The organism is Provencibacterium massiliense (assembly GCF_900169495.1).
GTDB classification, from domain to species: domain Bacteria; phylum Bacillota; class Clostridia; order Oscillospirales; family Ruminococcaceae; genus Harryflintia; species Harryflintia acetispora.
This window is the reverse complement of sequence record NZ_FWCH01000011.1, coordinates 230,165-273,762: the sequence shown is the minus strand read 5'-3', so window position 1 is coordinate 273,762 and position 43,598 is coordinate 230,165. Positions and strand designations below refer to the sequence as shown.

Annotated in this window: 48 protein-coding genes and 4 tRNA genes (1 of these 52 cut by a window edge); 7 read left to right on the top strand and 45 right to left on the bottom strand. The window is 62.3% G+C overall.

Going from position 1 to position 43,598, the window contains the following annotated elements; translation table 11 throughout:
* Window positions 1-156: 156 nt before the first annotated feature.
* Together murC and B5477_RS05060 are read right to left on the bottom strand one after the other, a co-directional pair.
* Window positions 157-1,524, bottom strand: coding sequence for a UDP-N-acetylmuramate--L-alanine ligase (murC, locus tag B5477_RS05065; protein ID WP_079698694.1), 1,368 nt, complete (start codon window positions 1,522-1,524; stop codon window positions 157-159).
* A 90-nt stretch (window positions 1,525-1,614) separates the two neighbouring features.
* Window positions 1,615-2,517 carry a DMT family transporter gene (locus B5477_RS05060; RefSeq protein WP_079698693.1) on the bottom strand — a complete coding sequence of 301 codons (903 nt, stop codon included), beginning with the start codon at window positions 2,515-2,517 and terminating at the stop codon, window positions 1,615-1,617.
* A gap of 189 nt (window positions 2,518-2,706) precedes the next feature.
* Between B5477_RS05060 and spoVG the strand changes: the two genes are divergently transcribed.
* Window positions 2,707-3,009: a septation regulator SpoVG gene (gene spoVG / locus B5477_RS05055; RefSeq protein ID WP_079698705.1), complete on the top strand. Its 303-nt coding sequence runs from the start codon at window positions 2,707-2,709 to the stop codon at window positions 3,007-3,009.
* A gap of 84 nt (window positions 3,010-3,093) precedes the next feature.
* Here the strand turns inward: spoVG and B5477_RS05050 are convergent, their stop codons facing one another.
* The 9 genes from B5477_RS05050 to purE all read right to left on the bottom strand — a co-directional run bounded on the left by B5477_RS05050 (window position 3,094) and on the right by purE (window position 12,000).
* On the bottom strand, window positions 3,094-4,269 hold the full coding sequence (locus tag B5477_RS05050) for a hypothetical protein (RefSeq protein ID WP_079698692.1): 1,176 nt from the start codon (window positions 4,267-4,269) through the stop codon (window positions 3,094-3,096).
* An 82-nt stretch (window positions 4,270-4,351) separates the two neighbouring features.
* Window positions 4,352-5,611, bottom strand: a complete 1,260-nt coding sequence (gene purD / locus B5477_RS05045; RefSeq protein WP_079698704.1) for a phosphoribosylamine--glycine ligase — start codon at window positions 5,609-5,611, stop codon at window positions 4,352-4,354.
* 36 nt (window positions 5,612-5,647) lie between these two features.
* Window positions 5,648-6,823 (bottom strand): phosphoribosylaminoimidazolecarboxamide formyltransferase, encoded by a 1,176-nt coding sequence (locus B5477_RS05040; RefSeq protein WP_079698691.1) that lies wholly within the window; start codon window positions 6,821-6,823, stop codon window positions 5,648-5,650.
* Between the two features lie 18 nt (window positions 6,824-6,841).
* On the bottom strand, window positions 6,842-7,543 hold the full coding sequence (locus B5477_RS05035) for an IMP cyclohydrolase (protein ID WP_079698690.1): 702 nt from the start codon (window positions 7,541-7,543) through the stop codon (window positions 6,842-6,844).
* Window positions 7,544-8,149 (bottom strand): phosphoribosylglycinamide formyltransferase, encoded by a 606-nt coding sequence (gene purN / locus B5477_RS05030; protein WP_079698703.1) that lies wholly within the window; start codon window positions 8,147-8,149, stop codon window positions 7,544-7,546. It abuts the gene before it with no gap.
* 37 nt (window positions 8,150-8,186) lie between these two features.
* Window positions 8,187-9,227: a phosphoribosylformylglycinamidine cyclo-ligase gene (gene purM, locus B5477_RS05025; RefSeq protein WP_079698689.1), complete on the bottom strand. Its 1,041-nt coding sequence runs from the start codon at window positions 9,225-9,227 to the stop codon at window positions 8,187-8,189.
* A gap of 70 nt (window positions 9,228-9,297) precedes the next feature.
* On the bottom strand, window positions 9,298-10,746 hold the full coding sequence (gene purF, locus B5477_RS05020; protein ID WP_079698688.1) for an amidophosphoribosyltransferase: 1,449 nt from the start codon (window positions 10,744-10,746) through the stop codon (window positions 9,298-9,300).
* A 13-nt stretch (window positions 10,747-10,759) separates the two neighbouring features.
* The gene (gene purC / locus B5477_RS05015) at window positions 10,760-11,470 is read right to left on the bottom strand and encodes a phosphoribosylaminoimidazolesuccinocarboxamide synthase (protein ID WP_079698687.1); all 711 of its coding nucleotides are present in this window, start codon (window positions 11,468-11,470) and stop codon (window positions 10,760-10,762) included.
* Window positions 11,471-11,508: 38 nt separating this feature from the next.
* Complete coding sequence (gene purE, locus B5477_RS05010; RefSeq protein ID WP_079698686.1) at window positions 11,509-12,000, bottom strand: 5-(carboxyamino)imidazole ribonucleotide mutase; 492 nt, start codon at window positions 11,998-12,000, stop codon at window positions 11,509-11,511.
* A 1,348-nt stretch (window positions 12,001-13,348) separates the two neighbouring features.
* On the opposite strand from purE, the gene B5477_RS05005 reads away from it, so the two are divergent.
* Window positions 13,349-14,038 carry a hypothetical protein gene (locus B5477_RS05005; RefSeq protein ID WP_079698685.1) on the top strand — a complete coding sequence of 230 codons (690 nt, stop codon included), beginning with the start codon at window positions 13,349-13,351 and terminating at the stop codon, window positions 14,036-14,038.
* A 492-nt stretch (window positions 14,039-14,530) separates the two neighbouring features.
* Here the strand turns inward: B5477_RS05005 and B5477_RS05000 are convergent, their stop codons facing one another.
* The gene (locus B5477_RS05000; protein WP_079698684.1) at window positions 14,531-15,106 is read right to left on the bottom strand and encodes an ECF transporter S component; all 576 of its coding nucleotides are present in this window, start codon (window positions 15,104-15,106) and stop codon (window positions 14,531-14,533) included.
* A 48-nt stretch (window positions 15,107-15,154) separates the two neighbouring features.
* A complete protein-coding gene (locus tag B5477_RS04995; protein ID WP_079698683.1) occupies window positions 15,155-16,018 on the bottom strand; it encodes a pyridoxamine kinase in 864 nt (287 codons plus the stop codon).
* Between the two features lie 358 nt (window positions 16,019-16,376).
* Here B5477_RS04995 and B5477_RS04990 point away from each other — a divergent pair, with 358 nt between their 5' ends.
* Window positions 16,377-16,559 carry a hypothetical protein gene (locus tag B5477_RS04990; RefSeq protein ID WP_143533544.1) on the top strand — a complete coding sequence of 61 codons (183 nt, stop codon included), beginning with the start codon at window positions 16,377-16,379 and terminating at the stop codon, window positions 16,557-16,559.
* A gap of 96 nt (window positions 16,560-16,655) precedes the next feature.
* Here the strand turns inward: B5477_RS04990 and B5477_RS04985 are convergent, their stop codons facing one another.
* The 20 genes from B5477_RS04985 to B5477_RS04895 all read right to left on the bottom strand — a co-directional run bounded on the left by B5477_RS04985 (window position 16,656) and on the right by B5477_RS04895 (window position 29,730).
* Window positions 16,656-17,123: a hypothetical protein gene (locus B5477_RS04985; protein ID WP_079698681.1), complete on the bottom strand. Its 468-nt coding sequence runs from the start codon at window positions 17,121-17,123 to the stop codon at window positions 16,656-16,658.
* A 29-nt stretch (window positions 17,124-17,152) separates the two neighbouring features.
* A complete protein-coding gene (locus B5477_RS04980) occupies window positions 17,153-17,737 on the bottom strand; it encodes a putative phage tail protein (protein WP_079698680.1) in 585 nt (194 codons plus the stop codon).
* Complete coding sequence (locus B5477_RS04975) at window positions 17,737-18,372, bottom strand: baseplate J/gp47 family protein (protein WP_079698679.1); 636 nt, start codon at window positions 18,370-18,372, stop codon at window positions 17,737-17,739. Before B5477_RS04975 ends, B5477_RS04980 begins: the two co-directional genes overlap by 1 nt.
* On the bottom strand, window positions 18,336-18,917 hold the full coding sequence (locus B5477_RS04970; RefSeq protein WP_423241244.1) for a baseplate J/gp47 family protein: 582 nt from the start codon (window positions 18,915-18,917) through the stop codon (window positions 18,336-18,338). The genes B5477_RS04975 and B5477_RS04970 overlap by 37 nt, the downstream gene beginning before the upstream one ends.
* Window positions 18,918-19,009: 92 nt before the next feature.
* Window positions 19,010-19,357 (bottom strand): hypothetical protein, encoded by a 348-nt coding sequence (locus B5477_RS04965; protein ID WP_079698677.1) that lies wholly within the window; start codon window positions 19,355-19,357, stop codon window positions 19,010-19,012.
* On the bottom strand, window positions 19,347-19,727 hold the full coding sequence (locus B5477_RS04960; RefSeq protein WP_079698676.1) for a hypothetical protein: 381 nt from the start codon (window positions 19,725-19,727) through the stop codon (window positions 19,347-19,349). Before B5477_RS04960 ends, B5477_RS04965 begins: the two co-directional genes overlap by 11 nt.
* 18 nt (window positions 19,728-19,745) lie before the next feature.
* Window positions 19,746-20,678, bottom strand: a complete 933-nt coding sequence (locus tag B5477_RS04955; protein ID WP_079698675.1) for a hypothetical protein — start codon at window positions 20,676-20,678, stop codon at window positions 19,746-19,748.
* Window positions 20,675-21,052: a hypothetical protein gene (locus tag B5477_RS04950; protein WP_079698674.1), complete on the bottom strand. Its 378-nt coding sequence runs from the start codon at window positions 21,050-21,052 to the stop codon at window positions 20,675-20,677. The genes B5477_RS04955 and B5477_RS04950 overlap by 4 nt, the downstream gene beginning before the upstream one ends.
* A gap of 14 nt (window positions 21,053-21,066) precedes the next feature.
* A complete protein-coding gene (locus B5477_RS04945; RefSeq protein WP_079698673.1) occupies window positions 21,067-21,510 on the bottom strand; it encodes a hypothetical protein in 444 nt (147 codons plus the stop codon).
* Window positions 21,503-21,808: a hypothetical protein gene (locus B5477_RS04940; protein ID WP_079698672.1), complete on the bottom strand. Its 306-nt coding sequence runs from the start codon at window positions 21,806-21,808 to the stop codon at window positions 21,503-21,505. The genes B5477_RS04945 and B5477_RS04940 overlap by 8 nt, the downstream gene beginning before the upstream one ends.
* The gene (locus B5477_RS04935) at window positions 21,808-22,194 is read right to left on the bottom strand and encodes a hypothetical protein (protein ID WP_079698671.1); all 387 of its coding nucleotides are present in this window, start codon (window positions 22,192-22,194) and stop codon (window positions 21,808-21,810) included. Before B5477_RS04935 ends, B5477_RS04940 begins: the two co-directional genes overlap by 1 nt.
* Window positions 22,195-22,208: 14 nt before the next feature.
* Entirely contained in the window at window positions 22,209-23,258 is a 1,050-nt protein-coding gene (locus tag B5477_RS04930; RefSeq protein ID WP_159448937.1) for a hypothetical protein, read from the bottom strand.
* Window positions 23,255-23,740 carry a hypothetical protein gene (locus B5477_RS14830; RefSeq protein WP_117507849.1) on the bottom strand — a complete coding sequence of 162 codons (486 nt, stop codon included), beginning with the start codon at window positions 23,738-23,740 and terminating at the stop codon, window positions 23,255-23,257. Before B5477_RS14830 ends, B5477_RS04930 begins: the two co-directional genes overlap by 4 nt.
* On the bottom strand, window positions 23,737-24,069 hold the full coding sequence (locus B5477_RS04925) for a hypothetical protein (RefSeq protein ID WP_079698669.1): 333 nt from the start codon (window positions 24,067-24,069) through the stop codon (window positions 23,737-23,739). The genes B5477_RS14830 and B5477_RS04925 overlap by 4 nt, the downstream gene beginning before the upstream one ends.
* A 13-nt stretch (window positions 24,070-24,082) precedes the next feature.
* Window positions 24,083-24,415: a hypothetical protein gene (locus tag B5477_RS04920; protein WP_079698668.1), complete on the bottom strand. Its 333-nt coding sequence runs from the start codon at window positions 24,413-24,415 to the stop codon at window positions 24,083-24,085.
* 4 nt (window positions 24,416-24,419) lie between these two features.
* Entirely contained in the window at window positions 24,420-25,427 is a 1,008-nt protein-coding gene (locus tag B5477_RS04915) for a phage major capsid protein (protein WP_079698667.1), read from the bottom strand.
* Window positions 25,428-25,438: 11 nt separating this feature from the next.
* Window positions 25,439-25,783 (bottom strand): hypothetical protein, encoded by a 345-nt coding sequence (locus B5477_RS04910; protein WP_079698666.1) that lies wholly within the window; start codon window positions 25,781-25,783, stop codon window positions 25,439-25,441.
* A 23-nt stretch (window positions 25,784-25,806) separates the two neighbouring features.
* Complete coding sequence (locus B5477_RS04905; protein ID WP_242942121.1) at window positions 25,807-26,721, bottom strand: hypothetical protein; 915 nt, start codon at window positions 26,719-26,721, stop codon at window positions 25,807-25,809.
* Window positions 26,722-26,767: 46 nt separating this feature from the next.
* Window positions 26,768-27,874 (bottom strand): phage portal protein, encoded by a 1,107-nt coding sequence (locus B5477_RS04900; RefSeq protein ID WP_242942123.1) that lies wholly within the window; start codon window positions 27,872-27,874, stop codon window positions 26,768-26,770.
* Window positions 27,875-27,927: 53 nt separating this feature from the next.
* Window positions 27,928-29,730 carry a PBSX family phage terminase large subunit gene (locus tag B5477_RS04895; RefSeq protein WP_143533542.1) on the bottom strand — a complete coding sequence of 601 codons (1,803 nt, stop codon included), beginning with the start codon at window positions 29,728-29,730 and terminating at the stop codon, window positions 27,928-27,930.
* A 309-nt stretch (window positions 29,731-30,039) separates the two neighbouring features.
* Here B5477_RS04895 and B5477_RS04890 point away from each other — a divergent pair, with 309 nt between their 5' ends.
* The gene (locus B5477_RS04890; protein WP_079698664.1) at window positions 30,040-30,549 is read left to right on the top strand and encodes a tRNA (cytidine(34)-2'-O)-methyltransferase; all 510 of its coding nucleotides are present in this window, start codon (window positions 30,040-30,042) and stop codon (window positions 30,547-30,549) included.
* Window positions 30,542-31,420 (top strand): DegV family protein, encoded by an 879-nt coding sequence (locus B5477_RS04885; protein ID WP_079698663.1) that lies wholly within the window; start codon window positions 30,542-30,544, stop codon window positions 31,418-31,420. The genes B5477_RS04890 and B5477_RS04885 overlap by 8 nt, the downstream gene beginning before the upstream one ends.
* A gap of 58 nt (window positions 31,421-31,478) precedes the next feature.
* Here B5477_RS04885 and B5477_RS04880 read toward each other — a convergent pair whose 3' ends face one another.
* From B5477_RS04880 to proB, 10 genes are all read right to left on the bottom strand, one after another.
* Entirely contained in the window at window positions 31,479-32,054 is a 576-nt protein-coding gene (locus tag B5477_RS04880) for a hypothetical protein (protein ID WP_132084906.1), read from the bottom strand.
* A 333-nt stretch (window positions 32,055-32,387) separates the two neighbouring features.
* Window positions 32,388-32,462 (bottom strand) — tRNA-Cys (locus B5477_RS04875).
* Window positions 32,463-32,515: 53 nt separating this feature from the next.
* Window positions 32,516-32,591, bottom strand: a tRNA-Gly gene (locus B5477_RS04870).
* Window positions 32,592-32,675: 84 nt separating this feature from the next.
* Window positions 32,676-32,751 (bottom strand) — tRNA-Phe (locus B5477_RS04865).
* Window positions 32,752-32,804: 53 nt separating this feature from the next.
* Window positions 32,805-32,881: transfer RNA gene (locus tag B5477_RS04860), tRNA-Asp, on the bottom strand.
* Window positions 32,882-33,154: 273 nt separating this feature from the next.
* Window positions 33,155-34,828: a hypothetical protein gene (locus B5477_RS04855; RefSeq protein ID WP_242942120.1), complete on the bottom strand. Its 1,674-nt coding sequence runs from the start codon at window positions 34,826-34,828 to the stop codon at window positions 33,155-33,157.
* Window positions 34,829-34,902: 74 nt separating this feature from the next.
* A complete protein-coding gene (gene mnmL / locus B5477_RS04850; RefSeq protein ID WP_079698660.1) occupies window positions 34,903-35,850 on the bottom strand; it encodes a tRNA modification radical SAM protein MnmL/YtqA in 948 nt (315 codons plus the stop codon).
* 80 nt (window positions 35,851-35,930) lie between these two features.
* Complete coding sequence (locus B5477_RS04845; RefSeq protein WP_079698659.1) at window positions 35,931-36,863, bottom strand: hypothetical protein; 933 nt, start codon at window positions 36,861-36,863, stop codon at window positions 35,931-35,933.
* A 121-nt stretch (window positions 36,864-36,984) separates the two neighbouring features.
* The gene (locus B5477_RS04840) at window positions 36,985-38,229 is read right to left on the bottom strand and encodes a glutamate-5-semialdehyde dehydrogenase (RefSeq protein WP_079698658.1); all 1,245 of its coding nucleotides are present in this window, start codon (window positions 38,227-38,229) and stop codon (window positions 36,985-36,987) included.
* Between the two features lie 17 nt (window positions 38,230-38,246).
* A complete protein-coding gene (proB, locus tag B5477_RS04835) occupies window positions 38,247-39,056 on the bottom strand; it encodes a glutamate 5-kinase (protein WP_079698657.1) in 810 nt (269 codons plus the stop codon).
* Between the two features lie 255 nt (window positions 39,057-39,311).
* On the opposite strand from proB, the gene B5477_RS04830 reads away from it, so the two are divergent.
* Together B5477_RS04830 and nagA are read left to right on the top strand one after the other, a co-directional pair.
* Window positions 39,312-39,791 (top strand): TspO/MBR family protein, encoded by a 480-nt coding sequence (locus tag B5477_RS04830; RefSeq protein WP_159448936.1) that lies wholly within the window; start codon window positions 39,312-39,314, stop codon window positions 39,789-39,791.
* A 53-nt stretch (window positions 39,792-39,844) separates the two neighbouring features.
* Window positions 39,845-40,966 carry an N-acetylglucosamine-6-phosphate deacetylase gene (gene nagA / locus B5477_RS04825; protein ID WP_079698655.1) on the top strand — a complete coding sequence of 374 codons (1,122 nt, stop codon included), beginning with the start codon at window positions 39,845-39,847 and terminating at the stop codon, window positions 40,964-40,966.
* A gap of 84 nt (window positions 40,967-41,050) precedes the next feature.
* Here nagA and B5477_RS04820 read toward each other — a convergent pair whose 3' ends face one another.
* Together B5477_RS04820 and B5477_RS14825 are read right to left on the bottom strand one after the other, a co-directional pair.
* Window positions 41,051-42,412 carry a hypothetical protein gene (locus B5477_RS04820; RefSeq protein WP_079698654.1) on the bottom strand — a complete coding sequence of 454 codons (1,362 nt, stop codon included), beginning with the start codon at window positions 42,410-42,412 and terminating at the stop codon, window positions 41,051-41,053.
* Window positions 42,413-43,048: 636 nt separating this feature from the next.
* Window positions 43,049-43,598, bottom strand: the 3' end of a protein-coding gene (locus B5477_RS14825; RefSeq protein WP_143533541.1) for a hypothetical protein. It continues 635 nt past the right edge of the window; the window shows 550 of its 1,185 coding nt (coding positions 636-1,185); the start codon falls outside the window, past its right edge; the stop codon is at window positions 43,049-43,051.

Here is a 43,598-nt window from a genome sequence, read left to right as displayed (position 1 = left end):
TTCCAAAACAGGATATAATTAGGATAAATTCGGAAGGGGCGGGTTAAAAACCTGCCGCTCCTTTTAGAAAACAGCAAAAAGACGACCGTTAGTAACCTATACTAACGGTCTTTTGTACTCTCAAAAAGTGCCCGGGCCTTGCGGCCCGGGCACTTTTTATTCTTGCAGCATCAGCTTGGCGCATTTATAAACGTCGCCGCAGCCGAGGGTGATCACCAAATCGCCCTCCCCGGCGTTTTCCATCACGTACCTGGCGATCTCGGGGAACGTTTCAAACCATACGCATCCCTCGATCTTTTCGGCGAGGTCCTTGGCGTAGATACCATAGGTATTGTACTCCCTGGCGCCCATGATCTCGGAGAGGACCACCCGGTCGGCCAGCGAGAGGGCCTTGGCAAAATCCTCGAGCAGCAGCGCGGTGCGCGAATAGGTAAAGGGCTGGTGCACCGCCCATACCCGGCGGTAGCCTATGGCGCGCGCGGCGCGCAGTGTCACCTCGATCTCCTTGGGATGGTGGGCGTAGTCGTCCGCGATGGTGACCCCGTTTCGCTCGCCCAGGATCTCGAAACGCCGCCCCGCGCCCGTGAAGCTGCCGACATGCTTTGCCGCCTCGGCGGGATCCACCCCGCTCTCGCAGGCGCAGGCGATGGCCGCTAAGGAGTTTGAGACGTTGTGCTCGCCCGGCACCGCAGTGAGGACCTCGCACACCCGCGCCCCGCCATGGTAAAGCGCGTAACGGTATCCCGCGCCCTCGGGGTCCTTCGCGACCTCTTTCGCCTGCCAGTCGTTTTTGTCCCCCAGCCCAAAGGTGACCACCCGCTGGGAAAGGCCTTCCAGAGCGCGGCGGGTGTTTTCGTCGTCCCCGTTCGCGATCACACACCTGGTCGCCAGGGACGCGAATTTGTGGAAGGAGCAAATGATGTTTTCCAGGTTTTTAAAGTAGTCGAGATGGTCCTCGTCCACATTGAGGATCACCGCGATGTCCGGGTAGAGGTGCAGGAAGGTGTCCACGAACTCGCAGCTCTCGACCACCAGGTTCTCGCTCTGCCCCACCCGGCCGTTGCCGCCGATCTCGCGCAGCTTGCCGCCGATGACCGCGCTCGGGTCCGCGCCCGCCGCGAGCAGGATGTGGGTGAGCAGGGCGGTGGTGGTGGTCTTGCCATGGGTGCCGCTGATCCCGATACAGTTTTGATACTGCGAGGTAATCAGCCCGAGCAGCTCGCTGCGCTCGAGTACCGGCTTGCCGCTCGCTTTCGCGGCGATCAGCTCGGGATTGTCCTCCATGATGGCGGCGGAATAAACGATCGCGTCCGCCCCCTCGATATTTTTCGGGTCCTGGCCCATCATCACCTTCATACCCATACTTTTTTCCAGCTCGATGGTGTCGCCCGGATTGTTGTCCGAGCCGGAAATTTCATATCCCCGCTTGAGCAGGATCTGGGCGAGCGGGAAGGTCCCCGATCCGCCGATCCCGATAAAATGTATGTGCCGCTTGCCTTCCAAAATATCCGCCGGTACGCGCATGGCTGTCAACTCCAATACAGATTCAATATTCCATCTTATCTATTATATTGCGAAGCGGTGGGAAAATAAACATTTTTAGGCGCAAAAGCCTCACCGTTTGGCTGAAACCAGGCTGCTGCCCACCATTCCGCCCACGATCAGCAAAATTCCCCCAAGGCCTGCCGCGCCCGGCAGCGGGTCGCCGAGCAGCAGCACCCCGCCGAGCAGGGTAAAGACCACTTCGCCCGACTGGGTCGCCTCGATCAGGGCCAGCCTGCGCGGATCGCCCCGGCACAGGTCGGTCGCCCGGAAGAAGAGGATGGTCGCCACGCACCCCGAGAAGAGAGCCACCGCGCCCGACTGCGCCACCTGCCCCACCGGCGGCAAGCCGCTGCGCAGCAGTGCCAGCAGCGAGAGTATGAGCCAGAACGGCAGACTGCAGACGGTCATGCCGAAGACCCGCTGCACGGTGGAGAGCTCCTGCGGGCAGTGCTCCATCATCTTGCGGTTGCCCAAGGGGTAGCAGAAGGCGGCCAGCAGGATCAGCAGCAGAGCCGCCACCGTCTGCTCCGCGCCTTGCTTATCGCCCGGGCGCACCTGCAGCAGCAGGACCCCCAGCAGGATGACGCAGGACATCCCCAGGTTCTTCAGCGGTATCCTCTGCCCGAAGAGCGGGGTGAGCAGCACCCCCGCCACAATGGTCACCTGCCAACAGGCCGCGACAAACCAGGATTCCCCATAGACCGAGCCCCAGCTCAGCGGCGCGTAAAACAGCCCGAAGCCCACCGTGCTCCAGAGCAGCCAATTTTTCGGGTCGCGCCGCACCGCCTGCAGCACCGCTTGCATCCGCCCTCCCCGGCGGAGAATCAGCGCCAGCATGGGCAGCATGAACAGAAAGCGCAGCGCGGCGCTCCACATCCAGTCCCCGCCCGAGAGGTTCATGCTCCGGTTGAACACGAAGGTAAAGGCGAAAAAGAACGACGCCAGGACCCCATAGACCAACGCCCGTTTCATCCGCTCCCTCCTTCCAAAGTTTTGCACCCCTTGTTTATACCACAAAATCCGGATTCCGTCCAGAAACTGCAAGCAGAGGGTGAAAAAATCTTCCAGAAAATGAATAACGTCAAAAATTATGCCGAATACTATTACCATCAGGCAAGCGCGCGGCCCGCAGTACAGACAACCATCATTAGGAGGCAAAATATGAACATCACAGATGTAAGAATCCGCCGCATCTATCCCGATGCGCGCCTGAAGGCGCTGGTTTCGATCACCATCGACGGGGACTTCGCCGTCCACGACATCAAGGTGATCGAGGGCCCGAGCCGCCTGTTCGTGGCCATGCCGTCCCGCAAGGACGAAAGCGGCAGCTTTCGGGACATCGTGCATCCCATCACCCCCGAGGCGCGCCAGCTCATCGAAACGAGCATCCTCGAACGCTATTACGCTTATCTCGCGGAGAATCCGCCCGAGGCCGAAGTCTCGCCGGAGGCTCCGAAGATATAACCTTCCCCCTCTCATTTCGGGCCGCCGCAGCTTGTGCTGCGGCGGCCCCTTTTCTTGTCCGTCTATGATCGCTTGGAAAAATTGTCAGCCGCCCGTCGGCGGGTTGTAGGGGAAGCCGCCCTCCAGGATATCCCCGAGCTTCCGGGCGCCTTCCTCTGTGAGAAGGTAGCGCGCACCGTAGCCAAGGTCGCTGGAAAAGAGCATCAGGACCGCATCGTTAAAAAGCAGCCGGTAGCGTACGCCCCCGGTAAAATCGACTTCGATTTTCTTAGACCCGCGAAGGGTCGCGGTATCCTCTGTTTTTTCGTAGCTGCCCGGCTTTACCCGTATCCCGGACAGCCGCGGTTCGATCGAACCGGGGTCGCTTGACGAGAAAAGCTGTCGCCCGGTTTCATCGTAGACCCGCGCACCGGCGATCTTGGCGGGATTGATCATCGCGAGCCAGAGCGGCGCCTTCTCACAGCGGGCATACTGCCGGTCGGCCTCGGTGAGGAATGCGTCCCACTTTGCTTTTGGAAATGAAACCTCCATCGCCGGGTAGAGCTCCCTGACCGGCTGGCAGATGCTCCACCAGCCGGCGCGCATCCCGTTTTGGCACAGCTCGTACCGGGTCTTGTATCTGCTCTTCAATTCGATCGCACTGACTCCCTTGGCGCGGGGCTGTAGCTTTGGAGCCGCGAAGTCATCCATCCCCCGGCACAGGTCCTCCAGCGCGTCACTGGCCTGCCCGTCGCACCAGGCGGCGGTCTTTTCCTGGTCGTTAATCAGCCACAGATCCACCCCGCCCAGGTCCGGCAGAGTGGGCGGGGTGCCCTGCGCCAGCCGGCGCAGCTTCTCCTTCGCCGCCGCGAGCGAAGTGGACATCCCATAGTACTGCTCATAGCCGCCCTCTGCGCTGACGCCGAGCAGCCCGCCATAAAACGAATAGGTGTAGGCAAACCGATTCTCTTTCGTACTGAACCAGATGGTCGTCCCGAGCTCGCCCCCGCCCGCGGCGTAAAAATCGGAAAGGCTCTCAAAATCGCCGAGTTCCACCGCCTGCACCCCGCTAAGCGCGGCAAGGGCTTCGTTCAGCGTCCCGGCTGAAAAGGTGCGGTCCACTTCGTCCCAGCTTCCGCCCTCGGTGATTTTTGCCGGATCGGGCAGCGGGATGGCCCGCTCGCCGCCCATTTGCGCGCTCCCCTGTGCGGCCGGGGCGGGCAGGGCGAGGGCGAGCGCCATCACGAGCGCCAGCGGCGCTGCCAGCGTCTTTCCAAACATTCGTCATTCCTCCTCAAAACAAAGGCATCCCCTCGCGGGCGGAAAAGGGGATGCCCGATACGGCAGTCCTGCCGCTAAAATCTTATTTCCTGCCGATGTCGGTGCGGTACTGTTTGCCCGCAAAATCGATCTTTCCGGCGGCCTCGTAGGCGCGGGCGAGCGCCTGTGCGAGGTCCTTCCCCCGCGCGGTCACGCCCAGCACCCTTCCGCCCGAGGTGACGGTCTCCCCGTCCTTTATGGCGGTCCCGGCATGGTAGATAAAGACGTCCTCGCCGAAATCTTCATCCAGCCCCGTGATGGCCTTGCCCTTTTCATAGCTGCCCGGGTACCCGCCCGAGGCGAGCACCACGCAGGCCGCCGCGCCATCCGAGAAGCGCACCGGCACTTCACTCAGCCGCCCGTCGCGCACCGCCTGCATGATCCCCAGCAGGTCGCTTTCCAAGAGCGGGAGCACCACCTGGGTCTCGGGGTCGCCGAAGCGGCAGTTGTATTCGATCACCTTGGGGCCTTCGGGGGTGAGCATCAGCCCGAAGTAAAGGCACCCCTTGAAGGTGCGCCCCTCCCGGTTCATCGCTTCGACGGTGGGCAGGAAGATCGTTTCCATGCACGCCTTCGCCACCTCGGGGGTGTAATACCGGTTGGGGGCAACGGTGCCCATACCGCCGGTGTTGGGGCCGCGGTCCCCGTCCAGGGCGCGCTTGTGGTCCATCGAGGAAACCATCGGCACCAGGGTCTTCCCGTCGGTGAAGGCGAGCACCGACACCTCGGGCCCGGTGAGGAATTCCTCGATCACCACCCGGTTGCCGCTCGCGCCGAAGATTTTGTCCTCCATGATCGAGCGCAGGCCTTCCCGCGCCTCTTCCTCGCTGCCCGCGATGATGACGCCCTTGCCCAGCGCCAGCCCGTCCGCCTTGATGACGACCGGATACTTCCCCTGCGCCCGGATGTAGTCCAGCGCCTGACGCGGGTCCGCGAATACCTCATAGCCGGCGGTGGGGATGTGGTAGCGCTTCATCAAATCCTTGGCAAACACCTTGCTCCCCTCGATGGCGGCCGCCGCCGCCGTGGGGCCGAAGGCGGGGATCCCCGCCTCCTCGAGCCGATCCACCATCCCGAGCGCCAGCGGGTCGTCGGGCGCGACCACCACAAAGTCGATCTTCTGCTCCTTCGCGAAGGCGACCATTTTGTCAAGGTCGGTCGCGCCGATGGGCACATTTTCGCCGAGCGCCGCCGTCCCGGCGTTGCCGGGTGCGCAGTAGAGCTTTTCCACGCCCGGGCTCCTTGCTATCGCCAGGGCGATGGCATGCTCGCGCCCGCCGCCGCCCACAATCAGTACCTTCATGAAAATGTCCATTCCTTTCTGGGGATTGCGCAGATTTTAGTGGTGGAACAGCCGGATCCCGGTAAAGGCCATCGCCATGCCGTACTTATCGCAGGTCTCGATCACGTTGTCGTCCCGGATCGACCCGCCCGGCTGCGCGATGTACTGCACGCCGCTGCGGTGCGCGCGCTCGATGTTGTCCCCGAAGGGGAAGAACGCGTCCGACCCGAGCGACACGCCGCCCATGGTGGCGAGCCACGCGGCCTTCTCTTCCCGCGTCAGCGGCTCGGGGCGCAGGGTGAAGAACTGCTGCCAGGCGCCGTCGCGCAGCACGTCCAGATAGTCGTCCGAGATGTACACGTCGATGGTGTTGTCCCGGTCCGCCCGGCGGATGCCTTCCCTAAAGGGGAGCGCGAGCACCCGCTCATGCTGGCGCAGGTACCAGAAGTCCGCCTTGTTGCCGGCCAGCCGGGTGCAGTGCACCCGGGACTGCTGCCCCGCGCCCACGCCGATGGCCTGCCCGTCCTTGCAGTAGCAGACCGAGTTGGACTGGGTGTATTTGAGGGTGATCAGCGAGACGATCAGGTCGCGCCTGGCAGTCTCCGGGATGTCCCCATTTTTGGTCACCACGTTTTCGAGCAGCTTCTCATCAATTTTCAGCTCGTTGCGCCCCTGCTCGAAGGTGACGCCGAAAACATCCTTGTGCTCGACCGGCGCCGGGACGTAGCCGGGGTCGATTTTAACCACGTTGTAGCCGCCCTTGCGCTTAGCCCTAAGGATTTCCAGCGCCGTGTCGGTGTAGCCGGGGGCGATCACCCCGTCGGACACCTCGCGGGCAATGATCCGCGCGGTCTGCTCGTCGCAGACGTCGCTGAGCGCGGCCCAGTCTCCGTAGGAGGACATCCGGTCCGCCCCGCGGGCCCTGGCATAGGCGCAGGCGAGCGGGGAGAGCTCCATGTCGTCCACAAAGTAGATTTTTTTCAGCGTATCGCTCAGCGGCAGCCCCAGCGCCGCCCCGGCGGGGCTGACGTGCTTGAAGGAGGCGGCCGCCGGCAGCCCGGTGGCCGCTTTCAGCTCGCGCACCAGCTGCCAGCTGTTGAAGGCGTCGAGGAAATTGATGTACCCCGGCTTGCCGTTTAACACCTCGATGGGCAGCTCGCCCTGCTTCATGAAAATTTTCGACGGCTTTTGGTTGGGGTTGCAGCCGTATTTGAGTTCCAGTTCCTTCGCCATGGCAGACACTCCTCTCCCTTACTGATGTTTGTTGACGATCCGGTTGTCGGTCTGCCCGGTGCGAACGTCGATGAAGCGCACGAAGAGGGAGACCTTGTTCTGCTCATTGAGGCTCTCCCACACCCGTTCGGTGAACCCGTCGATGTCGTCCTCGATTGCCACCAGCTCAGGCTCCCCCTCGAAGGAGGGGATAGGGTTGCCGTCGCAGCGGTAGGTGTGGATGAAATGCCCCTGCCCGGGGATGGGGTCCTGGTACTCGTAGAAGTACCGCCGCGCCGCCCGCTCGTCCCCCTCGGCGCTCTTGAGGATCGAGAGCTTGTAGTCGAACCCCCTAAGCACCCCGGAGATGCGGGGGGTGAAGTTCGGCCCGTCCGGCTCGAAGGTGCGGGTGCGCAGCGCCTCCTCGAAGGTCTTGCCGCTCTTTAAAAACTCATAGACGGTGTCGGTCTGGTCCCCGTTGGTGACGATGGTGACATCCCCCAAAACCCGTACCGGGGCATAGATCACCAGCGACGGGTCCACCATTTTCTGCGGGTCATGCGCCTGGGTGCGCAGCCCGCCGCCGTCCTCGACGAACACCCGGTTGCGGCTGTTCTCGCTGCGGCCCATGATGAAATAGGCGATGACCGCCTTTTCCCCGTCCCGGCTGCGCCCGATCATGATCCCCCGCCCGGGATAATCGTTGCCGCGCAGCAGCTCATAAAAGCTCTCACATTTCATTTAGCTTACCTCCCCTTCTGCCTGCTCGCAGACGAGCTCCACCGCCCTGGGCAGCAGCTCCCATTCCGCCTGCTCCATGATCCGGCGCTGCAGCGTCTCGGGGGTGTCCCCCTCCAGCACCGGCACCGCCTTTTGCAGGATGATCCTTCCCCCGTCGGTGATCTCGTTGACAAAGTGCACCGTCGCGCCGCTCACCTTGACGCCATACGCCAGCGCCGCCTCGTGCACCCGCAGCCCGTAAAAGCCGTCTCCGCAAAACGACGGGATCAGCGAGGGATGGACATTAATGATCCTATTTGTATATTTTTTGCAAAATTCTCCCGAAAGGATACACAAAAAACCCGCCAGGACGACGATTTTCGCCCCGTACCGCGAAAGCGCCTCATCCAGCGCGCGGGAATATTCCTCCTTGCCGGGGTAGGCCTTTCTCGGCACCACCTCGGCCGGGATCCCGGCGGCCCCGGCCCGCTGCAGGGCATACGCCCCCTCCTTGGAGGAGAGCACGCAGACAAAATTGACGTGGGGCAGCTTGCCCGCCGCCTGCGCATCGATGAGGGCCTGCAGGTTGGTCCCGCCGCCCGACACCAGTACCGCCACGTTTACCACTTCGATCATTTCCCTTCCGCGCCCGCTCCCCGGGCGTTTAATCCAGCACGACCGAGCCGTCGCCCGCCATGACCTCGCCGATGATCTGCGCGCGCTCGCCGCACCCATTTAGAATGCGCACCGCCTCGTCCGCCTGCGCGGCGGGCAGGACGGCGATCATGCCGATCCCCATGTTGAAGGTGTTGTACATGTCCCGTTCGGGGATGTTCCCCTCCTTCTGGATCAGGGGGAAGATGGGGGGCAGCGGGAAGCTGCCCTTGTGGATGACGGCGTTTACGTCCTTGGTCAGCGCGCGCGGGATGTTCTCATAAAACCCGCCGCCGGTGACGTGGCAAACCGACTTGACCGCTATTTTTTCAAAAAGGGCGAGCATCGGCTTCACATAAATCCTGGTCGGGGTCAGCAGTGTCCCGAGCAGGGAGCCCTGCAGCTCGGGAACCTGCTTATCAAACGAGCGATCCTCCCCGATCCCGAACACCTTGCGCACCAGCGAGAAGCCGTTGGAATGCACCCCGCTCGAGGAGAGCCCGACGATCGCATCGCCGGGGCAAATCGCAGTCTTGTCCAGGACCTTTGCGCGGTCCACCACCCCGACCGAGAAGCCGGCCAGGTCGTATTCGTCGACGCCGTAGAAGCCGGGCATCTCGGCGGTCTCGCCGCCCACCAGGGCGCAGCCCGCCTGCACGCAGCCCTCCGCCACGCCCGAAACGATCTCGGCAACCCGCTCGGGGACGTTTTTGCCCACCGCCAGGTAATCGAGGAAGAGCAGCGGCTTCGCCCCGCAGCAGATGATGTCGTTGACGCACATCGCCACGCAGTCGATCCCGATGGTGTCGTGCTTGTCCGCGATCTGGGCGAGGCGCAGCTTGGTGCCCACCCCATCGGTCCCGCTGACCAGCACCGGGCGGGTGAGCCCCGTCATGTCCAGCTCGAACATCCCGCCAAAGCCGCCGATCCCGTCGATCGAGCCGGCGGTCATGGTGCGCGCGACGTGCTGCTTCATCAGCTCCACCGCACGGTAGCCCGCGGTGACGTCCACCCCGGCCGCCTTGTAACTTTCACTAAAGCTTTTCTGCATAGCTGTCCCGTCCTCCATGTCGCACTGGGCGACGGTAATGTATTGTGTGGCGGACCCGAGAACGGGTCCTCTATTTTTTCTTGTTCTTGACCGATTCGGGGATCGGGCAGTCGAACTTATTGGCGGGCATCTCGGCCGGCACCTCGATGGGATATTTGCCGGTGAAGCACCCGGTACAGAAGCCGCAGTGCGCCCCCTCGGCGATCCGCTCGACGTCGGGCACGCTCAAAAACCCGATCGAGTCCACCCCGGTCTCCCTGGCGATCTCGGGCAGCGAGAGCCGGCAGGCGATCAGCTTGTCCCGGCTGTCGATGTCGGTGCCGAAATAGCAGGGGTTCATAAAGGGCGGGGAGGAGATGCGCATATGCACCTCCCTGGCGCCCGCGGCGCGCAGCAGCTCGACGATGTGGGCGGTGGTCGTGCCGCGCACGATCGAGTCGTCCACCATCACCACCCGCTTATCCTTGACGGTGGCGGCCACGGCGTTTAATTTGATCCGCACCAGCGCCTCGCGCTCCATCTGGGTGGGCTGGATGAAGGTGCGCCCGACATAGCGGTTCTTGATGAAGCCCACCCCATAGGGGATCCCGCTCTCGCGGGCGTAGCCCATCGCGGCGTCCAGCCCGCTGTCCGGCACGCCAATGACCACATCCGCCTCTACGGGGTGCTCCTTGGCCAGGAACGCCCCCGCGCGCTGGCGGGCCATATGTACGCTCGCCCCCTCGATCACCGAGTCGGGCCGCGCGAAGTAGACATATTCAAAGACGCAGACGTTGCCCCTGCGGCCGCAGTGCGTCTCGATCGAGCGCTCGCCCTTCGGGTCCACCACCACGATCTCGCCGGGACGCAGGTCCCGCACGAAGGTGGCCCCAATGCTGTCGAAGGCACAGGTCTCGGAAGCGAAGACGATCTGATCGTCCCCGATCCTGCCCATCGACAGCGGCCGAAAGCCCCACGGGTCGCGCACCGCGATCAGCTTGGTGGGCGAGGAGATCACCATCGAAAAGGCGCCGCGAAGTCTCGGCACCGCGCGCTCGACCGCGACCTCGATCGAAGGGGCACTCAGCCGCTCGCGGGTGATCATGTAGGAGATGACCTCGGCGTCGGTGTCGGTGTGGAAAATGCCGCCGCTGCGCTCGATCTCCTCGCGCAGCTCGTGGGCGTTGACCAGCGCCCCGTTGGTGCCCAGGGCCATCGGCCCCTTGACGTGGCGCACCATCAGCGGCTGCGCGCTCGAGCGCGACTGCACAGGCTTGGCGGCGTAGAGCACATGCCCGATGGCGATCTGCCCCTTGCCAAGCCGCTCGAGCGCGCCGTGCCCGAACACGTCGGGCACCAGTCCGCGGTCCTTGTGCGAGCGCATGACGCCCTCGTCGTTGACCACGATCCCGCAGGTTTCCTGCCCGCGGTGCTGCAGCGCATAGAGCGCCAGATAGGTCTTGGCCGCCACCTCGTCCTCGCCGCTGCGGTCGTAGATGCCGAATACCCCGCATTCCTCGTGTAGCTTCTCGTTTTGCATGCGCAGGCCTCCTTTATTCGCCCAGCAGGCGCTTCATGACTTCCTTGTAAGCGTCCTCGACCCCGCCCATGTCGCGGCGGAAACGGTCCTTGTCCAGCTTTTCGCCGGTGGTGGAATCCCAGAAGCGGCAGGTGTCCGGAGAAATCTCGTCGGCCAGGATGATGGTCCCGTCCGAGGTCTTGCCAAACTCCAGCTTGAAGTCGATCAGCTCGATGTTCAGGTCCTTCAGGTACTCGCTGAGGATTTCGTTGACCTTCAGCGCGTAGCCCGCGATGGTCTCGAGCTCCTCCTTGGTGGCCAGGCCCATGGCGGCAATGTGGTAGTCGTTGACCATCGGGTCGCCCAGCGCGTCGTCCTTATAGGAATATTCGAGCACGGTGGATTTCATCTTGGTGCCCTCGGGCAGGCCCAGGCGCTTGGAAAGGCTGCCGGCGGCGATGTTGCGCACGATGACTTCGAGCGGCACGATGGTGACTTTCTTGACCACCGTCTCGCGCTCGGAAATCTCCTCGACAAAGTGGGTGGGGATACCGTGGGTCTCGAGCATCTTCATCAGGTGGTTGCTCACCCGGTTGTTGATGACCCCCTTGCCCATGATGGTGCCCTTCTTCTCGCCGTTGAAGGCGGTGGCGTCGTCCTTGTAATCGACGATGTAAAGCTCCGGGTCGTCGGTCTTAAAGACCTTTTTCGCTTTTCCCTCGTACAGCTGCTCCAACTTTTTCATGCTTGCTTCCTCCTGTATCGTCTTTTATTTTTTATGAATTAATACTGCTCCTGCAGCTTCTGGTCCTTTTTGACGACCCCCTCGGTCATGTCCTTCTTCATCGCCGCAAGCTTCGTTTCCAGCTCCCCGTCGCTCACCGCCAGAATCTGGATGGCCAGCAGCGCGGCGTTCTTCGCCCCGTCGATGGCCACGGTCGCCACCGGAATCCCGCTTGGCATCTGCACCGTCGCCAGCAGCGCGTCCAGCCCGTCGAGTGTGGAGCTCTTGACCGGAATCCCGATCACCGGCAGGGTGGTGTGCGCCGCGAGCACCCCGGCCAGGTGCGCGGCCTTGCCCGCCGCCGCAATGATCGCCCCGAAGCCGTTCTCCCGGGCATTGGCGGCGAAGGAGCAGGCGAGCTCGGGCGTGCGGTGCGCGCTCATGACGTGCGCCTCCACCGGTACCCCATATTCCTTCAGCGTCTCGACCGCGGCCTTGACGATCCCCCAGTCGCTGTCGCTGCCCATGATGACCGCTACCTTTTTCGACATCCTGCATCCATCCTTTCGTATTCAAAACGTAAAAGGACTGCGGCCCACTAAAGGGGTCGCAGTCCTGCTATGCGCCTATCGAATCAGAGCCGGGAGGCAGTCCGACAGCTTACAGCTTTCCCGCATATGGGAGAAGGGGCTGCCGATGAGAGAGCGGGTGAAAAACGCCATTGTGTTTCCTCCGGTACTGCCTGTCGGTTTAAATTCACTACTTATTCAGTGTAAACCATCGCCAAGTAAAATTCAATGGTTTTTCCCCGTTTCGGCAAAAATCAGCAGAAAGCAGAGAAGCCCTTTGGCGCTTCCGATCGGATTTAGGCAGATTGACGGCAGGGTGCCGCTGCCGGTTCGCGAAGCAAAGCGAACTCACAGCGGAGCTGTTTACCCCGCGTTCTAAGTAAAAGGGTTCCTTGGCGCACGCATTTTTGGCGCCCGACCAAAAATGCAGGCTCGCTTTGCGAGCGGTGCGCCTCACGGGCTGGAAACGAGCCGTTTCCCCCCGTGTACCCCCTTTCGGGTTAATTTCTGGTTTCCAAAGGACTAAGTCCTTTGGCGGGTGCGGGCAGCGCCCGCGGCCTTTTCCGGGTTGCTGTCACTCGCATCCACAAATCCTCCTTCGGATCAGGAAGGGGAGTAAAAAGCTTCCAGTGGAAGGTTTTTGCGTGGGGAAACCCTATCAAGGGGTTTCCCCATGGCGGCCCCGCCGCCACCCAAAAAAGGGATTTCGCTTTTCGCCAAAATCCCCCAATATCCCCCTTTTTTCTTGCCTTTTTCTCCCGCCCGTGCTATAATAGACCCATGGGGTTTTCTTGCAAAAAAGAGAAAGCCACGGCGGCCTTCCGTGTGACAGCACGGAAGGAAACCGAATCGCCAGGTGCCCTAGCCACCCAAACGACCCACCGGTATGCCGGCGTCGCAGCTCTCTCAGCTGTGATTATAACACATTTCTTCTCCCTTGAGAAGGATGTTTTGCCGATCGGTGGGGGAAAAACGCATTTTTTGCGCATGTTTGGGTTGCATTGCCCTTTATGGGCACGCCCGGCATGCGCTTTTTCATTTGCAGCGGCACCCTTTGCGGGCGGCATTTGGCTCTGGCAAAGTGCGCCCTGCGGGGGTTCCCCGTGCGGGACGGGGGCCGGCTTCCCCGTCCCGCGGAAAACCCCTTGACTTTANGCGCTTTTTCATTTGCAGCGGCACCCTTTGCGGGCGGCATTTGGCTCTGGCAAAGTGCGCCCTGCGGGGGTTCCCCGTGCGGGACGGGGGCCGGCTTCCCCGTCCCGCGGAAAACCCCTTGACTTTAAAGGCGCCCGGAACAACCCGCCGGGCGCGGTCAAGGGGGAAAGAAAAAATGGAAGAAAACGAAAAAATCCTACCGAGCCCGGTGGTGTTCTGGGGCCGAACCTCGCGGGAAGAATTCACTCTCGGTCGCCGGCTCGAGAAGGCGCTTCAGGCGCTCGACGGCCTGCCCGGCGACCGGGACACTCTCTTCTTCTGGCTCTACGGCTGCGTCTATGGCAGCGAAACGCAGATTTCCCACGCGCATGCGCGCTCCTGCGGCAAATTTTGCGGGAGCGAGGCCCTGCGCACGATTGAGAATTTTAGCTCTGCCGACAGCGCCTACCGTAGCTATGCCGAGAAACTTATGGGCAAGCCGGTGCCGCACCGGGAGAAGGAGCCGCTGAAGTTTGCGCGCTATGCGCTGGAATTTGCCGACTTGTATCTGGAATCGCATTATAGCGATTGGTACTGCGGACTGTACGAGAAGTACGAGCGCAAGCTCAACTCCGCTTATTTGTGCTACCTGGTGGCCGACCGCTACCGCAATGAGCTTCCGGACCCCGCCCCGTTTGAGGCGCTGCACAGCCTGCTGCGGCAGTATCTGCTGCCCACCACCCTGTGGCAGGAATTTCTGGCGGGCTACCGGGAGGCGACCGTCAGCCTGCTGCGCCAACGCATTGCGTTGGAGTGCCCGCAACAAAACCTGGATACTTTTGAGCGCATGTGGTTTCCCCAGCCGCCCGACGAGGAGCCGGACTAAGGGCGGGGCGCCGTAGAGAGATGGCGGCCTCGCCGCCATGGGGAAACCCCTTGATAGGGTTTCCCCACGCAAAAACCTTCCACTGGAAGCTTTTTGCTCCCCTTCCTGATCCGGGGGAGGATTTGTGGACGCGAGTGACAGCAACCCGGAAAGACCGCGGGCTCTGCCCGCACCCGCTCAAGGGTTTGTCAAACCCTTGAGAATCCCGATTGTTTCGGGAAAGCTCCGGCGGGGGAGACCCCCTGCGCGGGGAAACGCACAATCGTCGTTGCAATCAGTGTCCTGCGCGGGCAAAAAGCCCCGCTCCGGGTTTCCGGAGCGGGGCTTCGCATTTCGCGGCGGGCGCAACTGTGTATAGTCCGCGCGTGGTCGCGCGTGGGGTGGTCTCAAAGGAGGGGCGTCCCCTCCTTTGTTTGCTTCTTTTGGGTCTTTTCTTTCAAACAAAGAAAAGACCTCGGGGCGTGGGGCGGACAGCCCCACAAAAAGAGACTACTATTTTGTAATTTTTCTCCATATCCCCGAGCGCTCCAGCACCGTGTGGAAGGCCGGCGCGAGCAGCACCGCCACCACCACGGCCAGCACCGCGTTGAGCAGCGACGCGCCCGCCTTGGTCGCCAGCAGCGCCATGACGGTGGGCATGGGATTCTTGATCAGGAAATACTGCTCGATGAAATTTTTAACCAGATACAGCACGATGTAGCTGACACTCCCCACGCACGCGCCGAGGATGTTGGAGCCCATCTTTTTGCCCTGCCTGCCGCCCCGGTTGGCGATCAGGCCCGCGAAAAAACCGATTACGAATTTCATGATGAACGTCAGCGGCGCTTCGGCCGCATAGAGCGGGTTGGTCAGATCGTAAAAGAAGCCGCCCAGTCCCGCGCAAAGTCCCCCGCGCACCGCGCCGAGCAAAATACCCGACAGCACGCAGAACACGTTGCCGAAGTGGATTCTTGTCACATCCCCGATCGGGATGGAAAGAAAGTTTGCCGCAAAGACCACCGCCGACATCACGCCCACCAGCACAATGTCATAGGTGTTGAATTTCCGTTTCTCCTGCGTGTTTTCCATAGTAAGCCCTCCCCGGAATACATGTTGTGGCGAAAGGACCAAATGTGTTTAGAGCAGGCTGAAGCTCTTGCTGACCTCGCGGCTCTCCAGCAGCCCGATGTCCCGCTCGAACATCACGCCGAAGCGGGGGTCGCTGCTGTAGCTGAAGGTGTTTTTGATGGTGCGCTCCAAAAACCCGGTCGCGCGCGCCATCGCGATGGGCAGGCTGTCCCCGCGCAGGAAGCCGCCGACCAGGACGCTGGCGAACATGTCCCCCGTCCCCGGGTAGCTCACCGGCGTGTAGTCGCACCCCACCATCCAGTAGCTGCCGCGTTCCCGGTCAAACCCGAGGTTGGCGATCTTCCCGTCGGCCATCTGCGCCCCGGTGATCACCGCGTACTTCGGTCCGAGCTCACAAAGGCGGGCCAGCATGCTCTTGGCCTGCGTGCGCGTCAGCGGCTCGAAGCGGTAATCCTCGTGCAGCAGCATGCACGCCTCGGTCAGGTTGGGGGTGATCACGTCGGCCCCCGCCACCAGCTCCCCCATCCGCCGGATCATGTCGGCGTTCATGGTGCGGTACGCTTTTCCGTGGTCGCCCATCACCGGGTCCACCACCGCCAGCGCCTTTGGATAGAGCGCCAGCGCCCGCAGGCAGGAGTCGATCTGCCCCGCCCCGCCGAGAAAGCCGGTGTACACGCACTCAAAGCCGATGCCCAGCCGCTCATAGTGCGCGAGCGCGGGGGCGATGAAGTCGGTCAGGTCCCGCATTTCCACATCCCCCAGGTTGCCCGTGTGGGTGCTGAGCACCGCCGTGGGCAGCGGGCAGACCTGTACCCCCATCGCCGACAGGATCGGCAGGATCACCGTGAGGGAGCAGCGCCCGAACCCCGAAAGGTCATGGATCGCCAGCACCCTGCCTGGTCTGTTTTCCATAAGGTTCCTCCACAATCGGGCGGGTCTCCCCGTCCTGCATTTATTCTAGTCTTTGCCCTCTATTTTATCAAAATCTAAAAAAATTGCCATCCCAAGCGTGTTTTTGTACGATTCCTCCATAGAATATTATTATTTGTATTTGGTATTTATATATATTAACGGCAAATCCATCCAGCATCTTCCGCCCGAAATCCGCCCCGGTCGGATTGCACAACCGGATGGAGGCAATCTGGTTTTCCCGTTGTACAAATTGTAGAATTCCCGCTCCCAGACTTTTTCTCGGTTAGCAGGAAGTGCCCCGGACAAACTAATACCGGTTTGCCGGGCAGACCAAAGAAAAAACGGGGAGATGAAGAATTTGAACAAGATGGTTTCCAACGCACTGACCGGGGTTGCCGTCACCATGGCGGTCGGGACCGCCGCTTATATGATGACCCAGAAGAGCCCCGCCAAGAAGCGCCGCCAGATGAAGAAGACCGCCGACCGCGCCATCCACGCCGTGGGCGAGATCGTGGACGGGATTTCCTCGGTCATGCACTAACCCTCCCAAAAAAGCAGCCGGTCCCCTGCACAGTACATGCTGTGCAGGGGACCGGCTGATCTATGTAAAACCCCGCCGCTATGCGCGGGAGGGATGTCAGCGAAGCGCCATCCAGGCGTAGGTCTTCCCGGTCTGGTTGAGGATCGGCCCGACCCCGATCACCGAGTCCTCGACGTTCTCCACCGAAAAGCCGGTATCGCTCAGCGTGATCCCCATGCTGGCGCCGTTTTCGGTGGCCACCCCCGAATAAAGGTCGGCGGTGCGGTAGTTCCAGTCGTAGTAGATCAGCGGCTGCCCCACGGCATAGACCAATAAAAATTTCGGCTTGAAGCCGACCGTAATCTGCCGCGGCGAGGTGCCGTTTCCGCTGTAACTGCCGTACTCCATCGGGGCGCTGATCCACCCGTGCTCCTCCTCGCTCAGATGAAGCGTCGCGTTGGCCGCGTGGGCCCCCAGCGCGGCGTCCAGCTTTTCGTTGTCTGCATTGAAGTCGTCCATCTTCGGCTTGTCGCTGCCGGTCCATTTGTTGAGCCCGTAGTTTGGCGTTTTATAAGTGCTTGGCATAATTCACTCCTCTTTTATTGGCGCGGGCTTTACAGCATATCGCCCGCCAGGTCGAATTCCTCCCAGGTGAAGTCCCGCTCGTCGAACCTATCGCAGTCCCACCCCTTTTCCTCGAAATCCACCCAGGTCATCTCCCCGATGACCAGCTCGTACTCCAGATGGGCGGGCAGCATTTTCCCGATCATCGCCTTGAGCTTGTCCAGGGTGGTAAACTCCCCCAGCAGCTCCAAAAACACGACCTCCAGGCGCTCCTCGGCCGGATGCTCGATCAGCTGTGAATGGAGCCCCGCCGCGCGCAGCGAGGCGAGCATCCCCTCGTGGGTGAAGTCGCTCTGCGCCACGCTCAGGCGGTAGATGATCAGCTCCCGCCGCCGCTCCAGCGTCAGCTTGGGGTTGAAGGGGAGCGAGAGCAGCCGCTCATAACGCGCCACCGTCTCCTCGCTCGCCGTTTGGATGTACATATCCCGCCAGAGAGTAGAAAGTTCCTCCTGGACGAGCGCCAGCGCGCAGAGGTAGCTTTCCAGCTCGGCCTCGATCAGGCTGCCCTGCAACCGGTAGATCCCCAAAGAGCCCATCAGCGAATAGACCGAGCGGCGGCAATCAAAGCGCTCCATCACACGACCTCCATCCTGGCGATCGCGATCTCTCCGGGGCGGATGATCTCGTCCGCCGCCGCGCGCACGTCGGCGGCCGGGGAGAGTAGCGTGACGTTGCGCACCCCCTCCAGTGCGCAGAGTGCCGCCAGGAGCCTTGCGCACATCAGGCTCTCCCCCACCTGCTGCGACAAAAAGTAGTCGTGCAGCGCCGCCTGGCACCGGGCCTTGACCTCCTCGAAGGAATCGTTCTCCATAGGATCCAGCAGCAGCGAGAGATCGGCCCTTTTTTCGACGGCGTTTTTGACCAGCACGTCCACGTTGATCTCCTTCTTCTGCGCCAGCGACTGCTGCAGCTGCTGCACCCGCCCGGCCGGCAGGTCCTCCAAAAACCCGCTGACCGCGATGTCCACCGTCCCCCGGCCGCGCACGCGCGGCAGCACCGCCGCCGAGGCGACGAACTCATGCTGTGTGACCTCGCCGTAGTAAAAGGTGCTGTTGGTGCTGTTCGAGACCGAGCGGTAGCTCTCAAAGAGCCGCTCGCGCAGCTGCTCGTCGCGGGAGCAGCTGATGGAGTTGGCCCGCCGGTGCTTGGAGAAAATGGAGATGGAGGCAACGGTCACGGGCTGCGCGGGCTGGCCGGAGCTGGACGGCATGGCAAAGCAGGCGCTGCCGGACGCGGTGNCTGTGTGACCTCGCCGTAGTAAAAGGTGCTGTTGGTGCTGTTCGAGACCGAGCGGTAGCTCTCAAAGAGCCGCTCGCGCAGCTGCTCGTCGCTCTCCTCGTCGGTGCCCCCCGTAAAGGGGGCCGGGTTCTGCACCCCGCTGATCCCCACCACCGGGGTCACCATGGTGTCGATCCGGTTCGCCGCCAGGTTCCCGCCCGCCCCCGCGGTGCAGGCGCTGGCAGGCGCCTGCACCGTCAGCTCGCCCGCCGCCAGGGTCGCCGCCGCATCGGTGGCAAACTCCACCCCGCCGCCCGAGACGAGCGTCCCCTGCGGGATGAGCAGGTCCTCCTCCCCGGCGCTGCGGCGGGAAAAGGGGAGCGTGCCCCGCGCGAAAAGCGCGCCCTTGCGTGAAAGGCCCCGCGTCTCGGCATGCCTTTCCAGGCTCTCGCCCCCCGCGGTGGCCGGGAAGAGCTCCCGGCGCAGCTGCGCGCATTCCTCGAGGAGGCTTGCGACCTGCTCGCTGAGCACCGCCATGCGGATTCCCACGTCCGACCCGTCGTCCGGATCGAACCCGGCCAGCTCGGCGTACCGCGTCTTCATCATCTGTAAAATCTCCTGCTGTCCCACTAAAGCGCCACCCCCAATTCCACTGTTTTTTTGCTCTCCCGCAGCGTCAGGCTGACGTGTACGGTGAGCCTGTCTCCCGCGTAGGCGCAGGAGGCCCCGTCCACCTGCACCCCCCGCAGCGGGCCCAGCGCCTCCTGTACATAGCCGCTCACCAGGGCATTCGCCCCGGCCGTGTCGCGGGGAAGGCGCCAAAGCAGGCTCCCCAGCTCCCGGTTCAGCGGGAAGCTGCCCTTTTTCACCATCAGGCGGATCATGGCGTTCTGTATGAGCAGCCCGTCCGCATCGAGCGGGATGCTCAGCCCCCGCGCGTCCCGCGCATGGTCCCCGTTTTTCAGCTTACTGTCCATTGCTTCCCTCCGTCTTGCCGACGATCTCCCCGTTTTGGGAGACGGTCAGCCCGTTTAGCTTGATCGTCCCGTCGGCGCACAGCCGCAGCACGGCACCGCCGGTGCTGCGCAGCTCCACCTCGCCGGGCCGCAGCCCACCGTCACCCTCGTCGATCACCCCGGCGATCACCTGCTCTCCCCCCGCGTTCAGCAGGAGCAGCCGGTCCCCCTCGCTGGGGATGTAGCGGCAGCCGCCGTACAGATAGCGCGGGGCCTGGAGGGTGGTGTCCCCCTGTACGGTCACCTTGCCCTCCTTAGCGTCGATGACGCGCACCGCCTGTGCGTTCGGGCGCCCCGGCGCGCCGGGGCGCATCCGATCGGTCATCCACATCCTTTCCCTTCCTTTCCATCATCTGATAAAGCGGTGGTCCCGCAGCTCGACCTCCTCGCGAAAGCCGTCCTCGTTGAGGATATAGCGTACCTCCCACACCGCCCAGCCGATTTCGCTGTCATACGGCTCGTAGAAGTCGCCCGGGTAAATGGCACGGTAGTGCGCAAGCACCTCACGCCGCACCAGTCTGGTTGCGGCCGCCCGCTTGTATGCGTTGTACTGGCTCTGCCACCATTTACTCTCGTCCTCCACGCCGGCCGAATAGAGGTACCGCCGCCGGGTGATCCCGAGCTCGGGGGTATACTCCCGGCTGTAGACCAGCCGGCCCAGCTCGTCCAAAATCCCCGTTTCGGAGACGTATTGGGTCCGGTCGATCTCCTGCCCGAAGGCGAGATGCACCCCCTTGATCCGGCCGCCCTCGACGGGCAGCCCCCGCTCGGGGACATACTCGGTGCGCACCACCCCATCCCGGTCGATGTACGGGTCGGGCCTCCAGGAGGCCCGGCAATAATTTTTGAGCACGTCCCATTCGCTCATCCCCTTGCGCACCACAAATTCCGAGGGGCGCGTCTCGAAGCTGTCCGAAAGGCGGGTGAAGCCGTAGGGCTCGATATGCCGCTCGAAGATCCGCCCGATCGAGGGGTTGTAGTAGGTCTGCGGCTTTGCCTCGCAGTCGAGCAGGCAGGCCCCCCTGGTGCGCGCCTCGATTTTTAAAAGGCTCCCGTCCCTCTCCTCGCTGTAGCACTGCTTGTCCATCAGCCCGTCGAAGAGGGTCTCGCCGTCGAGCAGGAGGCGCACCGTTTTCTGCTCGGGCAGCGGACCGCTTATGGCGAAGGACGCCTTGCAGCTGTAGACCGGGGAGGCGAAGGGGCGCACCACCTCGAAGCCGATGCAGCTGTAAAGGGTGGTGTCTTCCCCGCCGATCCCGGTAAAACAGGCCGTAACCGTCATATGCCGCCCTCCAGCGTGCGCCGCTGGTCCTCGATGAAGCGAAAGGAAAAGCGCAGCGTCACCCCACCCTGCCCGACTGCCTCGAGATAGGCGAAATAGGCGTACATCGGCCCGGCCACCGGGGAGATCAGCAGCGCCGGCTCCTGGGCGCGGTAGCTCTGGCAAAGCGCCTCCCACTGGGCGGCCACGTCGCCGCCGAACAGCTCGCCCTCGCCCTCGATGATTCGCGCGTTCTCCCCGATGTTCTGCGCATCCTGCCACCTGCCCGGGCAGCTGCGCAGCCGGATGTTCTTCTCCTGCCGCAGCACGATCCTCGACGGGTTATACCGGAACTGGTAGTCCCCGAACTGCATGACCGCCGCAATTTTCTCCAAACCTTGCCCCTCCTTTAAAAGTCCTCTTCCACCCGCGGGTATTGCCGCGACTCGAATTCCATCTCATCCGAAATCTCTCTGAGCGCCACCCGCCTCTGGCGCGGGTAGAGCACCTCGCGCGGCTGCGGCCCCGTCCTCTGCTCCTCCTGTGCGGGGGCGGCCACCTCGTAGACATCCACGGGGGCCCCCACGGTGACCCCCGCAGTGATTCCGGCCGTGCGCGCCGCCGTGACCTGCGCGAAGGCCGGCCTCGATGGCTGATACGTGCTCGGCGCGTAAAGTGCCGGCTCCTGCCGCGGCTGCGGCGGCAGGGACCAAGCCTCGTGCTCCTCACCGGTCTGCCGCGGCGGCGCCTCTTCCCCGGCCTCCCGCAGCAGGGAGGCGACGGGGCGCCTCCCCGCGGGTGCGCGCTCCTGCCGCGCAGACTGCTCCTGCAGCTCTAACAGCTCCTCAAGCATGCTCCCCCTCCTCCTGCTGCCGGTAGAGGGCGGCGAGAGACGCGATCTGCTCCATCGGCAGGAGCGCCGCCACCTGCTGTGGCGTGTAAAGCTCTTGTCCCTGCTCGTCGCACAGCGCCAGCGAGAGCAGCGCGATGTTGCGGCAGAGCGGCAGCAGCCGCCCGGCGTCCGGGTAATGCGGCAGAAACTCTCCCAGCAGCCCGCGCACCAGCTCGTGCTCGCAGAGCATGCGCCCGGCCGGCACTTGGCGCAGGAACACCCCGTCCCCAAGCGGCGTCATCTTTTTTGGCAGCGCCATCAGCGCACCTCCATGCGCTTTTGGGCCACCAGCGAGATCCACTCGATCACCGTGTCGTTGAGATTGGCGTTTTCGCTGATCTCGCTCCACTCGCAGCCCGAGTAGATCAGCTTGCGGTCGGGCTTCACGATCACCAGGTTGAAGCCGGAAAGCGCATAAAAGTCGACCCCGTCGCTCAGGGCCCCCTCGCTGATCACGACCCTGGAAAGCTCCACCACATGCCGGGTCCTCCCGCCGATCGTCCCGACCGGCTCCTCGCTTCCGAACGCCTCGACGTACCGGCTCTCGCGGGTGGTTTTCACCTTGTAGCTCTGCGCCACCGCCAGCTTTTGCCCGTTGATCTCGATGTAGATGTCCCGGCTGGTCGGCACCGTAATAATTGCCATCTTCCTGCCCCCTTTTAAACCGTAATCTGCGCGACGATGCGGATCTGGCTGATCACGCCCGCCACATGGAACCCGACCTCGAGCAGCAGCACCCCCGGCTCGTCCGGCTGCTCGCTGACGAGCGGCACGTCGAAGTCGTCGATCAGCCCCTCGTCCTGCTTTGCCGCCAGCTCGATGGTCGCCTGCGAGGCGATCGCCCCGCGGGTGAGCGCGTTGTTGCGCGCGCCGCGCAGGCGCTGCTTCATCGCGGTGCGCAGGGCGGCCATCACCTCGTCGATGATCAGCATGGTGTTGAGTGCCGCGAGGCTGTAGTCCGCCGCGCCGCCGCTCATGCTGCGGGTGGTCAGCGCCTTTACGCACTGAACCTGCCCGCCCACGCTCTCGAAGGCGCAGACGCCGAGGCCCAGCATCTCCTCGAGCGCGCTCTCGCTGATCGCCTCGACAAGCGCATCCACCCCGCCGAGTGCCAGCCCGTTGAGGTTGTAGCCGGCGCTCTCGGCCGTCAGCACCCCGGCCGCGAAGGCCGCGGCGGTGAAGGCCGCGCTCTCCCCTTCCCCATACCGGGCCGCCGGGGCGCAGAGCACCATCCGCTCGCAGCCCAGGCTCTGCGCCAGTACAGGCGCGCTACTGCTCTCCTTCGCCCCGCAAAAGCCGAGGCGTTCCTTCTGGCGCTCGCTGCAGTAAACGCAGTGGCCGCGCAGCTCCTGCAGCACCGCTTCCTCCCCGCTGTCGCAGACGACGGCGTAGAGGTTTTCGATCCCCTCGAGCCGCGCGAAGGCCGCCTTGTAGTCCTCGGCCGTCGCCCCCGTAGGCACCGGCGCGCAGTAAACCTTGCTCACCCCGCCCTCCAGCAGGATTTTGCAAAGCGGGTAAAGCCCCGCGTCCCCTTGGCTTGGCAGGGCGGCGGCGAGCTCTTCCACGCTCTTTACTTCATAGAGCGCCTCGGGGTTCTCCCCCGTATAGACGCCGACCGCCGCTGCAAATTTCTGCGAGCTTGCCGCCGCGTACCGGCTCTTGACCGTATATTCGGAATAGACCCCCGGCCGCTTGGTCCAAAAGCTCAATCTTCCTTCCTCCTTATCACAACGTTTTGATATCCCCCGCTCTCCTCCTGGCGGGTGATCAGGCAGCGCAGGGTGAAGCGGCAGCATAGGCTGACGCTGCGCTCGGCCGCGTCATACTGCGCGCGCTCGGTCTGCACGCTGTGCAGATAGAGCTCTCCCGCCTCAAAAAACAGCACCTGCAATACGCTGTCCAGCAGCTCGTAGCACCCCTTTGCGCCGCGCTCCCCGCCGAGGAGGACCATGCGCAGGGTCAGATCCACCAGCCGCCCGCGCAGCAGGGCTTCCTCCTGAGAGCTTAGAGCGCCGAGATAGTCGTTTGCGTTCTCTACCGTCTCGGCCCCTTCGAGCGAGAGGGTCACCGTCCTGCGCGGCGCTCCCGGCCCGGCGTTCTGGGGGTCGTACGCGGTGACGATACGCACCCCCGGCAGGGCGGGGCGAAGCAGCTCCTGCACATGCTCCAGCAGGTCCCACAGATGGTTCACGTCGCGTCCTCCTCTCCCAGCTCCTCGCAGAGCCCCGTGCGGTAGATTTCATGCTCCCCAAGCCAGTAGCCGCTCACCTGCAGCAGTAGATACCGCTTCCCGTCCGCTTGCAGCACCTCGTGCTCGCGGGCGCACGCCTCCCCGGGGAGCGCATAGTACCGCCACAGGGCGCGGCGAAGGCCGCCGCTCTCCCCGAGACGGTACCCTTCACCCGGGTCCTCGCTGTGGGGGAAGAGCAGCGCCTTGTGCCCGCTGCCCGCTTTCCCCTCCACCGAGACCTGCCGCCCGTATTGGCGCAGCAGGGTGGCGAGTGTTTGCTCCAAATTCATACCATTCACCCCGCTACACACAAAAGAACTGCGCGCCCTCGGGCAGCAGCAGCTCTCCGATCAGCAGCCGCCATTCGTCCGGGGAGACTCCGGTGCGCTCCTTGCTCACCGACAGCTCGCCTAGGCGCACCGAGCTCTGGGAGCCGGATGACTCGTATCGCTCGCGCATCCAATAGGCCGCCGCAAGTGCCAGCCGCCCGCTGTTTTCCCCGCAGTCCGCCCCCGGGCGCAGCCGGGAGCGGATCGCCCCGGCTGCGGCCTCGGCGAGGGAGGCGTACTGCTGCGCCTGTTCGCTTGTCAGCGCGCAGAGCTTGCAAAATTCCTCCAGAATCGCTTCGACTTTCATACCGCTATGCCTTCAGTCCCAGCACCTTGACCGCCTGCGGGAAGATCTTGGCAAAGCCGGCGGTCGCGGTGATGGCGGTGCGCTCGAGCTGGCAGTCGATCAGCCGGTCGGAGTCCACCGACACCTCCCCGGCGCAGACCATCTCCAGCGCACAGCGGCTGTCCAGGGCCACGATGGTCCCGGCCGGCACCGCGCTCGAACGGATGAGGGAGGCGCCCAGCGGGGTCGCCAGCTTCCCGGTGCCCTGGAAGTTGAGCCCGGCCGCCGCGTCCTGCATCTCGGGCAGGGCCAGGACTTTGAGCATCATGTCGGGCGAGGCGAGCAACACGTTCATCTCATAGTCCTCGAACTCGCCCCACAGCCCGACGAGATCCCCATAGGAGAGCTTTCCGCTCTCGGCGGTTTCGATCCGGTCGGCGGCGTTGTCGTTGCCGTCCCCGTCGATCAGGACGCGCACCGCGTCGGCGAACTGGCTCTTGGCGATGTAGGCGCCGATCTGCTTGAGCGCGACGCTGAAAAGGTCGATGTGCTGGAATTTGATCGCCTCATAAGAGGCCGCGAGCATCCTGCCGCGCTTATACAGCCGCACGAGGTTGTCCTTGAGGCGGATCTGCACCTGCGGGATCATGCCGCCCTCGAGCACCACCTTGAGCTCCTTGTCGTCCTCGCTAAAGTCGGTGGTGATGGTGCGGTAGTCCAAAGAATTGATCATGGTCTTGGCCGCGATGACGCTCCCCAGATGATCACTCTGCTCCATCCCGGCGCCCACCGCCCTGGCCACGTACTCCGGGAAGAGGCTGGCGCTCTCGCCGGTGGAGAAGAACTTCTGCAGCAGGTCGCTGCGCTCCCCCGAAACCTTGATGTCGAAGCGCTTGAGCTGGCGCTCAAAGGCGTCGAGCCCGGCCAGCTCGCCGCTGTAGCCGGCGCTCGGATCGAGCCGCTCGAGCTGGCTGGTCAGCCGCTCGCCATTTTTGTACATATCCTTGGTGATCGCAATATTCTGATAATTCATTCGCTTTCCTCCTACAGTATGATGGTGGCCGCGCCGTTTTCCGCCGAGACCACTGTGACCGCGCGCCCGGCACTCTCGCCCTCGCCCAGGGCGGCGATCCCGCCGTTCGCGTCCGCCTTGAGCGTGGTGTAACCGAGTGCGGGCGCCGTGCCGCTATAGGGCACGCTGACGGCGCCGCTCGTCTGCACCAGCGCATAGTCCCCCACAACCCCCGCGATGAAACCGATAAACGCCCCGCTGGTGCAGGGGCCGACGGTGCCGTTTTGGGTGATGGTGGCGGCGCTCCCCTTTTTGCAGCCCTCGTCCGCGCGCATCGTCACAAATTTGGTGTCGTACCCTTGAATGCTGATATCCATTTTTACATTCCTTCCTTTCGCTCTCAAATTCTAAATTGGCTTTCGCCCTTTGCTTCCTGCCTGCCCGGCAGCTCCCCCAGCAGCTGGGAATGGATCGGTAGCTGCTGCGCCGCTTTCTTTTGCAGCGCCGCGCTGAGCATCTGAAGCTCGCCGCTCTCCAGGCGGCCCGCGATGACGCGCAGCGACTTGCAGTCCACCCCTTCGAGGCTCAGCAGCCCGCAGCGCACCAGCTCGTCCTCCTGGCGCCGCCTCCACTCGCCGCCCAGGCGGGCGGCCTCCCTGGTCTGCCGCAGGTATCCTTTGAGCCGCTCGGCGGCCTCCCCCTCAAGGGCGCCGCCCCGGAGCAGGCCGTCGAGGTCCTCCTGGCAAAAATGCTTGCTCGTCGCGCTGCGCACCCCGGCCCCGGCCTGGGCGGGCACCGCCACGAAGGACCATTCATAGGCGTCGCTGGGCCCATCCAGGATATGGTGGCAGAGCGCCCCGTCCGGGTGGGGGTAGCGCTTCCCCTTTTCATGGGCGCAAGGCCCTTCGCGCTGGTCGGCCCCACAGACCGAGCAGACGGCCCTGTCCATCCTGCAGCTGACGCTGACCTCCTTCTTGATCCCCGCGTCGATCTCCAAGATCAGGTCGCGGTTGTGCTCCCCGCGCACCATATACGCCTGGGCGAGCAGGTAGTGGTAGGCCTCCCCCGCCGAGGTGGTCCTGTCCGAATCCCGGACCACCTCGGCGCGGTAAATGCGCGCTTGCTGGTTCTCCCCCTTGGGGTTGTGGTCGAAGATCCCCGTCTTGCCGACGAAGAGCTCGCAAAGCCCCTGCAGCGCCTTACAGGAGAACCGCTCATAGTCCCGGTCGACCTCGTTGTCACAGAGCACCACCGGGAAGGTATAGACCTCCTCCTCGCTCAGCTGGCGCCGGGTATAGCGGTTGATGAGGTCCATGTCCCCCGCCTCGGTGCCAAGCGGCGCCTGCGGCGCAAAGGTGTTTTCAAACTCCTTCTTCGTTTTCTTCTCCTCCTTTGGTGCAGGCCTGCGCGTGGAGCAGCTCGGCCCTGGCCTGCTCCACCTCGTCCTGCAGGTTGATGGCGGACCACTCCACCTGCACTTCGTCCGGCAGGGCATGCAGCCGCAGAAAGAGCGACACCACCCGCCGGATCACCGGCTCGAGCAGGCTGCGGTAGTACTCCAGCTCGGTGGTCAGGATGTCCGCCTGCTGCTTGCTCATGCGCTCGGTGGTGCTCCAGCTCAGCCCCAGCATGAAGGGCGGGATGCCGAGCTTGCTGACGATCTCCTCGAGCATCTGCCGCACCGGCACCTCGGTGTCGATCATCTGGTTGTCCGCGCCGATCACCTTGATGTCCACGTCCCCCACCGCCACGAAGTCGCGCACCACCCCGTCGCGGAGCCCCGAGACCGAGTGCCGCCACTCCTTGGCGATGTTCTGGGCGATCTCCTTGGCGTTCGCCCGGTCCAGCGCCGAAGCGCCGGGGCGGTAGGTCACCGCATAGCGCAGGTTCCCGATCCGCTCGAAGTTCTGTCCCATCGAGCGGTAGATCTTGTGCAGAATCGAGGTGACGAAGGGCAGCCCCTCCAAAAGCGAGCGTCCCACAATCTCCCCCGCCTTGGGCGCGAGGGCCGAAAAGAGGATGAGCTGCGGATAGGGCACCTCATGCAGCTGCCCCGTCTGCCCCCGCACCTTGATCACCGGCTCGAGCCGGGCCTGGTCGAGCGTCAGTTCAATGTTTTTTAGCGGCGCCAGGTACAGCCCGTGGATTTCCTTTCCCGAGGGCTCAAGCACGATCTCCCCCACCGCGTTGCCGTAGGTCAGCAGATCGCCAAGGTACCCCCACAAAAACTTTTGCAGCCCCTCGGTGTACCCGCCGACCGGCACCTCGCGCAGGAAGCGCTCGGCCTCCCGCTGCGCCGTCCTGTCGGCGCAGCAGACCGAAAATTCCCCGCTCAGGCGCACAATCTTGTCCAGCGCCGCATCGATGATCGGGATGGTCGCGCGCATCGCCTCGAACAGCTCGTACCGTCCTGCGCCGAGGCGGGAGGAGCCCTCCCATTTTTCCAGGAAGACGTCCTGCTGCGGCATGGTCTGCACGCTGAGCGCCCCTGGCGCTTTTCCCCGCCTTCCCCATAGTTTTTTTAAGTCCAATCACAGTCTCCTTCCTGCCGCGCGGGCGAAAGCGCGTAGAACCCGCTCTGCGGCGAACGGGCAACCGTCATACACAGATAACGCATCTCGTCCATCGCGTGGTCGTTTCTTTTGATGGGCGCGTCCTGGGCGCTGTTTTGGTCCCAGCGGTAGAGCCCGAACTCCCGCAGGATCCCGCCGCAGCTTTGGTGAAAGCGCAGCTGTCCCGAACGCAGCATGTCGCTGACCACCCGGATCCCGTCGAGCACGTCGTTGCAAGCCGGGATCACCAGGAATCTTCCGTGCCTGCGAATGCAGGTGATGAAGCTCGCCGCACTCGGGTCCACCACCACCGCCTCGATCTCCCGCTCGCCCGCCAGAGCGCACAGCGCCTCGTAGTACTCCTCGTCGGTGCGCACGATCCCGCTTTGACGCGCGTCGTGGTAGTATTCCGCCGCCCGGTACCACACCCCGTCCCGCTCTCCCCACAGCCCGATGGAGGTGGGGTTCAGGGTACCGTAGTCGCAGGAGAGGTACCAGCGCTCACAGTCCGGGACCGTGTCCACCACATGCCGCTCCCGCTCGAACATCGGATAGACCGCCCCCTCGGCGGCCACCCACTTGCCGAGCACGAAGCGCTCGTAAAACGCCCCGGTGTAAAGGCTGTGGTACCGCCGCACAATCTCCTCCCCCAGCGCCGGGTTGTCCGAGAGGGCGAAGTGCAGATAGAGCATGTTACGCTCGCGCCGCTTCTTGATCCACTCGTTATAAAACCAGTGGAAGGGGTGTTCGGGGTTGCAGTTGAACCAGAAGGTCGAGCCCGCAACCGAGCAGCGCGCCAGCGCCTGCTCGACGAACGAGCGGGGCATGAGCGCCACCTCGTCGAAGAGCACGCCGCCCAGCGTGATCCCCTGGATGAGCGCGCCCGAGCCCTCGTCCTTCCCCCCGAAGAGGTAGAAGCGCCCGGTGCGCTCCCCCATCGTCAGCTCGAAGTAGTTTTTCGACACCTTCTCCCGGCACTCAAAGCCGAGCTGCCGCAGCACCCCCAGCAGCGGGGTCACCACATTGCGCCGCAGCGAGGCGATGGTCTTGCCGCACAGCGCGAAGCTCTGCCCCGAAAAGCGCCAGAGCGCCCAGGCCGCGAAGGAAACCGACATGCACAGCGTCTTGCCGCTGCGCACTGCCCCGTCGCAGATCAGTCCGCTCCTGTGCGCCTCCTTCGAGCCGGGGGTCCACCAGGTCAGCGCCAGCAACTGCTTTGGGGAAAACTCCTTAAACTCCATCCTCGTCCTCCCGCGGCTCCTGCGCGCCCTTGCCCGCCGAGATGAGCGCACTGTAGAAGCTCCTCGCCTCGTCCGGGACCTTTTTCTCTCCCGCCCCCAGCGCCTCGAGGGCCCGCAGCCGGTCGTACAGCCCGATTTCCACCCCGGCGCCTCGAGGGCCCGCAGCCGGTCGTACAGCCCGATTTCCACCCCGCCCCCCTTGAGGGTCTTGATCGAGGACACGCCGTAAAGGTCCAGCCTTTCCAGCTCCTCGTCGCCCAGCTCCTCGGGGTGCAGGGCCAATTTGACCGCGTCGCGGTTGTCTACTGCGGCCAGCCGCCCGAGCCCCAGGCGCGCCAGGCTCTGCAGGCGCTCCTGCTCGAGCTCCCAAAGCCTGTGCACCTCGGCGGTTACCTTCTCCTTACCGATCAGCTCGATCGCCTGGTGAAGCGACAGCCCTGCTCTCGCCGCCGCGTGTTCGGCGTCGCAGCCGTGGGCGTAATGATAGCAAAAACAGCGCTCACGGCCTGTCAATTTTTCCTGTGTGCTCACTGAGGTTTAAACCAGCCCCTTTCCCGCTGTTGTCACGCTTTCGCGTGCAACCCCGGGATAAAACCTTTAAAATCTAACCGTTTTCGTCTATTTTTCTACACACCCTGCTTTTTTTCCTGGCCGCCGGATGGAAAAATCCTGGCAGAAGCCCGCCCATCCCCCTTGACGGATCGGGCCGTTTGGTGGTAAATTATCATCAGTAATGTAACAGTTGTTTCATCTATCTGGTTATGATTACGACATGAAGTGATTCTTTTCACCGCCCCGGCGGGAAACGAAAACCTCACCCCCAAAAGGAGATGATTCCGCATGCCCTCGCTGAACCTGGTCCTGGTCGAGCCGCAGATTCCCCAGAACACCGGCAACATCGCGCGCACCTGCGCGGCGACCGGCGCGCGGCTGCACCTGGTCGGGCCGATGGGCTTCTCGGTCGACGACCGCAAGCTCAAGCGGGCGGGGCTGGATTACTGGCACTATCTGGACATCAACTATTACCAGGGGCTCGAGGACTTCTTTTCGCGCACCAGCGGGAATTACTACTACTTCTCGACCAAGGCGCGGCAGGTCCATTCGGACGTTTCCTATCCCGACGAGAGCTATCTCCTTTTCGGACGGGAGGACGCCGGGCTGCCGGAGGAGTTGCTTTTTTCGCACCCGCAGCGCTGCGTGCGCATCCCCATGCAGCCCGGGCTGCGCAGCCTGAACCTCAGCAACAGCGCGGCCATCGCCGCCTATGAGGTGCTGCGGCAGTGGGGCTACCCCGCGCTGCAGAACAGCGGCCGGCTGACGAAATTTAACTGGGAGGACCACCATGAGTAAGATCAAGCTGATAACCGATACCACCTCGGACATCCCGCCCGCCCTCGCCAAGGAGTTCGGGATTGAAATTAAAAACATCCCCATTGCGATCGACGGCACGGGTTATCTCGAAGGGGTGGATTTCTCGAACGAGGAGTTCTACGAGCGTCTGCTCGCCGCCAAGGAGATCCCCGCCACCTCCCGGATCAACTGCGCGGAATACCTCGAATCCTTCACCCGCGCCGCCGCCGAGGGCTACACCGACCTGATCTGCGTGACCATCAACGGCAAGGGCTCGGGCACCCTCGAGTCGGCGCACCTGGCGCGCGAGCAGTTTCTGCGCGACGAGCCCGTCCTCGCCGCCGGGATGAAGATCACCATCATCGACTCGAAGAGCTACTCCCTGGGCTACGGCTACCCGGTGATGGAGGCGGCCAAGATGATTGCAGCGGGCGAGGCGCCCGGGAAGATCATTGCGTACATCCAGGACTGGGCGGACAGCGCCGAAATTTTCCTGGCCTGCTATACGCTGGACTTTGCAAAAAAGAGCGGGCGGATCAGCTCGGCCGCCGCCTTTGTGGGCGAGCTGCTGGGCCTGCGCCCGATCATCCACATGGTGGACGGCGGCAACAACGTACTCGAGAAGGTGCGCGGGGATAAGAACGTCGTCCCGCGGGTGTGCGCGCTCTGCCAGAAGGCGATCGCCGCGGGCGGGGAGTATATCATCGTGCGCGGGATGCTCGATGAGCCCGCCGAGGAGCTTTCTGCCCTGCTCGAGGAAAAGCTCGGCTATCCGCCGAAGGGGGTCTATACCATCGGAGCCTCGGTTTCAATCAACGCCGGCCCGAGGATCATCGCGGTGGTGGTGCGCGGCCAGAAGCGCCCTCAGTAAGCAAAACAAAAAAGGAGCTGCGAAACGAATCGTTTCGCAGCTCCTTTTGACTTTTTTGTTATCCCAGCTCGTCCTCCCCGGGATAGGGGTATCCGATCCGGCGCAGGAAGTCCGCCATCTGCCAGCAATCGGCATAGCCGTACTCGTCCCCCGCATAGGCCTTCCTCGCCTGCCTGCCCTCGAACATTTCGTCGGTCCAGAGTGTGAGGTAACGCTCCACCTCCCCGGCATGAAAGCCGCCGATATAACGTTCCAGCTTCTCGGCGTCCCCCGACCAGGAGTCGTATTCCTCCCGCTCCATCCCATCCTCCCAGTAGTCCGGGATGGGACAGAAGCGGTCCTTTTCCACGCCGCAGCAGAACAGCCGGTACATCCAGAGCGCCTCGTCATGGATATGCAGGTAGAGCACGGCGTCGCCGTCTTCCTGGGAGGCGAACCGCGCGAAGGCCTCGCCCTCGGCGCAATCCTCGTTGAGCAGGATGAAGGTGCCGCGCTCCCGCGCAAAGCACATGCATTCCTGCGCAATCAGGGCGCATTCGTCCTCCTGCGAGCGCTTCTCGAACCGTTTGAGCAGCTCTTTAGCCGCCGGCACCTCCTGCCGCGCCAAAACCACCGCTTCCAAGAATAATCCCATCTTGGCACCTCCGTCCAAAAGCTCCATTTCCCGCATCAAACGGGCTCTTTCCAGCTGTGCTTCCCTGTCCTTCATCGGGCCTCCATGTCTACATTCTATCATCTTTTTGTAATGGTTTCAATCTGTCAAGGGACGGTATTCCATCCGGCATGCCATTCTTCCCATCATCCCATAGCATAACCGGTTGCGGCAAGGCGTTCTATCAAGACTGTGTAAAATTTCGCCGGACCAATTCTGCTAAGCCGGGCGCCGGCCAGATGTTGACCACAGTTCAAATCTGGGGCGCCGGACAAAAATACGAGCGCCCTTCCTGTCGGAAGGGCGCTCGCTTTTTGGAGGCGCCGACCAGATTTGAACTGGTGAATGAAGGTTTTGCAGACCTCTGCCTTACCTCTTGGCTACGGCGCCAGATAAATTTTGAAAGCGCGCGCCACTTTATCATCTAAAGTGGCGCGGCTTTTTGGAGCGGGTTACGAGGCTCGAACTCGCTACCTCCACCTTGGCAAGGTGGCGCTCTACCGGATGAGCTAAACCCGCATGTGTTGCACCGCTTTGAGAGAACTTACCGTTTTCACATCCGCTATGTGCATTTTATATCAGCCTATGCGGCTAATAGACGATTGGTGCCTTCGGTCGGAATCGAACCAACGACACGAGGATTTTCAGTCCTCTGCTCTACCAACTGAGCTACAAAGGCAAATGGGCGGCCCAGGCTTCTCCTGAACCACAAGCTCTGCCATAAAAGAAAATTGGCGACCCGGATGGGGCTCGAACCCACGACCTCTAGCGTGACAGGCTAGCGTTCTAACCAACTGAACTACCGGGCCAGATAACTGCAAGACCTGACAAACGCAGGCTTCCAACATATAGAAAAACGCCTTTCAGCGACGAAATTTATTATACTATACCCTCGATTCGTTGTCAACCCGCTTTTACCAAATTTATCAGAAAAACCACTTTCGCAGCTCCCCTTTATTATATGCGCTCCACCACAAAAAAACACTGTGCCCAAAAAATTTTAAAACGCTGCTGCGGGAATTGCCTGCCACAAGGATAAAGCGGCCCCGGCGGATGATGTCCGCCGGGGCCGCTTTGATCATTTATCCGTTCTCGGCCTGCTTTTGGGTAAACTCCAAATTGTCGAAGGACACGGCGTGGATCACCCCGTCCCCGGTCTCGACATACTCGAGCGTCACCCGGTCCCCCTCCCTGGTGATGGCCAGCTCGTCGCTGACGGTGCTGTCCGCGATGAAGATCACATCCTGCTTGCTGTCCAGAATCAGCTTGTAAATCTCCTGCTTCTCGCTCTGCTCAGAGGCGATGCGCAGCACCGCGCCGGTGGCCTTCTCAGTTTCGGCCGATTCCTGCAGCGCAGCCGAGCTGCCGCCGTTGCGCAGCGCCTGGCTGTAATCCCTGCGCGCGTCGGCGATGGTCTCCCCGGTGCCGACGGTGGAATAGTTGACCACCGACACGAAGGCATACTGCTTGATCAGCCCCGCGTTGTCCTTGAGGGTCATGAAGTAGGTCGGCTGCCCGTCAAGGTTGATGATGATCGGGAAGGAGGCGTCATATTTGAGGTTTTGCACCTTCCCCTCGGCCGAGCGCTGGCCCATGTCCTCGGTCGCGCCGTTGATCTGGTAGCGGATGGGCTCCTTGGTCACCATATCCACCATCATGAAGCCGATGGCGCTCTCGTCCCGCCCGACGCTGGTGAGCCCGGTGAAGAGGTAGCAGTTGCCGCCGTTGTAGACGATGTTGTGCCCCTCGCTCTGGCGGAACTTGTCCTTGTCGGCAAAGTTAAAGATGCCGTGCACATAGGCGCCCTGGTTGTTGATCTGGTTGAGGATGAAGTCCTCGGGCTGCACCCGGTCCACCCACTCGGGCACGTCGGCGATGGAATACTTCTCCTTCTCCCCGGTGGTCGCGTTGACCACGATCACCCCGGTCGCCTCGGGCAGGGCAAAGCCCCGGCGGTTGCGGTAGGTGCTCACCACCCAGTAGGGCTGCCCGTTATCGTCAAGCTCGAAGGAATAGTCCACGATCCCCTCAAACAACGCTCCACCGAAGCGCACGTTGCGCTTGAGATCGTGCAGCAGGTAGCTGTTCGGCTGGATTTTGATCTTATGGTCCTCCACATAGCTGACGTCGTTGACGTTGGTGGCCGAAACGGTGATGTACCCCGCGCTGCCCGACATGTTGGTCAGCCACTTGAAGAAGCCGGAATGCTGCAGCGGCACCGCCCAGATCAGCTTGCCGTCCACCATCTGGATGGTCGGCTCGCCCAGGACCACCTGGCTGCCCAGCGAGGGCTTCTCGCCCAGCTTCTTGTTGGCCAGGTTATAGGCGAGCTCCTGGTCCACGATCGGCACCTGGGACATGTCCACCGCCTGGATGTCGCTGGAGAACTCCCGCTCCTGCACCTCGCCCAGCTGGTCGCGGTAAGCCCCCCAGCTGATCAGGGGGGAGGAGATGATCATCATGACCGCCAGGAACGCCCAGGGCGCCGCGATGATGAACTTGACGACTTTCGGAAACTTGCGCTTGGGCACATAGTTAAAGGGCCGCTGCGCCCCGCTCATCCCCGCCTCCAGCCGCTGGAAGGTGAACTCCCCAAAGTGGAAGAGCGCCCAGATCAGCAGATACAGCGAGATCACAAGAGCCCAGAAGATGGCTCCTTCGGAATAGAAGGGGCTCAAATTCACCGACTCCACAAAAACATAAAGGGCCAACAGCAGCGTGACCGCTCCATAAACGCCCAGTCTAACCTTTTTCACTTCTTTCCCTCCAATTAACGGATGGTAAACAGTATACCACATCTCGGCCGCCTGTGGGCCGATTTAACGAAAACTTAATACTTGGCCTGGTACCGGCAGCCCTGCACGCTGTCCCGGCGGCGCAGCTCCTTGTCGATCTCGTTGAGCACGCAGAGCTTTTTGCGGCTCCACTGCGGCCCCAGCAGCTCCCCGGGCGCGCCGTCGCCGGTCAGGCGCTGGATCACCGTCTGTGGCGGCAGCAGCTCGAGCTGGTCGCAGATAATGTCCACATATTCCTCCCTCGTGAGCAGCCGCAGCTCCCCGCGCTCATAGCGCTCGCCGATCACGGTGCCGCGCACCGCGTAGAGCAGATGGAGTTTGAGCGCGTCCACCCGAAGCTCCCCGACCTTTCTGGCGCTCTCGGCCATCATCCCCCGGTCCTCCCCCGGCAGCCCGTCGATCAGGTGGACGCAGACGGCGATTCCCCGCTCGCGCAGCCTCCAGAAGCACTCGAGGAACTCCTCCCAGGTGTGCTGGCAGTTGAGCGCCGCCGCCGTCCTGTCGTGGCAGGTCTGCACCCCGAGCTCGACGCTCAGGTCGGTGCGCCGGGCCAGCTCTCCGAGATAGTCCAACGCCTCGGGCGCGATGGCGTCCGGGCGGGTGGCGATACTGAGCCCCACCGTGTCCGGCAGCGCCAGCGCCGCCTCATAGAGCTCCCGCAGCCGCCAGAGCGGCGCAAAGGTCCCGGTAAAGGCCTGGAAGTAGGGGATGTACTTTGCCTGCGGCCATTTCTTCACCGTTCCCGCGCGCACCTGCCGCGCCTGCTGCGCGATGGTCAGGGCAGCGTCCCCGGCGAACTCCCCGCTGCCCGCGCCCGAGCAAAAATCGCAGCCGCCCACCCCCTTGGTGCCGTCCCGGTTGGGGCAGGAAAACCCTCCCGACAGCGGGATCCGGCAGACCTTGCAGCCGTAGCGGTGCCGCAGGTAATAGTCATAAGTGTGGTAGCGCTTGCCCCGGTCGGAGTAGGTGAACGCCTCCTGCATACTGCTCCCTCCCGGTTTTCTCCCTTGCACGATGCAGGCCGTTGATGAAATCAACGGCCTGCATCCCTTCATCCTTGTCGTTATTCTTCCGAAGAATCCTCAGAGGAACTCTCAGTGGAGGAATCCTCCTCAAAGCCGTCATCCTCCGGCTCATCGGAAGAGCTCTCCCCGGCGCTGGAGGAGCCGTCCTCCTGCGAGGAGGATGCCAAAGCCCCTTCCTCCCCTTCGCCGTAGACGCCGCCCTCTCCGTCCGGAAGCGTCTCGTCCTCCCCGACACTGGCGATCGCCCCGTCGGGAACCGAAGCCTCGGTCCCGTAGCCGACCTGCTTCTCGGGCGGCGGGTCCTTGATGGCGGTCAGCTGATAATGCTTATCCAGCCTTTTCAGCTCATAGATCATAAACTTGTGCGGGTCGGGCTCGGTCTTGTTCCCGGCGATGTCGGTGTTCCAGGCGGTGCCCGGCGGGATATATCCCACCAACAGGGAATAGGTGTCCCCGTCGCGGGTGATCTCGTCCACGCGCGGGGTATACAGCGCGCTGGCGCTCATGACCGGCACATGGTAGGCCTTGGTGGCCTCGTTGTACTCATAGGAGATGCCGAAGTCCGAGAAGGACTGGTGCTCGAGCTCAAGCTCGGGCCCGAACAGCTGGGTCGAGGTCACGTCCACGTCCGAGGAGGGGACGATCAGGTTGCCCTGCGCGTCGAAGGGATAGGTCTCCCGCTTGTCGCCGAGCATGGTCGCCCAGAGCGCGGCCTGCAGCACGGTGAACTTATCCAGCGTCGTCACGTCCTCGAAGGGCGGCGGGTCGAACATCAGCACCGGCTGGATGATCTTCTCAAACTTCTGCTTCTCCCGCGAATTATCGAGAATCTGCGAGGTCAGGTTGACGCCCAAAATGATCAGCGCCACCAGCCCTGCCGCGGCGAGGATGAGCACCAGCGCCCCGATGGGGGCGGCGGCCCTGTTTTTGCGCCGCCGGTGCACCTCGCGCAGAGAATTGTATTCCGTCATCGTCAATTCCTTTCGTGATACCGGTTTGCGGGTTTCCCCGCGACTACTAGCCAGTATACCACATTGGCGCGTATTCTTTCAAGCAAAGCCCTTAGAATTCACAAACGGTTCAAGTTTGCGCTCAGCGCACCTGCCCGCTGCCGAAGAGGATATATTTGTCGGTGGTCAGCTCCCGCAGCCCCATCGGCCCGCGGATATGCAGCTTCTGGGTGGAGATGCCGATCTCCGCCCCCAGCCCGAAGACCCCCCCGTCGGTAAACCGGGTCGAGGCGTTGACGTAAACCGCCGCCGCGTCCACCCTTGCCGTGAAAATTTCGGCGCTTTCATAGCTTTCGGTCACGATGCATTCCGAGTGGCCCGAGGAGTAGCGCGCGATGTGCAAAAGCGCCTCCTCCATGTTCTCCACCACCCGGCAGGCGAGGATGTAGTCGCCGTATTCGGTCTCCCAGTCCGTCTCGTTTGCCTCCTTGATCCCCGGCAAAATTTCACAGCTGCGCGCATCCCCGCGCCACTCCACGTTTGCGTGCGCCAGCGCCGCCTTCGCCGCCGGCAGGAAGCGTCCGGCAATGTCCCGATGGACCAGCACCGTCTCGCAGGCGTTGCAGACCGACGGGCGGGAGGTCTTGGCGTTGTCCAGGATCCTCACCGCCATCTCGAGGTCGGCGTGCGCGTCGATATAGGTGTGGCAGTTGCCCACCCCGGTTTCGATCACCGGGACGGTGGCGTTCTCCACCACCGTGCGGATCAGCCCGGCGCCCCCGCGCGGGATGAGCAGGTCGAGGTAGCCGTTTAAGGTCATCATGGCGTTTGCGCTCTCGCGGGTGGTATCCTCCACCAGCAGGATGCAGTCCCCGGGCAGGCCCGCCTTGTCCAGCGCGCCGCGCATGACGTTTGCCAGCGCGATGTTCGAGCGGATCGCCTCCTTCGAGCCGCGCAGCAGGCAGACGTTGCCCGACTTGAGGCAGAGCGCCGCCGCGTCCACCGTGACGTTCGGTCTGGCCTCATAGATCATCCCGACCACCCCGAAGGGCACCTTGGTCTTAACGAGCCGGATCCCGTTTTCCAAGGTCCGCCCGCTCTCCACCACCCCGACGGGGTCCTGGAGCATGACGATCTCCTCCACCGCCGCGGCGATGCCCTCGATCCGCTCCCCGCTCAGCTGTAGCCTGTCGAGGAAGGCCTTTGTCATCCCGCGCTCGCGCGCGGCGGCCATGTCCGCCCCGTTTTCTTTTAAGATCGCGGGCGCGTTTTCGCGCAGCGCCGCGGCGATCGCCCGCAGCGCCCCGTTGCGTTTTTCCGCGCCCGCGCAGGAGAGGACCCTGCTTGCGGCCTTCGCGCGCTTGCCCAAGCTGATTAAATCCACCATTTCAAAGCCCTCCTCGTCTAGGCCGTCACATTTTCCGGTTTTGCCTGCCTGCTGTAAAAGCGTGTTCCGACCGACTCCCCTTCGAGCAGCCGGTAGATCAGCGCCGGGTCGGTGCCCGACATCACCACCGTGTCGATCCCGGCTTCCCCGGCGACCTCGGCGGCATGAATCTTGGTGATCATCCCGCCGGTCCCCCGCGCGCTGCCCGCGCCGTGGGCGATCGAGAGGATGTAATCGTCGATCTCGGTCACCGCCCGGATCAGGGTGGCGTCGGGGTTGGTGCGCGGGTTGTCGGTATAGAGCCCGTCGATGTCCGAAAGGATGATGAGCAAGTCGGCGTCGCACAGGGTGGCCACCACTGCCGAAAGGGTGTCGTTGTCTCCGAATTCGATCTCCTCGACCGCCACCGTGTCGTTCTCGTTGACCACCGGGATCACCCCATACTCCAGCAGGCGGGAGAAGGTGTTGCGGCAGAGCGCGCACCGCCGCTCGTCCTCCACCACGTCCCGGGTGAGCAGCACCTGGGAGATGACGTGGTTGTATTCGGAAAATTGCCGGTCGTAGATGTACATCAGCTCGCACTGGCCGATGGCGGCGGCCGCCTGCTTGGAGCGGGTGTCCGACGGGCGCTCCTTGAGCCCGAGCTTGCCCACCCCGACACCGATGGCGCCCGAGGTGACCAGGACGATCTCCTTGCCCATATTTTTGAGGTCGGCCAGCACCTTGACGAACTGCTCGATCCGGCGGATGTTGATCAGCCCGCTCGGATGGGTGAGCGTCGAGGTTCCGACCTTGACCACGATCCGGTTTGCCGCTTTGATTTCCATTTCACTCAAACTCCCCTTAAGCTCGCGCCCGCGCGCGGACCGGCCGCGGCCCGGGCGAAAAATGGCCTCTGCCATAAAAATGCTGTAATGGCCGTCATGCGGCTATTATAGCATACACCGCTTTGCGTTTCATCCCCTTTTTTCCGATTTCCTGCATTTCTTCCTCTTTCGCGCCGGCGCGCGCATATAATCGGGGCGTTGGGTTCATATATTTAGAAGGTAACCAGCAAAGCAATTTTTGAGGGGGTCTGCCCTGTGGGCGTCATCAAACTGCGTGAACTTCTGCTTTCCCTGGCCGCGTCGGCCGCCGCCTCGCTGCTCGGCACATTGCTCGGCGGCGATATGTCAAGCGCCTACCATGCCATGAACCTGCCCGCCCTGGCTCCGCCGGCGGCGGTCTTCCCCATCGTCTGGACCATCCTCTATGTGCTGATGGCCCTCGCGCTGTACCATCTGCTGATCACCCCGCAGACCGACTACTACCTGCGGCGCAGCACCCTGGTGCTCTATTTTTCGGGGCTTCTGCTCAGCGCCCTGTGGCCGGGCGCCTTTTTTAGGCTCGGGCAGTACACCCTCTCCTTCTTTATGATCGTGGCCATGATCGCGCTGGGGGTGCTCACCGTCACCCGCATGCGCCGCATCTGCGAGCGCAGCGCCTGGCTCTACCTGCCCTACCTCGTCTGGCTGGTCTATGCGCTCTATCTGTGCTATGGGGTGGCGCGGCTGAACCGTTGATTATTTCGCCGCCATGATGTACACTAAGGAAAAGAGCAAAAGGAGAAACTCTCATGCTGTTAAAAAACGCGGAAGTATATCATACCGATTTTACCTTTCATAAGGCCGACATCCTGATGGAGGACGGCGAAATCAAGTCCGTCGCCCCCTCCCTCCCCGGAACGGGCGAGGACCTTGGCGGGCTGCGGGTGATCCCGGGGCTTTTGGACATCCATTCCCACGGCTGCGTCGGGTGCGACTGGTCGCGCGGGGGCGAGGACAATTACTACAAGATGGCCCGCTACTACGCCGAAAACGGGGTGACCTCCCTGCTCGCGACCACCATGTCCCTGCCGGCGGACACCCTCGATTCCATCATGCACGAGCTGCGCGCCTTCATCGCCGCCCCCCGCAAGGGCGCGAAGGTGCTGGGGATCAACATGGAGGGCCCCTTCTTCTCCAAGGAAAAGAAGGGCGCGCAAAACGAGGCGAACCTGATCGATCCGGACGTCGGCCTCTTCCGGCGGCTGCAGGAGGCTTCGGGGAACCATATCCTGCTGTGCGACATCGCGCCCGAGCTGCCCGGGGCCGAAGAATTCATCAAGGCGCTGAAGGATGAGGTGCGCATCTCTTTGGCCCACACCGCCGCTGGCTACGACACCGCCATGCACGCCGTCTCGTTGGGCGCGCGCCACGCCACCCACCTCTACAACGCCATGACCCCCTTCACCCACCGCTCCCCCGGCGTGGTGGGCGCCGTCTTTGACAGCGACATCGACGCCGAGATGATCTCGGACGGGATTCATCTGGACCCCGCCGTGGTGCGGATCACCTTTAAGGTGCTCGGGCCGGGGCGGATCGCGCTGATCTCGGACAGCATGGAGGCCTGCGGCATGCCCAACGGCATGTACGAGCTGGGCGGCCAGGCGGTCACCGTTAAGGACGGGCTGGCCACCATCGCCAGCGGCTCGATCGCGGGCAGCGCCACCAACCAGTTCGAGTGCATGCGCCGGGCCATCCGCTTCGGGGTGCGCGAGGAGGACGCCATCCGCGCCGCCACCCATTCCCCCGCCCGGATGATCGGGATGCAGGACAGGGTCGGCGTGATCGCCCCGGGAGCCGTCGCCGACCTGGTGGTGGTGGACCGGGATTATGACATCAAGGCCGTCTACACCGCGGGCGAGCGGCTCGCCTAAATACCATGAAACAATTGGGAGGCCAGCGTCAAAGACGCTGGCCTCCCTTTTTCAGCTTTCCGGACGGGACGCTTCCCCCGGCCCTCAGGCGTTCACACCGGATAGGGTATAAGGGTGCCCGGAAAAGACCTTCAGCACCGGCACCGCCACCGTGCCAAGGCCCGTAATGTCGGCGCTCCCCCACTCCCAGGCGCTGGCAGCGCCGCCGGGGCTGAGAAAGCTAAAAGTATCCTGCTGTCCCGCCGTCACCTCGTAAATGCCTGATATCGCAGAACTGTTACTGTTCGTTATACCGCTAACCGTCCGGATATAGGAGAGTGCCGGCAGCGACGGGTCGGTAATGTTCTGGTAGCCGATTCCGTCGATTACGCAGAGATAGTTCATGCTCCCGTTGATGGTGCCCGCGTAGTTGGTCCCGTAGGCCTTGACCGAATAGGGGATGGCGTAGCACCGGCGCACAGTCGAGTAATCCGGCCCGGCATGGCTGGAGAAGGAACCGGCCAGCCCGCCGGCGTAACAGGCCTGCAAGGTGATCCCGGCTGCATAGCAGTCCTCCACTGTCGAGTTCATGGGCTGAGACACAAGGCCGCCCGCCGAAGACTGGGGATTTTCAGCCGTCTGGACGGTCGCAACGAACTGCCCGCCGAGTGCGAAGCAGCGCCGCAGCGCCGAGTCGCGGCACTCCGCCGCGATCGCACCGGCCATTCCCCGGGGTGTCGACAGGTTTGCGCCGACCACCCCGAGGTTTTGCACCGTGGCCCCCTCGATGGCCCCGAACAGGCCGGACCGGTCCCTCCCCGTGCAGGTGAGCCCGCTCACGGTGTATCCGTTCCCATCATAGGTTCCGGTGAAGCTGTCCTGACTGTTTCCGCCCAGCGGCGTCCAGTTGGCGTAGCCGCCGAGATCCAGGTCCGCCACCTGCACGAACTTCTTGTTAAGATGCGCGTTCACATGCTGCAGCTGCTGCGGGCTCGCCACCGCGAAGGGGACTGTTTCCCCGTCGCCGTAGAGGAAGCCGCCCGCCGTCCCGGACGGACAACCGCAGCTGAAAGGGGCTTCAAACTCCCGGCTGACCGTATGGGGCCGCTCGAATCCCGCGCGCTGGGGGTCGACGTTGGCCGTGACCTCCAGCAAATAGCTTTTGGGCGCGGCGACATCATAATCGGCGGGCAGGAAGACGCCGCCGTCTCCCTTTGCAGCGTCCACAGTGCCGAGCGCAGCGCCGCTGTCCTTCTCCTTGAGCGTAAAGGTATAATCCTTGGCGCGGGCGGAGCCGGTGAAGGTGATTTCGAAGCCGCGCTGCGGCAGGCTTCCGTCCGAGCCGGCGCGTGTGCTGGTCGCGCTGCGCAGCGAAAGGCCCAGCGTCTCCCCCTGCGCGAGCGCCGGCACCCCCGTCAAGGCCAGCAGCGCGGCCGCCTGGGCTACGCAAACAAACCGCTTGATCATGCCATTCCCTCCGTTTCAAAAATGACCGATAGTATAGGTATCAACCTATCGTCCGGCGTGGGGGATGGAGGCAAAAAACGGTAGATTTGCTTGCATTTCCCGGAAAAACAGGATATAATTAGGTGAAGATTTCCAATTGCTGGGCAAAACCCGGCTATCAGATAGGAAGAAAAACGCAAAGAAGGCCCATAGCTACCTATGCTATCGGTCTTCTTTTTTAAGCAAGTCAATACCTCCACCCCAAAACTTCAAAGCAAAAATTTTATCTTAATGGGAATAGAAAGGCCAGCAGTATATAAAACTGCTGGCCTTTCTCCCTTTAATATTGTACTTTCACGTAATAGCTTCAAATTGATATGTTTCATTAGCTCCAATTTAAATAAACGATATCACCTTAATATATTCGTTGACAAAATATCCTGCGGGAATACTGACCGAGAAGCCCGTCATCTGTAGATCTTCATTTTGAAAATGTGTGGATACGTTCGTACGTTCTATTCCATAATAGCACTGGACAGTTTTATTACCGATTTGTAAATAAAGTGCAGTTAAATGTTTCAATTTAAAAATTAACAACCCAATCATCAAACTCAACCATATTTATGGTTTTGGGATAATTAATGTAATTGAGTTTTTTTAATAAAAACTACTGCTTAAAAAACTTTGAGAGGCTCCACATATTACAATCGCATCATACTTATTTTGGGTAATGGCATGTTCTACATAAGGAACTCCATCCATATACCGAGGATCGACAATTGTAATTTTATTACAAGCGAGCGCTAAAAATGTAGCACCTCTCATAAAGCCAGAGTCTAAAATCAGGAGAATACTGGGACCATTGATATTTTCGAGGTTTTGATACTCATAATAAGGTTCCGGATACTGCCCATAATTTGTAATCCAATAAGTATACAAATCATGTGGTTTTTTTTCATAGCTATTCATCAGCGCTGTCTGAAAATCTCCGGTTCTTGTTAATTCTCCCTGCTTATTAAATAAATTAAATCGAGTTGGAAATTGGGGGATATAGTTTTCAAATTTATCAACTTTTGAAAAATATTTACCTGACGATCGAGAGGTATTACCCAAAAAATCAAACGCTTCCACTTTATACTGATTTATATCTAAAATCGTGTCCAGATCACTAAAAAATATACCATATTGAGTTTGTAGATGGTTAATT

Coding starts and splice junctions, on each gene's coding strand:
- murC (WP_079698694.1), bottom strand. CDS start 1,524: ATGCGCGTACCGGCGGATATTTTGGAAGGCAAGCGGCACATACATTTT.
- B5477_RS05060 (WP_079698693.1), bottom strand. CDS start 2,517: ATGAAACGGGCGTTGGTCTATGGGGTCCTGGCGTCGTTCTTTTTCGCC.
- spoVG (WP_079698705.1), top strand. CDS start 2,707: ATGAACATCACAGATGTAAGAATCCGCCGCATCTATCCCGATGCGCGC.
- B5477_RS05050 (WP_079698692.1), bottom strand. CDS start 4,269: ATGTTTGGAAAGACGCTGGCAGCGCCGCTGGCGCTCGTGATGGCGCTC.
- purD (WP_079698704.1), bottom strand. CDS start 5,611: ATGAAGGTACTGATTGTGGGCGGCGGCGGGCGCGAGCATGCCATCGCC.
- B5477_RS05040 (WP_079698691.1), bottom strand. CDS start 6,823: ATGGCGAAGGAACTGGAACTCAAATACGGCTGCAACCCCAACCAAAAG.
- B5477_RS05035 (WP_079698690.1), bottom strand. CDS start 7,543: ATGAAATGTGAGAGCTTTTATGAGCTGCTGCGCGGCAACGATTATCCC.
- purM (WP_079698689.1), bottom strand. CDS start 9,227: ATGCAGAAAAGCTTTAGTGAAAGTTACAAGGCGGCCGGGGTGGACGTC.
- purF (WP_079698688.1), bottom strand. CDS start 10,746: ATGCAAAACGAGAAGCTACACGAGGAATGCGGGGTATTCGGCATCTAC.
- purC (WP_079698687.1), bottom strand. CDS start 11,470: ATGAAAAAGTTGGAGCAGCTGTACGAGGGAAAAGCGAAAAAGGTCTTT.
- purE (WP_079698686.1), bottom strand. CDS start 12,000: ATGTCGAAAAAGGTAGCGGTCATCATGGGCAGCGACAGCGACTGGGGG.
- B5477_RS05005 (WP_079698685.1), top strand. CDS start 13,349: ATGGAAGAAAACGAAAAAATCCTACCGAGCCCGGTGGTGTTCTGGGGC.
- B5477_RS05000 (WP_079698684.1), bottom strand. CDS start 15,106: ATGGAAAACACGCAGGAGAAACGGAAATTCAACACCTATGACATTGTG.
- B5477_RS04995 (WP_079698683.1), bottom strand. CDS start 16,018: ATGGAAAACAGACCAGGCAGGGTGCTGGCGATCCATGACCTTTCGGGG.
- B5477_RS04985 (WP_079698681.1), bottom strand. CDS start 17,123: ATGCCAAGCACTTATAAAACGCCAAACTACGGGCTCAACAAATGGACC.
- B5477_RS04980 (WP_079698680.1), bottom strand. CDS start 17,737: ATGGAGCGCTTTGATTGCCGCCGCTCGGTCTATTCGCTGATGGGCTCT.
- B5477_RS04975 (WP_079698679.1), bottom strand. CDS start 18,372: ATGCCGTCCAGCTCCGGCCAGCCCGCGCAGCCCGTGACCGTTGCCTCC.
- B5477_RS04965 (WP_079698677.1), bottom strand. CDS start 19,357: ATGGACAGTAAGCTGAAAAACGGGGACCATGCGCGGGACGCGCGGGGG.
- B5477_RS04960 (WP_079698676.1), bottom strand. CDS start 19,727: ATGTGGATGACCGATCGGATGCGCCCCGGCGCGCCGGGGCGCCCGAAC.
- B5477_RS04955 (WP_079698675.1), bottom strand. CDS start 20,678: ATGACGGTTACGGCCTGTTTTACCGGGATCGGCGGGGAAGACACCACC.
- B5477_RS04945 (WP_079698673.1), bottom strand. CDS start 21,510: ATGCTTGAGGAGCTGTTAGAGCTGCAGGAGCAGTCTGCGCGGCAGGAG.
- B5477_RS04940 (WP_079698672.1), bottom strand. CDS start 21,808: ATGGCGCTGCCAAAAAAGATGACGCCGCTTGGGGACGGGGTGTTCCTG.
- B5477_RS04935 (WP_079698671.1), bottom strand. CDS start 22,194: ATGGCAATTATTACGGTGCCGACCAGCCGGGACATCTACATCGAGATC.
- B5477_RS04925 (WP_079698669.1), bottom strand. CDS start 24,069: ATGAATTTGGAGCAAACACTCGCCACCCTGCTGCGCCAATACGGGCGG.
- B5477_RS04920 (WP_079698668.1), bottom strand. CDS start 24,415: ATGAAAGTCGAAGCGATTCTGGAGGAATTTTGCAAGCTCTGCGCGCTG.
- B5477_RS04915 (WP_079698667.1), bottom strand. CDS start 25,427: ATGAATTATCAGAATATTGCGATCACCAAGGATATGTACAAAAATGGC.
- B5477_RS04910 (WP_079698666.1), bottom strand. CDS start 25,783: ATGGATATCAGCATTCAAGGGTACGACACCAAATTTGTGACGATGCGC.
- B5477_RS04905 (WP_242942121.1), bottom strand. CDS start 26,721: ATGGACCTCATCAACCGCTATACCCGGCGCCAGCTGAGCGAGGAGGAG.
- B5477_RS04900 (WP_242942123.1), bottom strand. CDS start 27,874: ATGCCGCAGCAGGACGTCTTCCTGGAAAAATGGGAGGGCTCCTCCCGC.
- B5477_RS04890 (WP_079698664.1), top strand. CDS start 30,040: ATGCCCTCGCTGAACCTGGTCCTGGTCGAGCCGCAGATTCCCCAGAAC.
- B5477_RS04885 (WP_079698663.1), top strand. CDS start 30,542: ATGAGTAAGATCAAGCTGATAACCGATACCACCTCGGACATCCCGCCC.
- B5477_RS04880 (WP_132084906.1), bottom strand. CDS start 32,054: ATGGGATTATTCTTGGAAGCGGTGGTTTTGGCGCGGCAGGAGGTGCCG.
- mnmL (WP_079698660.1), bottom strand. CDS start 35,850: ATGCAGGAGGCGTTCACCTACTCCGACCGGGGCAAGCGCTACCACACT.
- B5477_RS04845 (WP_079698659.1), bottom strand. CDS start 36,863: ATGACGGAATACAATTCTCTGCGCGAGGTGCACCGGCGGCGCAAAAAC.
- B5477_RS04840 (WP_079698658.1), bottom strand. CDS start 38,229: ATGGTGGATTTAATCAGCTTGGGCAAGCGCGCGAAGGCCGCAAGCAGG.
- proB (WP_079698657.1), bottom strand. CDS start 39,056: ATGGAAATCAAAGCGGCAAACCGGATCGTGGTCAAGGTCGGAACCTCG.
- nagA (WP_079698655.1), top strand. CDS start 39,845: ATGCTGTTAAAAAACGCGGAAGTATATCATACCGATTTTACCTTTCAT.
- B5477_RS04820 (WP_079698654.1), bottom strand. CDS start 42,412: ATGATCAAGCGGTTTGTTTGCGTAGCCCAGGCGGCCGCGCTGCTGGCC.